The 57,671-nt window shown below is 70.2% G+C and carries 46 protein-coding genes (1 of these 46 cut by a window edge); 29 read left to right on the forward strand and 17 right to left on the reverse strand.

Features of this window, described 5'->3' with window-relative positions; genetic code table 11:
* The 3 genes from dnaJ to dnaK all read right to left on the reverse strand — a co-directional run.
* Positions 1–875, reverse strand: partial view of a molecular chaperone DnaJ gene (gene dnaJ, locus TR33_RS18270; protein WP_014908313.1) — the 5' portion only. The gene continues 289 nt to the left of window position 1, outside the view; only the first 875 of its 1,164 coding nucleotides appear in the window; its start codon is at positions 873–875; its stop codon lies beyond the left edge, outside the window.
* 188 nt (positions 876–1,063) lie between these two features.
* The gene (gene grpE / locus TR33_RS18275) at positions 1,064–1,795 is read right to left on the reverse strand and encodes a nucleotide exchange factor GrpE (protein ID WP_042284393.1); all 732 of its coding nucleotides are present in this window, start codon (positions 1,793–1,795) and stop codon (positions 1,064–1,066) included.
* A gap of 45 nt (positions 1,796–1,840) precedes the next feature.
* Positions 1,841–3,700 (reverse strand): molecular chaperone DnaK, encoded by a 1,860-nt coding sequence (gene dnaK, locus TR33_RS18280; RefSeq protein ID WP_017533080.1) that lies wholly within the window; start codon positions 3,698–3,700, stop codon positions 1,841–1,843.
* A gap of 606 nt (positions 3,701–4,306) precedes the next feature.
* Between dnaK and TR33_RS18285 the strand changes: the two genes are divergently transcribed.
* From TR33_RS18285 to TR33_RS26110, 4 genes are all read left to right on the forward strand, one after another.
* Entirely contained in the window at positions 4,307–6,523 is a 2,217-nt protein-coding gene (locus TR33_RS18285; RefSeq protein WP_017533081.1) for a (Fe-S)-binding protein, read from the forward strand.
* A 205-nt stretch (positions 6,524–6,728) separates the two neighbouring features.
* Positions 6,729–7,730, forward strand: a complete 1,002-nt coding sequence (locus TR33_RS18290; RefSeq protein ID WP_042284396.1) for an ABC transporter ATP-binding protein — start codon at positions 6,729–6,731, stop codon at positions 7,728–7,730.
* Positions 7,731–7,816: 86 nt separating this feature from the next.
* On the forward strand, positions 7,817–8,671 hold the full coding sequence (locus TR33_RS18295; RefSeq protein WP_017533083.1) for an ABC transporter permease: 855 nt from the start codon (positions 7,817–7,819) through the stop codon (positions 8,669–8,671).
* Positions 8,672–8,853: 182 nt separating this feature from the next.
* Complete coding sequence (locus tag TR33_RS26110; protein WP_084570278.1) at positions 8,854–11,466, forward strand: sensor histidine kinase; 2,613 nt, start codon at positions 8,854–8,856, stop codon at positions 11,464–11,466.
* A gap of 54 nt (positions 11,467–11,520) precedes the next feature.
* Here the strand turns inward: TR33_RS26110 and TR33_RS18310 are convergent, their stop codons facing one another.
* The 3 genes from TR33_RS18310 to TR33_RS18320 form a co-directional block, all read right to left on the reverse strand.
* The gene (locus TR33_RS18310; RefSeq protein WP_017533085.1) at positions 11,521–12,246 is read right to left on the reverse strand and encodes a hypothetical protein; all 726 of its coding nucleotides are present in this window, start codon (positions 12,244–12,246) and stop codon (positions 11,521–11,523) included.
* A gap of 146 nt (positions 12,247–12,392) precedes the next feature.
* A complete protein-coding gene (locus tag TR33_RS18315) occupies positions 12,393–12,902 on the reverse strand; it encodes a hypothetical protein (RefSeq protein ID WP_042284398.1) in 510 nt (169 codons plus the stop codon).
* A 314-nt stretch (positions 12,903–13,216) separates the two neighbouring features.
* A complete protein-coding gene (locus tag TR33_RS18320) occupies positions 13,217–13,780 on the reverse strand; it encodes a gamma carbonic anhydrase family protein (protein WP_017533086.1) in 564 nt (187 codons plus the stop codon).
* Positions 13,781–14,150: 370 nt separating this feature from the next.
* Between TR33_RS18320 and TR33_RS18325 the strand changes: the two genes are divergently transcribed.
* Together TR33_RS18325 and TR33_RS18330 are read left to right on the forward strand one after the other, a co-directional pair.
* A complete protein-coding gene (locus TR33_RS18325) occupies positions 14,151–15,365 on the forward strand; it encodes a F0F1 ATP synthase subunit B (RefSeq protein WP_042284400.1) in 1,215 nt (404 codons plus the stop codon).
* A gap of 132 nt (positions 15,366–15,497) precedes the next feature.
* Positions 15,498–15,947 carry a GNAT family N-acetyltransferase gene (locus TR33_RS18330; protein WP_042284401.1) on the forward strand — a complete coding sequence of 150 codons (450 nt, stop codon included), beginning with the start codon at positions 15,498–15,500 and terminating at the stop codon, positions 15,945–15,947.
* 84 nt (positions 15,948–16,031) lie between these two features.
* Here the strand turns inward: TR33_RS18330 and TR33_RS18335 are convergent, their stop codons facing one another.
* A complete protein-coding gene (locus tag TR33_RS18335) occupies positions 16,032–17,717 on the reverse strand; it encodes an MDR family MFS transporter (protein WP_042284403.1) in 1,686 nt (561 codons plus the stop codon).
* A gap of 191 nt (positions 17,718–17,908) precedes the next feature.
* Here TR33_RS18335 and TR33_RS18340 point away from each other — a divergent pair, with 191 nt between their 5' ends.
* The 3 genes from TR33_RS18340 to TR33_RS18350 all read left to right on the forward strand — a co-directional run bounded on the left by TR33_RS18340 (position 17,909) and on the right by TR33_RS18350 (position 21,179).
* Positions 17,909–18,523, forward strand: coding sequence for a TetR/AcrR family transcriptional regulator (locus TR33_RS18340; protein ID WP_014909400.1), 615 nt, complete (start codon positions 17,909–17,911; stop codon positions 18,521–18,523).
* A 114-nt stretch (positions 18,524–18,637) separates the two neighbouring features.
* On the forward strand, positions 18,638–19,288 hold the full coding sequence (locus tag TR33_RS18345) for a class I SAM-dependent methyltransferase (RefSeq protein WP_042284406.1): 651 nt from the start codon (positions 18,638–18,640) through the stop codon (positions 19,286–19,288).
* 292 nt (positions 19,289–19,580) lie between these two features.
* A complete protein-coding gene (locus TR33_RS18350; RefSeq protein WP_014908223.1) occupies positions 19,581–21,179 on the forward strand; it encodes an N-acyl-D-amino-acid deacylase family protein in 1,599 nt (532 codons plus the stop codon).
* Positions 21,180–21,242: 63 nt separating this feature from the next.
* Here the strand turns inward: TR33_RS18350 and TR33_RS18355 are convergent, their stop codons facing one another.
* A complete protein-coding gene (locus TR33_RS18355) occupies positions 21,243–21,554 on the reverse strand; it encodes a hypothetical protein (protein WP_014910161.1) in 312 nt (103 codons plus the stop codon).
* A 227-nt stretch (positions 21,555–21,781) separates the two neighbouring features.
* Here TR33_RS18355 and TR33_RS18360 point away from each other — a divergent pair, with 227 nt between their 5' ends.
* Positions 21,782–22,093 (forward strand): DUF6412 domain-containing protein, encoded by a 312-nt coding sequence (locus tag TR33_RS18360; protein ID WP_014912229.1) that lies wholly within the window; start codon positions 21,782–21,784, stop codon positions 22,091–22,093.
* Positions 22,094–22,203: 110 nt separating this feature from the next.
* On the forward strand, positions 22,204–22,911 hold the full coding sequence (locus TR33_RS18365) for a YidC/Oxa1 family membrane protein insertase (RefSeq protein WP_014912611.1): 708 nt from the start codon (positions 22,204–22,206) through the stop codon (positions 22,909–22,911).
* On the opposite strand, the gene TR33_RS18370 is transcribed toward TR33_RS18365, so the two are convergent.
* On the reverse strand, positions 22,908–23,525 hold the full coding sequence (locus tag TR33_RS18370) for a superoxide dismutase family protein (protein WP_042284408.1): 618 nt from the start codon (positions 23,523–23,525) through the stop codon (positions 22,908–22,910). The two genes, TR33_RS18365 and TR33_RS18370, sit on opposite strands and share 4 nt — an antisense overlap.
* Positions 23,526–23,866: 341 nt before the next feature.
* On the opposite strand from TR33_RS18370, the gene TR33_RS18375 reads away from it, so the two are divergent.
* Positions 23,867–24,499, forward strand: coding sequence for a YigZ family protein (locus tag TR33_RS18375; RefSeq protein WP_014910709.1), 633 nt, complete (start codon positions 23,867–23,869; stop codon positions 24,497–24,499).
* A gap of 118 nt (positions 24,500–24,617) precedes the next feature.
* Complete coding sequence (locus TR33_RS18380; RefSeq protein ID WP_042284411.1) at positions 24,618–26,141, forward strand: outer membrane protein assembly factor BamB family protein; 1,524 nt, start codon at positions 24,618–24,620, stop codon at positions 26,139–26,141.
* 42 nt (positions 26,142–26,183) lie between these two features.
* On the opposite strand, the gene TR33_RS18385 is transcribed toward TR33_RS18380, so the two are convergent.
* The gene (locus tag TR33_RS18385) at positions 26,184–27,659 is read right to left on the reverse strand and encodes a hypothetical protein (RefSeq protein ID WP_042284414.1); all 1,476 of its coding nucleotides are present in this window, start codon (positions 27,657–27,659) and stop codon (positions 26,184–26,186) included.
* A 249-nt stretch (positions 27,660–27,908) separates the two neighbouring features.
* On the opposite strand from TR33_RS18385, the gene TR33_RS18390 reads away from it, so the two are divergent.
* The 11 genes from TR33_RS18390 to TR33_RS18440 all read left to right on the forward strand — a co-directional run bounded on the left by TR33_RS18390 (position 27,909) and on the right by TR33_RS18440 (position 47,347).
* Positions 27,909–33,071, forward strand: a complete 5,163-nt coding sequence (locus TR33_RS18390) for a hypothetical protein (RefSeq protein ID WP_042284415.1) — start codon at positions 27,909–27,911, stop codon at positions 33,069–33,071.
* Positions 33,072–33,093: 22 nt separating this feature from the next.
* The gene (locus TR33_RS18395; protein WP_042284417.1) at positions 33,094–33,429 is read left to right on the forward strand and encodes a hypothetical protein; all 336 of its coding nucleotides are present in this window, start codon (positions 33,094–33,096) and stop codon (positions 33,427–33,429) included.
* A gap of 27 nt (positions 33,430–33,456) precedes the next feature.
* Entirely contained in the window at positions 33,457–34,104 is a 648-nt protein-coding gene (locus TR33_RS18400; RefSeq protein ID WP_017533092.1) for a hypothetical protein, read from the forward strand.
* Between the two features lie 139 nt (positions 34,105–34,243).
* The gene (locus TR33_RS18405) at positions 34,244–34,540 is read left to right on the forward strand and encodes a WXG100 family type VII secretion target (protein WP_014912563.1); all 297 of its coding nucleotides are present in this window, start codon (positions 34,244–34,246) and stop codon (positions 34,538–34,540) included.
* 127 nt (positions 34,541–34,667) lie between these two features.
* Positions 34,668–39,068 (forward strand): type VII secretion EssC family protein, encoded by a 4,401-nt coding sequence (locus tag TR33_RS18410; RefSeq protein WP_042284420.1) that lies wholly within the window; start codon positions 34,668–34,670, stop codon positions 39,066–39,068.
* Positions 39,069–39,227: 159 nt separating this feature from the next.
* On the forward strand, positions 39,228–40,868 hold the full coding sequence (locus TR33_RS18415; RefSeq protein ID WP_042284423.1) for a serine/threonine-protein kinase: 1,641 nt from the start codon (positions 39,228–39,230) through the stop codon (positions 40,866–40,868).
* Positions 40,869–40,879: 11 nt separating this feature from the next.
* Entirely contained in the window at positions 40,880–41,278 is a 399-nt protein-coding gene (locus TR33_RS18420) for a hypothetical protein (RefSeq protein ID WP_014909074.1), read from the forward strand.
* A 161-nt stretch (positions 41,279–41,439) separates the two neighbouring features.
* Positions 41,440–43,374: a methylmalonyl-CoA mutase family protein gene (locus TR33_RS18425; RefSeq protein ID WP_042284426.1), complete on the forward strand. Its 1,935-nt coding sequence runs from the start codon at positions 41,440–41,442 to the stop codon at positions 43,372–43,374.
* On the forward strand, positions 43,371–45,605 hold the full coding sequence (scpA, locus tag TR33_RS18430) for a methylmalonyl-CoA mutase (RefSeq protein ID WP_042284429.1): 2,235 nt from the start codon (positions 43,371–43,373) through the stop codon (positions 45,603–45,605). Before TR33_RS18425 ends, scpA begins: the two co-directional genes overlap by 4 nt.
* Entirely contained in the window at positions 45,602–46,666 is a 1,065-nt protein-coding gene (gene meaB / locus TR33_RS18435) for a methylmalonyl Co-A mutase-associated GTPase MeaB (protein ID WP_026124721.1), read from the forward strand. Before scpA ends, meaB begins: the two co-directional genes overlap by 4 nt.
* 309 nt (positions 46,667–46,975) lie before the next feature.
* On the forward strand, positions 46,976–47,347 hold the full coding sequence (locus tag TR33_RS18440) for an STAS domain-containing protein (protein ID WP_026124722.1): 372 nt from the start codon (positions 46,976–46,978) through the stop codon (positions 47,345–47,347).
* 145 nt (positions 47,348–47,492) lie between these two features.
* Here the strand turns inward: TR33_RS18440 and TR33_RS27435 are convergent, their stop codons facing one another.
* Together TR33_RS27435 and TR33_RS18450 are read right to left on the reverse strand one after the other, a co-directional pair.
* Positions 47,493–48,035: a hypothetical protein gene (locus TR33_RS27435; RefSeq protein ID WP_052358196.1), complete on the reverse strand. Its 543-nt coding sequence runs from the start codon at positions 48,033–48,035 to the stop codon at positions 47,493–47,495.
* The gene (locus TR33_RS18450) at positions 48,035–48,349 is read right to left on the reverse strand and encodes a hypothetical protein (protein ID WP_014911351.1); all 315 of its coding nucleotides are present in this window, start codon (positions 48,347–48,349) and stop codon (positions 48,035–48,037) included. The genes TR33_RS27435 and TR33_RS18450 overlap by 1 nt, the downstream gene beginning before the upstream one ends.
* 110 nt (positions 48,350–48,459) lie before the next feature.
* Here TR33_RS18450 and TR33_RS18455 point away from each other — a divergent pair, with 110 nt between their 5' ends.
* The 3 genes from TR33_RS18455 (at position 48,460) to TR33_RS18465 (ending at position 50,228) form a co-directional block, all read left to right on the forward strand.
* Positions 48,460–49,080 (forward strand): hypothetical protein, encoded by a 621-nt coding sequence (locus TR33_RS18455; protein WP_042284430.1) that lies wholly within the window; start codon positions 48,460–48,462, stop codon positions 49,078–49,080.
* Between the two features lie 67 nt (positions 49,081–49,147).
* The gene (locus tag TR33_RS18460; RefSeq protein WP_199806157.1) at positions 49,148–49,729 is read left to right on the forward strand and encodes a GNAT family N-acetyltransferase; all 582 of its coding nucleotides are present in this window, start codon (positions 49,148–49,150) and stop codon (positions 49,727–49,729) included.
* Positions 49,730–49,760: 31 nt separating this feature from the next.
* Positions 49,761–50,228 (forward strand): NUDIX hydrolase, encoded by a 468-nt coding sequence (locus tag TR33_RS18465; RefSeq protein ID WP_014913320.1) that lies wholly within the window; start codon positions 49,761–49,763, stop codon positions 50,226–50,228.
* Positions 50,229–50,316: 88 nt separating this feature from the next.
* On the opposite strand, the gene TR33_RS18470 is transcribed toward TR33_RS18465, so the two are convergent.
* The 3 genes from TR33_RS18470 to TR33_RS18480 all read right to left on the reverse strand — a co-directional run bounded on the left by TR33_RS18470 (position 50,317) and on the right by TR33_RS18480 (position 52,320).
* Positions 50,317–50,577 (reverse strand): DUF6504 family protein, encoded by a 261-nt coding sequence (locus tag TR33_RS18470; RefSeq protein WP_014910526.1) that lies wholly within the window; start codon positions 50,575–50,577, stop codon positions 50,317–50,319.
* 128 nt (positions 50,578–50,705) lie between these two features.
* Complete coding sequence (locus tag TR33_RS18475) at positions 50,706–51,548, reverse strand: M48 family metallopeptidase (RefSeq protein ID WP_017533097.1); 843 nt, start codon at positions 51,546–51,548, stop codon at positions 50,706–50,708.
* Between the two features lie 106 nt (positions 51,549–51,654).
* Positions 51,655–52,320 carry a DivIVA domain-containing protein gene (locus TR33_RS18480; protein WP_042284436.1) on the reverse strand — a complete coding sequence of 222 codons (666 nt, stop codon included), beginning with the start codon at positions 52,318–52,320 and terminating at the stop codon, positions 51,655–51,657.
* A gap of 626 nt (positions 52,321–52,946) precedes the next feature.
* Between TR33_RS18480 and TR33_RS18485 the strand changes: the two genes are divergently transcribed.
* Positions 52,947–54,236 carry a hypothetical protein gene (locus TR33_RS18485; protein WP_026124725.1) on the forward strand — a complete coding sequence of 430 codons (1,290 nt, stop codon included), beginning with the start codon at positions 52,947–52,949 and terminating at the stop codon, positions 54,234–54,236.
* Positions 54,237–54,338: 102 nt separating this feature from the next.
* On the opposite strand, the gene TR33_RS18490 is transcribed toward TR33_RS18485, so the two are convergent.
* Positions 54,339–55,220 (reverse strand): N-acetylmuramoyl-L-alanine amidase, encoded by an 882-nt coding sequence (locus TR33_RS18490; protein ID WP_042284439.1) that lies wholly within the window; start codon positions 55,218–55,220, stop codon positions 54,339–54,341.
* Positions 55,221–55,788: 568 nt separating this feature from the next.
* Here TR33_RS18490 and TR33_RS18495 point away from each other — a divergent pair.
* On the forward strand, positions 55,789–56,910 hold the full coding sequence (locus TR33_RS18495) for a hypothetical protein (RefSeq protein WP_017533100.1): 1,122 nt from the start codon (positions 55,789–55,791) through the stop codon (positions 56,908–56,910).
* A gap of 264 nt (positions 56,911–57,174) precedes the next feature.
* On the opposite strand, the gene bldC is transcribed toward TR33_RS18495, so the two are convergent.
* Positions 57,175–57,378 carry a developmental transcriptional regulator BldC gene (gene bldC, locus TR33_RS18500; protein WP_013155387.1) on the reverse strand — a complete coding sequence of 68 codons (204 nt, stop codon included), beginning with the start codon at positions 57,376–57,378 and terminating at the stop codon, positions 57,175–57,177.
* Positions 57,379–57,671: the final 293 nt, after the last annotated feature.

The following is a 57,671-nucleotide window of genomic DNA, read 5'->3' on the forward strand; positions in this document are numbered from 1 at the left end:
ACCGGAACCTTGATGGTGACGTTGTCACCGCTCCTGCCGAACACCGGGTGGCCCTTCACATGGACGACGACGTACAGGTCACCGGCGGGGCCGCCGTGCTCGCCCGGGGCCCCCTTGCCCTTGATCCGGATCCGCTGTCCGTCGGACACGCCGGCCGGGATCCGGGTCTGGATGGTGCGGGTGCTCTTGCCACGCCCGCTGCCGTTGCAGGTGGGACAGGGGTCGTCGACCACGAGGCCGCGCCCCTTGCACTCGCTGCACGGCTCGGACAGCGAGAAGCCGCCCAGGTTGGTGCTCTCGTGCCCGGTGCCGGAGCACTTCGGGCACATGCGCGGGGCCGAACCGGCGCGTGCGCCCGTCCCCTTACAGGTCGGGCAGGCGGCCTCGCTGCTCAGCTGGAACGAACGGGTCACCCCGTCCGCGGCCTCGCGGAAGGTCAGAGTGGTCTCGGTCTCGACGTCGGCGCCGCGCCTGCTGCGGGTCGCCTGACCCGCGCGGCCGCGGTTGCCGAACAACCCGCCGAACAGGTCGCTCAGGCGTTCGCCGCCGGGCGCCCCGCCCCCGCCGGAGCCCTGACCGAAGATGTCGCTCATGTCGAAGCCACCGGGTCCGGTGCCGCCACCGGGGCGGTAGGAGCCGCCGAACATCGAGCGGGCCTCGTCGTACTCCTTGCGGCGCTTGTCGTCCGACAGGACGTTGTACGCCTCGGAGATCTCCTTGAAGCGGTCCTCCGCCTTCGGGTCGTCCCGGTTGGCGTCGGGGTGGTTCTCACGGGCCAGCTTGCGGTAGGACGAGCGGATCTCGTCCTTGGTGGCGGTCTTTGAGACGCCGAGGACCTTGTAGTAGTCCTTCTCCAGGTAGTCCTTGGTGCTCATCGACTGGTGCCTTCTCCCCGCTGGTGCCGGTGGTGTTCGATGTTTACACGTGGCCCCGTTCCGTACGGGGCCGGGGTCGGCCTGTGGCCGTGACCGACGATCTCACGTCGCTCACGGCCACAGGTCCTACGCCACGGGCCCGGGCCCGCGGCCGGACGCCCTCGTGGCGCCCGGACCGGCGTGACCGGCTACTTCTTGTCCTCGCCGTCCTCGGTGGAGTCCGCGGGTTCGTCGGCGGCCGCCTCGGCGGTCTCCGACTCGTCGCCCATGGGCTCTCCGACGACCACACGGGCCGGACGAAGAATCCTCTCTCCGATGCGGTACCCCGGCTGGAACACCTCGATCACCGTCTGCGCGGAGATGTTCGGAACCGGCACCAGGGTGAGGGCCTCGTGCACGTTCGGGTCGAACTCGTCGCCCTGCTCGCCGTACTTCTCCAGGCCCAACTTGGTGACCGTGGCCTCCAAGGCCTCGCCCACCGCCTTGAACCCTCCGTTGAGCTCGTCGTGGTCACGGGCGCGGCCGATGTCGTCCAGGACCGGCAGAAGCTCGCCGACGACCTGGGCGGTGGCCACCTCTCGGACGGCCACACGGTCGCGCTCGACCCGCTTGCGGTAGTTGGAGTACTCCGCCTGCACCCGCTTGATGTCGTTGGTGAGTTCGACGACCCGCTCGTCGGCGTTGATCGCCTCGCTCACCACCGACTCCGGGGTGTCCGGAATCTCGGGGATGTCCTCGACCTCGGCTTCGACCTCGGTCGCCTCGTCCTCCTCGGAGACCTCGGCCTCCTCGGACTTCTTCGCCTCGGGGTCTCGGACCTCACCGGTCTCGGGGTCGATCCTGCGGTTGTCGCGGATCACCGGACCCTGGTTCTGGTCACCGTCACCGGTGTCGGGGTCGCTCTTATCCGACAGCGCCATGTCCTACGTGCCCTCCTTCCTCGGCTCTCAGCGGACTCTCGGGGTTCAGGAACCCTGCTTGTCGCCCTTGCCGTTGTCCTCGTCGACGATCTCGGCGTCCACGACGTCGGCGTCGTCGGCGGAGGCGTCCGCGCCCTCACCGCCGGGCTGACCGGCGCCCTCGCCCTGCTGGCCCTGGCTGTAGATGGCCGAACCGATCTTCTGGCTGGCCAGCGCGACCTTCTCGCTGGCGCCGCGGATGGCCTCGGTGTCGGTGCCCTCCAGCGCGGTCTTCAGCTCGCCGACGGCGGCCTCGGTCTCGGAGCGCACGTCCGCCGGGATCTTGTCCTCGTTGTCCTTGATGACCTTCTCGGTCTGGTAGACGAGGGACTCGGCGTTGTTGCGGACCTCAGCCTCCTCGCGGCGCTTGCGGTCCTCCTCGGCGTACTGCTCGGCGTCGCGGACCATCTGGTCGATGTCGTCCTTGGACATCGCCGAACCACCGGAGATGGTGACGGACTGCTCCTTGCCGGTGCCCAGGTCCTTCGCGGTGACGCTGACGATGCCGTTGGCGTCGATGTCGAAGGTGACCTCGATCTGCGGGACGCCGCGCGGCGCCGGGGGCAGACCGGTCAGGTCGAAGACGCCCAGCTTCTTGTTGTACTGGGCGATGTCGCGCTCACCCTGGTACACCTGGATCTGCACGGACGGCTGGTTGTCGTCGGCCGTCGTGAAGATCTCCGACCGCTTGGTCGGGATGGTGGTGTTGCGCTCGATGAGCTTGGTGAACACGCCGCCCTTGGTCTCGATGCCCAGCGACAGCGGGGTGACGTCGAGCAGGAGGACGTCCTTGACCTCGCCCTTGAGAACACCGGCCTGGAGGGCGGCACCGATGGCCACGACCTCGTCCGGGTTCACGCCCTTGTTGGGCTCCTTGCCGCCGGTCATCTCCTTGACCAGGTCGGCGATGGCGGGCATACGGGTCGAGCCACCGACCAGGACGACGTGGTCGATCTGGTCCAGGCTGATCCCGGCGTCCTTGATGACCTGCTGGAACGGGGTCTTGGTCCGCTCGACCAGGTCGGAGGTCAGGCGCTGGAACTCGGCGCGGGTGAGCTTCTCGTCCAGGTGCAGCGGGCCCTCGGCGGAGGCCGTGATGTAGGGCAGGTTGATCTGCGTCTCGCTGGAGCTGGACAGCTCGATCTTGGCCTTCTCGGCGGCCTCGCGCAGACGCTGGAGCGCCATCTTGTCCTTGGACAGGTCGACGCCGTTGGAGTTCTTGAACTTCTCGACCAGCCAGTTGACGACGGCCTGGTCCCAGTCGTCGCCACCGAGGTGGTTGTCGCCGTTGGTCGCCTTGACCTCCACGACGCCGTCGCCGACCTCCAGGAGGGAGACGTCGAAGGTACCGCCACCGAGGTCGTAGACCAGGATGGTGGCCTCGTCCTCCTTCTCCAGGTGGTAGGAGAGAGCGGCCGAGGTCGGCTCGTTGATGATGCGCAGGACGTTCAGACCCGCGATCGTGCCGGCCTCCTTGGTGGCCTGACGCTGGGAGTCGCTGAAGTAGGCCGGGACGGTGATGACCGCGTCGGTCACGTCCTCGCCCAGGTAGGCCTCGGCGTCGCGCTTGAGCTTCTGCAGGATGAAGGCGCTGATCTGCTGCGGGTTGAAGCTCTTGTCGTCGATCTTCACCGACCAGTCGGTGCCGATGTGGCGCTTCACCGAACGGATGGTCCGGTCGACGTTGGTGACGGCCTGACGCTTGGCCACCTCACCGACGAGCACCTCGCCGTTCTTGGCGAAGGCCACGACCGAAGGGGTGGTGCGGGAGCCCTCGGCGTTGGTGATGACCGTCGGTTCGCCGCCCTCGAGGACAGCGACACACGAGTTCGTCGTACCGAGGTCGATTCCGACCGCACGTGCCATGGTTGGTACCTCCGTCAAAGTTGAGTCGTTCGGACGTAAGTTTGCTTCGTCGGGTGGGGGCTGTCAAGTCAGTTGAGTCGACCCGACTCAAGTTACTTCTCTCGCCCTGACAACGGTCGGCCGCGTGGGGATGTTCCCGACCAGGGCGTCTTTCACGTGGAAATGGGGGAACCCCGGGCGAACTCGGGGACATCCTTGACCCGGAATATCCGGGGAGTCGGGGGAGGCCTCAGGGGTGTTCCGGGGGCGTCCGGGGCTCGAGGGGGAGGAGTGATCCCGGTCGGCGCGCGACACGGCGGACGGCTCCACGGGGGTCCGGATGCTCCCGCGTGGCTCCGAGGTCCGATTACATAGGGGGCATGGTGCGTCGGGCGGGGCTCGTGTGGGCCCGCGTGGCGCTCGGTCGGCGAGAGGCGGCTACGGTTGGCTCTCGCGCGAGGCGGTCCGGAGGCCGTGCCATGTGCGCGTAAGGCGAGAGAAGGACGGCGCGCCGGCTCCTAGTGGGCGGCCGATGGACTCCGAGCCATTACTCGCTAGTAACATCAACTGTCGGTGCCGGTGTGTGGCGCACCGGACGACGAGAAGCAGGATGGGAGGCCACGGACGATGCAACCCCTGTACTTGACGCTGGGCATCATCACCTCGGTCTTCGCCGTGGTCGCGTTCACCTTGTTCGGTCTGGGCATCCGCCAGATCGTGCGAACCGTGGGTGTCGGCCGAACGGTGGAGCCGGAGCGGAAGGGGCCGTTCGGGCAACGGCTCACGATGACCCTCATCGAGATCCTCGGGCACACGAGGATGCTCAAGCGACCGTGGGTGGGTGTCGCCCACTGGTTCGTGATGGTCTCCTTCCCGCTCCTGGTCTTCACGGTCATCGAAGCGCAGGGCGAGACCTTCGATCCGCACTTCAAGCTGCCGATCATCCACGACTGGACCCTCTACGGTCTGGCCATCGAGATCATCGCGGGCGCCAGCCTCATCAGCATCGTCGGCCTGACCGTCTACCGTCTGCTGAACGGTCCCCACCGCAAGGGCCGCGACTCCCGCTTCTACAACTCCAAGACGTGGACCGCGTACTACGTCGAGGCCTACCTGTGGGGCCTGCTGATCTCGATCTTCGTGATCCGCGGCCTCAAGGTCGGCATCGGCGACTTCCCGTTCCCGACCTGGGCCACGCCGATCTCGCACGCCATCGGCTCCGTCATGCCGACCGACGCCGCGGTCGCCGAACCGGCCATCGCCCTGGTGGCCGCGTTCAAGCTGATCATCAGCTACCTGTTCTTCATGGTGCTGTACTTCAAGCTCACCATGGGCATCGGCTGGCACCGCTTCATCGCCCCGGTCAACATCTACTTCAAGCGCAACGCCGACGGTTCCCCGTCCCTGGGCGCCGCCAAGCAGATGATGGACAAGTCCGGTACCAAGCCCCTCGACTTCGAGGAGGCCGACCCGGACGAGGACCCGTTCGGCGCGGGCAAGCTGGAGGACTTCACCTGGAAGGGGCTGCTGGACTTCACGAGCTGCACCGAGTGCGGCCGTTGCCAGTCCCAGTGCCCCGCCTGGAACACCGGTAAGCCGCTGTCGCCGAAGAAGGTCATCCTCGACCTCCAGGCGCACACCTACGAGAAGGCCCCGTACCTCCTCAAGGGCATCACCGAGGAGACCCTCGCCGAGGCTCCGGACGAGAGCCACGCGGGCGTCGACGTCCTCGCCCTCCTCAACAAGCCGCTGGTCGGCACCGAGGAGGAGGGTGGCGTCATCCACCCCGACGAGTTGTGGTCCTGCACCAACTGCGGCGCCTGCGTCGAGCAGTGCCCGGTGGACATCGAGCACATCGACCACATCCTGGACATGCGTCGCTACCAGGTCATGGTCGAGTCCAACTTCCCCTCCGAGGCCAACACGCTCCTGAAGAACCTGGAGAACAAGGGCAACCCCTGGGGCATGGCCGAGGACCGGCGCATGGACTGGATCGAGGAGCTCGCCTCCCAGGAGAACCCGGTCGAGGTGACGGTCGTCGACGACAAGCTCGACGAGGACACCGAGTACCTCTTCTGGGTCGGCTGCGCCGGTGCCCTGGAGGACCGGGCGAAGAAGACCACGAAGGCCATCGCCGAACTCCTGGACATCGCGGGGGTGAAGTTCGCGGTCCTGGGCGGCATGGAGGCCTGCACCGGCGACCCGGCGCGTCGCCTCGGCATGGAGTACGTCTTCCAGATGCTGGCCCAGCAGAACGTCGAGACGCTCAACGAAGCCGGTGTCACGAAGATCGTGGCGAGCTGCCCGCACTGCTTCAACACCCTGGCCAAGGAGTACCCGCAGCTCGGCGGTACCTACGAGGTCGTCCACCACAGCCAGCTCCTGGCCAAGCTGGTGGAGGAGGGGCGTCTGACCCCGGTGAGCTCGATCGACGAGAACATCACCTACCACGACCCCTGCTTCCTGGGTCGGCACAACAAGGTGTACACGCCGCCGCGCGACATCATGGCGCAGGTGCCCGGGGTCAAGACCCAGGAGATGCACCGCCACAAGGAGCGGGGCTTCTGCTGCGGCGCCGGTGGTGCCCGCATGTGGATGGAGGAGCGGATCGGCAAGCGCATCAACACCGAGCGTGTGGACGAGGCGCTGACCACCAACCCCGACACCGTGTCCACCGCGTGCCCGTTCTGCCAGGTCATGCTCGGCGACGCGATCAACGAGAAGAAGTCCGCCGGCGAGGCGAAGGAATCGCTGGAGGTCGTGGACGTCTCCCAGCTCCTGCTCCGCTCGGTCAAGGGTGAGAACCCGGCCGAGGGCGAGACGAAGGAGCCGGCCGAGGCCTGACAGGCGGTGAGGTTCCCTTAGGAGCCCGAACCCGCGAACGGAAGGGGCGGGACACCGAGAGGTGTCCCGCCCCTTCCGTCGTATGAACGGGTCGAGGCGAGGAGCGGAGATGACATTTGTCAGTGGTCCGGACGGGCGCCTGACATGAGGGAACGGTGACAGCGGCGTCTGTCGCGAGCACCCTCGCCCACGGGATCCTCGGAACATGACGACACAGAACACCGCCACGGCCGTCGAGAACGGTGCCCCCCACACCACCGCGGAACCGACGGTGGTCGTCCGCGACCTTCGACAGAGGTACGGCGATTTCGAGGCCGTCAAGGGGGTCTCCTTCGAGATCCGCCCCGGAGAGCTCTTCGCCCTCCTCGGCACCAACGGCGCGGGGAAGACCACCACCATCGAGACCCTGGAGGGCTTCCGAAAGCCCTCCTCCGGCATGGCACGGATCTTCGGGCAGGACCCCTTCGGCCAGCCCGCCGGGGTCCGCGAGCGCGCCGACGCGGTCCTTCAGGGCAGCGGACTCATGGACGATCTCAGCGTCGAGGAGAACCTCGTCCTCACCAGGGACCTGGCCGCCGACCCCCGGGACGTCGACGAGGTCCTGGAGTTGGTCGACCTGACCGAGAAGCGCGGGCTGCGCGTCCGTCAGCTCTCCGGAGGTCAGAAGCGCCGCCTGGACCTGGCGTCGGCGCTCATCTCCCGGCCCGAGGTCCTCTACCTGGACGAGCCCACGACGGGCATGGACACCGAGGCCAGGCACGAGACCTGGCGGATCGTCAACGACCTCAAGGCGAGCGGGGTGGCGATCCTGCTCACCACGCACTACCTGGAGGAGGCCGAGCGCCTCGCCGACCGCCTGGCCATCATGCACCGCGGTGAGATCCACGTGGAGGGCACCCTGGCCGACGTCCTCGCGGGCTGGGGCGACCGGGTGGGCTTCCAGGTGCCCGACGAGGTGCGCACGGCCGACCTGCCCGAGGTCGAGGGCGCACGATGCGAGGTCGAGACCCGGGATCAGGCCCTCTGGGCCACCTACACGGTCACCGGGGGAGGCGTGGCCGACCGGGCCCACCACGCCGTCGCCGCCCTGCTGGCCTGGGCGACCGCTCGGGGGACGGTCCTGCGGCACCTCCAGGTCCGCGGTGCCTCCCTGGAGGACGTCTTCCTCCAGGTCGCGGACGGCACCGCCGACCTGCTCGCCGAGTGACCGGCCGGATCCGCGCCACCGGGACCACGCGCCGACCATCGCGCGACCCCGATCTCCCACAGACCCGCAGGAAACAGAGGAACACGATGAGCACGACCACCGTACGAACCTCCGACCGGGGGGCCTCCGGCACCCGGACCGCCCCGAGCGTGTTCGCGCAGACCCTACGTCTGACCCGCACCGAGTTCACCCTCTTCGTGCGCTACCAGACGGCCTGGCTGTACCTGCTGATGCCGATGGTGCTGTTCGTCCCCTTGATGTCGATGCCCAGCGCTCCGGCCTTCGGTGACTACACCACCACCGACCTCTCGATCGCGGCCGCGCTCCTCGGTATCGGTCTGATGCTGGGCATCGGTCACGCCTCCAACGTGTTCGCCGCGCGCCGGGAGTCGTTGGTCCTCAAGCGGCTCCGTGTGAGCGGGGTGCCGAGGGCGGCGATCTTCGGCGGGGTGACCCTGCTCGTCCTGCTCTTCACCCTGCTGCTCACCGCCCTGGTGGTAGCCGTGATCTCCGCCATGAACGGTACGACGCCGGCCGACCCCGTCCTGCTGGGCGTGGCGGTGCTGCTGTGCACCACGGCCATGACCTTCGTAGGCCTGCTGATCACGTCGCTGGTGCGCAACGCCGAGTCCGCGCAGATGTTCTCGACCCTCCCGATGCTGTTCCTACTGATGACCGGCGGGATCTTCTTCCCCCTCGAACTGATGCCCGGCCCTGTGGGGGCGGTCGCGGGCCTTCTCCCGGTCGCGCCGGCGGCGGAGATGGCCCAGGCCGCCTACACCGGGTACGACGTCTTCGGTGGCTTCGAGGGCGCCGAGGCGGTGGGGACCCTGGAACTGTGGACGGCCTCGCTCCCCTCCATCGCGGTGATGCTCGTGTGGATCGTGATCCTGGCGCTGGCCGTCGGTCGCTTCTTCAAGTGGGACCCCCGTCGACCGTGACGGTGCCGGACGGGGATGCCGGGGAGGCCCGGGACGGGGGCCTTCCCGGCACGAACACGTCCACGACCGGAATCCGCCCTGTGGACGAGCGTTCGGAGGGTCCTTCCACGACCTAACGTGGAAGGGGTGTGCCGGACAGAGTGGGTGTACCGGATACCGGTGAAGGCGAGGTGGGTGGGGCGATGGTCGCGAGCGGGTCGGACACGACCGACGACCGTGAGGTCTCCGTCATCGGAGGCGACGCGGCCGGAACCTCCGAGGACGGCGGGGCGGGTGGGAACTACACCCGGCGACAGCGGATCCTGAAGTGGATCGTCCTGTGGACCCTGTCCTCTCAGGCGCTGGTCTTCCCCGTCTGGGCCCTCTACGAGCTGTACTTCCCCGGTCGTCTGACGCCGGGCACGCCGGTCACCGAGAGCGGCCCGGCCGTGGTGGCCCTCCTCCTCTGCCTCGTCATGACGGTGCTGGGATGGGCGATGACCCGGCAGCGGTTGAACGGAAGACGGGAGGCCGACCCGCGCCTGTACTGGGGGCTGGTGGGGTCGCTCGTCCTGGTGTGCCTTCTGTTCCGGACGCCGCTGCACGTGATCGGTCTCGTCGCGAACGTTCTGTGCCTGCTCTCCTTCATGAGCACCTGGTCGCGGACCCGCTACGTGATCCCCCTGTGCCTCCTCCTGCTGGGCGGCCACACGCTCCTCTATGGGCCGTACGGCGAGTCATGGCCCTTTCTCATCTTCCTCTCCGTCGTGTTCCTCCTGATCGTCCTGGTGGCCTGGTTCGCCTGCCTGCCGGTCTTCTGGCTGTGGGACGCCACCAGGGAGGCGGTGGAGGGCGAGCGCGCCAGGGCCCGGTTGGCGGTGAACGAGGAGCGACTCCGGTTCGCGGAGGACATGCGCGGCCTGCTGGGTCACGAGCTGAGCGCGTTGGAGGTCGGGGCGCGCAGGGCGGAGACCCTGGTGGACACCGACCCCGAGGCCTCCAAGGAACGGATCGGGCGGGTGCACGAACTGGCCCGGAGCACGCTCCACCAGGTCCGCTCGGTGGTCCGCGGCTACCGCGACCTCGACCTGGGCACCGAGGTGCGCGCGGTCCGTTCGGTCCTGGAGGCGAACAACACCATCACGACGGTCTCCGGGCTGGAGGGGCTGAACCCGCCCTCGGAGACGGCGGCGCTGGCGGCGTGGGTGGTACGCGAGGGCGGTACCAACGTGCTGCGGCACAGCGGGGCACGCCGGTGTCGGATCGACTTCTCGATGGCGGAATCGGCCGATGGCACCTCCCACGAGCTGGTCGTGGAGATGGCCAACGACCACGCCGAGGGTGGGGAGGAGGACGAGACCGGATCGGCCGGTGGTCTCTCCGGGCTCGCCGATCGTGTCGAGCGCAACTCCGGCTCCCTGACGGCGGCGCGGACCCCCGACGGCGGCTTCCTGCTGAGAGCGGTCCTTCCTGTTCGGGAGGGCACACCTCCTCCGGGTGCCATGGCGGGCGGTCACTCCGTGGTGAGCGCGACCGAGCACCCCGCACGTGGCCTGGGCGGTGCTCCAGGGGTCGCCGCTTCGTCCGGCCCGGGTATCACCGACGAGGGCGCTTCCCACAGATCCGAGGCCGTCGGTGAGACCTCGGAGGAGAGAGACGATCACCGGATCAGGATCGCCCGGCTCATCATCATGGTCCTGTTCGGGTTCAACGGTCTGGTCATGTGCTTCTGGGGTGTGCTCGACCTCGTCACCGCCCTGAACATGGGCTGGACCCTGTGGCCCTCGGCCGTGGGGACGGTGGTCACGATGGTGAACTGCGTCATCCTCAACGTCCTGATCTGGGAACGGCTGAACGGGAACCGGGCCCCGACCCCGCCGCTCTACTGGACCTCCCTGGTTCTTCTCATCGCCACCGGGTTCCTGTTGCAGTCTCCGGAGACCGGCATGCTCACGGTCGGCACCTGGTGGGGGATCGGGCTCTTCCTCGCGCCACGGCGGACCAGCCTTCTGGTCTCCTTCGCCCTTCTGCTGACACCGCTGTTGTTCCTGCCCGGCTACGACTTCGGAACGGAGCTCAACGTCGGTCTGTACGCCCTGGTGTGGCTGATCGCCGTCCTCATCGCGCTGCTGTTCGCCGGCGGCACGGTCTCGACGATCTGGTTGTGGGACGTCAGTCTCGAAGCGGTGGCCGGGCAGCGTGCCCGGGCCCGGCTGGCGGTCACCGAGGAGCGGCTCCGGTTCGCCCGCGACATGCACGACCTGCTCGGGCACAGTCTCTCCGCGCTGTCGGTCAAGGCCCAGCTGGCGGGCAGACTCGTGGACCGGGCCCCGGAGCGCGCCGCCGCGGAGATGGCCGAGGTCCGGAGCCTGGCACGCGAGGCGCTCGGCCAGGTGCGGTCGGCGGTGAACGGCTATCGGGAGATCGACCTGGAACAGGAGATCTCCTCCGTCACCGCGGTCCTGGATTCCGGCGGGACCTCGACCACGATCACCGGCCTGGACGGGCTCGACGTACCGCCCCGGACCGCCGCGCTGGCGGCGTGGGTGGTGCGCGAGGGCGGTACCAACGTGCTGCGGCACAGCGACGCCGAGCAGTGCCAGATCACCTTCATCCCGGTGCGGGGCGAAGGCGCGAGCGCGGACACGCTGGTGCTGGAGATCCACAACGACCGGGCCCATGGGGCCGAGAAGGACACGAACGGAGGCAACGGACTGACCGGGCTCAGAGAGCGCGTCGCCGCTCAGGGAGGCACGGTCTCCGGGAGTCCGACCGGCGAGGGCGGGTTCCTGCTCCGTGCGGTCCTGCCGCTGTGAGACGCCCTGCCCCGTGCCGTCCTGGACCTGGACGGCACGGGGGCTCGTGGGGGTTCAGAGGGTGGTGAGGGAGTCGAAGGCCGCGTCGATGTCGGCGGTGGCCTCGGCCCCGCCGTCGGTGTTGAGGCCGAGCACGAACGCGCCCTGGTCGCCCTCGAGCTCCACCACCAGGAAGCGACCGTAGGCCTCCTCGTCGGATTCGGAATCGTCGCCCATGGTCGCTCCGAAGGCGGGGTGGCCGTTCACCTCCGTGGCTCCGGACGGTTCGACCCACAGGTCGCCGCCATCGGTGGCCAGGTGGCCGACCATGCGGGTGGCCATGGAGACGGCGGTGGCCGCGAGGGGCTCCAGGGGGCCCAGCTCCTCGCCTCCGGTGACGATGACGGCCCCCGGATCCTCCGGAGACCCGTACACCGTGTAGGAGGTGTACTCGGGCGGGACCTGGTCGTCTCCGAGCCGTGTCCACCCCTCTCCGGCGAGTGCGTAGGCCAGACCGGAGCGAGGGTCGGAGACGGTGTCCCCTCCGCCGGGACCCTCCGTGGTCTCGGGCTCCTCGGGGGCCTCTTCACCGGTGGGAGAGGGATCCGCCGCCGAGGGTTCCGCGTCGTCGTCGCCCAACAGGAGACGGCCGAGGCCGGCGGCGGTGATCAGCAGGAAGACCAACGTCACCAGGACCGCGATGGTGAAGGTGATCCTGCGCGCGTTGTCGGGCTCCTCGTCGACGCGGTGCGGGCCGGGTTCTTCTCCGCGGTCGGGGACGGGGGTGTCGGGTTCGCGCATCTGTGCTCCTGAGGGGCGGCCTGCCGTGCTGCGGCTGGAGGGCTCAGAAGGGTCAGTACCCGGTGGAGGGGGTCGGCGCTCGGGAGAAGGGTGGCCGGATCAGGCCGAAACGGACCGAATCGGCATCGATCGACGCCGATTCGGTCTCACAGGCCTCGGGTCAGAACGTGGAGGAGCAACGGTCCGCGCAGTCCGCCGGCGGGGCCGGGGATCACCCGGGGAAGCCCAGGGGCGGCAGGGGTCGGGAGGCGATCGAGGGGGCCCCTCGGAGAAGACCCCGACGTGGGCGGCGGCTCCTCGGAGCGGGGCGCGGGAGGCCGCGGCGGCGGGGCGTCCTGGGGGAACGGTCCGCGCATCGTCGGAGGTCGGTCGGGGTGGTCCGGGCCGGACCCTCGGGGTGTCTCGGGGTCCGGGTCCCGAGGAGCGGGGGCCTGGGGGCGTGGCCGGGGTTTCGGGGCTCGGACGGACACGTGGACGGTCTCGCCCGTCTCCTCCGGAGCGGAGCCGGTACCGAGCCCGAGGACACGGTCGATCTCGACGAGACTGAGTCTGCGGTCGACGTCGGCCACCGCGATGAGCACCTCGGCGTACAGTTCGATCTCGTCGAGGGCGACATGGTCGTGAAGACGATCGCGTACCCCGAGTCCATGGTTCACGCGCGCTCACCTCCGACGACGGCGTCGCTGGACATCAGGGGCGCCGGCGGTCGGCCGGATGTCCCACGCCTTCGGGACGGGGGCGGGCGCGACGGAACACCGCTCCCATAGGGCGCGAGCACTTCTCAGGCTACGACGCCGGAACCCATCGCGCATGACTCGTGTGGGCCAGTGCCCGGACCACCCGGGCTAGTCACAGAGTGTCCGTTCCCTTCGGGGGAGATCGGGGTCGTCGACCGCGTGGCCCCTCACCCGAGAGGACCATGCGGCCGATCGAGGCGCCGGCCGGAGCGATGGGTTCCGGCTGCGCGGGGTCAGCGCCAGGTGACGTCCTGGTGCTGGACCGCGTAGCCGGCGTAGGCGGTCGGCGTGTGCTCCAGCACGAGACGGTCGTCGTCGTTCAGTTCCCGGACGACCTTGCCCGGAACCCCGGCCCACAGTGTGTTCGGAGGGACCACCTTGCCCGGTGCGACCAGGGAACCGGCGGCCACGAGCGCACCCTTGCCGACCCGGGCCCCGCCCAGGACGATCGCGCCGATGCCGATGAGGGCGCCCTCCTCGACGATGGCGCCGTGCACCATCGCCTTGTGACCCAGGCTCACGTCGTCGTGGAGGATCGCGGGTTGTCCGGGGTCGGAGTGCAGTCCGCACTGGTCCTGGATGTTGACGCGGTCGCCGACCACGATGTCCTCGGTGTCGGCGCGCAACACGGAGCCGTACCAGACGCTGCTCCGCTCGCCCAGCCTGACCCGGCCGACCACGACCGCTCCCGGGGCGATCCAGGCGGTGGGATGGATCCGGGGTTCCCCGAAGGGCGCGCTTCCGATCCGTGGTCCGTCGACCCGTTCAAAGTCTCTTTCGTCAGGTGTGCCGGCCATGATGAGGTCCTTCCCGGAGTCGGCCCCGGGGCCGGGGCGAGGAAGTTGACCGCTCGGCCCCCGTATGGGGATGATCGCGCATACCTTAGTAAGAACGTGACCAGGGTCCGCATGGCGCCGTGGCCGTCAGGGCTCTTGACGCGGCGGCGCGGCGCGTGCCTACCTTGGTCGTCTGGACGGTGTCCACGGCGTTACGCTCCGCTCTCGGACGATGCCCCTCCATCGTGCCGGGCCGGGGCGTGGGACGGACACTCAGGGCATGAATCTCAAAAGAGACTCCCAGGGTGTTCTTGAACATGTATGGGGCAAATTCTCACCATCTGCGACGTGCAGTCAACGGTGTTAAGGACATGAAGAGCACATGAGCAATATGTTGCCGGGCGGCGGACTGCAACAAGACAGGTTCCAAACAGTACGCAAGGGCGGATACGACAAGGCGCACGTCGACGACTACTGCGTGCGTGTGGACAACCAGTTCAAGGACCTCCGCGAGCGTTTGCAGCGGATGGACGACGAGCTGGAGCAGTACAAGCGCGATCTCGCCATCGCCCGTGAGAAGGCCCAGGTCAAGCCGGAACACGAGCAGATCAGCGAACGCATGGCGGAGATCCTCAGGATCGCCGAGGAAGAGGCCAAGGAGCGTCGCTCCCGGGCCGAGTCCGAGGTGAAGGAGGCCCAGAAGAAGGCCGAGGACGAGGTCGCCAAGCAGCGCAAGGACGCCGAAGAGCACGCCGAGCGCATCATCACCTCCGCGCGCACCGAGGCCACCGAGATGGTCTCCGGCGCGAAGAAGGAGGCGGACCAGCTCCGTGACCAGGCTCAGAAGGAGGGCGAGCGTCGGCTGAGCGAGGCCGAGGCCCGCGCCAAGAAGATCCACGACACGGCCGACCGCCGTCTGGCCACGCTCACGGCCACGCACGCCGAGGCGCTGCGCCGGCTCAAGGACATGCACTCCACACTGGCCGACCTGCTCACCGCGGAGGAGAAGTCCGGTGCCCTGGAGGCGGGGCTGTCCCGCGAGGACCTGACGACCCCTCCGGCGGAGACCCCCGAGCCCAAGGCCGAGGAGAAGAAGCCCGCCCAGGGACGCCCGCAGGAGGGCAAGGCCCCCCAGGCCGCGAAGAAGCCCGAGGGCGAGCCGGAGAAGAAGGCCCCGAAGGCCGCCGCTCCGTCGTCCGAGGGTGAGAACGAGAACACGACCACGGCCCAGATGCCGCCGCTCCAGCCGGAGCCGGAGGAGGCGACCGTGCGGATCAGGCCGGAGCAGGTCGCCGAGCCCAAGAAGGAGGAGGGCAAGGGCGGAGACCCCAAGGCCGCCGCTCCCCGTCCTCCTCAGGGCGCCCGCTTCGCGGGTCCGGCCCCGGCGGACGGGACGGGCGGACCTCAGCAGGCCCCCGGCGCGGCCCGGCCGCCCCAGGTCGCGGCGCCCCAGCAGCAGCAGAGCGGCCCCCAGCAGCCGCAGGGACAGGCGGCCGCCCCGACCGACGCGGGGGACCCGGGGGTCACCGGCGTCTACCGTCGTCCGGAGGGGCCTCAGCAGCCTCCGCTCGGGGACGAGGGCGTCCGGGTCGTCCGCAAGCCCTGAGGGACGCGGAGAACGCGTTCGAGCCGGTCACGGAACGAGGGTGGGACCACTGGTCCCGCCCTCGGCGTTTTGTGGTCGGTTGTAGGGTGACGTCCGCCTTGTCGCAGGCTGTCGGCTACGATGCCGACAGCCATGATTATCCGCGCGGCCATAAGGTCCGACCTCGGTGCGATCCTGCGACTCCTGCGCGAACTCGGTGACACCACCCACACGCGGAGCGCGCACGTTCGCATGTCCTCCGCAGCCGTACGCGCCTGGACGAGGATGGAGAGCGACCCCGACCGCACGGTCCTGGTCGCCGAGCGGCGCGGCCAGATCATCGGGACCCTGGACCTGCTGGTCGTGGCCAACCTGACCCATGACGCCCAACCCTGGGCGGTGGTCGACAACCTCGTGGTCGACCCCGAGACCCGTCTCCAGGGCATCGGACGCGCGCTCATGGAGGACGCCCTGGAGAGGGCGGCGCAGGCGGGGTGCTACAAGATCGAGCTGCTCTCCCACGAGAGCCGGCAGGGCGCGCATCGTTTCTACGCCGCTCTCGGGTTCGAGAACTCGGCCGAGGGCTTCCGCCGCTATCTCTGACCGGTGAGGGCGTTCGCGCCGCCGGTACGGCGGCCCCGGGTCGGAGCCGCCGTACGGACGGAACCGGTCATGGGACGATCGGGCTCACTTCTCGGCCCGCGCCGGCCCGCCTCCGCGCAGCGGGACCCCCTTCATGAACGTCACCGCGATCAGACCGCACGCGGCGATCGGGACACCGGCCACGAAGACGCCCTGCATGGCGTGGTCGAAGGCGTGCACGACGACCTCGCGGATCGGATCGGGCAGTGAGTGCACGAGTTCGGGCGACCCTTGCGCGGACTCGGCGGCCTGTTCCAGGCCCACGGTGAGTTCGTCGGCGCCGGAGTCGGTCCCGGCCGCGACGTCGGCCTCCAGTTCGGCCCTCGCGGCCGTCATCGCGTCGGCGAGCGCGTTGTTGAGACGTCCGACCATCACCGCTCCGAAGGCGGCCACGCCCATCGCGCCGCCCAGGTTGCGGAAGAAGGTCACCGAGGCGGTGCCGGAGGCCATGTCCTCGACCGGCAGGGAACTCTGGGTGGCCAGTAGCAGGATCTGCATGTTGAGCCCGAAGCCGAGGCCGACGAGCATCTGTCCGACGACCACCGTGGTCAGCCCGGGGTCGTACTGGGCCATGGTCAGCACGGTGAAACCGAGGACGCACAGCACCATGCCCACGACCGGGTAGGCCTTCCAACGGCCGCTGCCGCTGATCGCGAAGCCGGAGCCGATCGAGGTCACCAGGAAGCAGCCGACCAGGGGCAGGGTCATCAGTCCGGAGACGGTCGGGCTCATGCCGTGCACCATCTGGAGGTACTGCGGCATGTAGATGATGAGGCCGAACATCATCATGCCCACGGTCACCGAACCGGCGGAGGCCAGCACGAACGTGCGGTTCCGGAACAGGCGGGTGGGGATGATGGGCTCGGCGGCGCGGCGCTCGACGAGGACCGCGGCGACGGTCAGCAGCACGGTGCCGATGCCCATCGCGTAGGCGGCGGGGGAGTTCCAGGGGATCTGGGTGCCGCCCAGACTGAGCAGGACGATCGCCGTGCTGGCGGCGCTGAAGATCAGGGCGGCGCCGAGCCAGTCGACGGGGGCCTTGCGCCGGGGGGTGAAGGGCATGCGGAACATGAACTGGATGACGGCGAAGGCCACCACGGCGAGCGGCACGGTGATGAGGAAGCACCAGCGCCATCCGAGGGGGCTGTCCACGAGGAAGCCGCCGACCAGCGGCCCGAGCACGGTGGACACGCCGAAGACCATGCCGATCAGGCCGCTGTAGCGTCCGCGTTCACGGGGGGAGACGACGTCGCCCAGGATGATGTTGGGCAGCGTGGCCAGGCCGCCGACGCCCAGGCCCTGGAGGGCTCGGGCGGCGATCAGCCAGTTGATGTTCTGGGCGAAGCCGGCGGCCAGCGAGGCGACGATGAAGACGCCGAGGGCGATCTGGAAGAGGAGCTTGCGTCCCCAGATGTCGGAGAGCTTGCCCCACACGGGGGTGGAGGCGGTCATGGTCAGGAGCGCGGCGGTGGCCACCCAGGCCAGCCGGTCCTGTCCGCCGAGCTCGCCCATGATGGTGGGCAGGGCGGTGCCGATGATCGAGTTGGTGAGCATCGACGTGAGCATGGCCAGGACGAGGCCGACCATGATCCGTCGTACGACCTTGCGCGAGGGGTAGGAGGTGGTCTCCGGGGTGCTCGGGGGGTTCGTCGTGAGGTCGTCGACCGCGGGTGTCCGTGTACCGGGTGCGGGTCCCTTCGGTTTCGACTTCCCGCGCAGCGACTGTTCCATGGGTCCCCCGATTCCGGACGCACGAAAGGCCCCGCGGCGCAGCGCCGGGGGCGGGCATCCATGCTCCGGTATATGTAAACGGTGTTGACCTGTCAAATCGGTATCTCTCCGTCTCTACCGGTATGCGTATGTGTCGGCGAGGTGCGACCCTGGAATTTCGAAGCGGACAGTGGTTCCCGAAGGGTGTGCAGATGGAGCGTCCGGAAGTGGCCGGGGGCGGCGCGCCCGCGCCGGGGAGAGGTCGTGAGGCGACCAGAGAGCGCATTCTCACCAGCGCCAAGGAGTTGTTCACCAGTGAGGGGTTCGGTTCGGTCTCCTCGCGGATGATCGCCTCGCACGCCGGGGTGAACGTGGCGCTGATCAACCGCTACTTCGGTTCCAAGGCCGGCCTGCTCACCGAGATCCTGCGCGAGGACGGCGTCTTCCCCAGGCTCATCACCGAAGGGCCTCCCGAGCTTCTGACGCGGCGCCTGGCCGAGCACATCGTCAGCCGGTTGTACGGGGAGGGGACACTCCTCCAGCGGGCCCTGGACCACTCGGCGGGCGACCCCGACCTCCAGTCGGTCTATCAGGGGCGGCTCAAGACCGCGTTCATCGAGCCGCTCGCGGTCTACCTGGACCGGGAGAACTCCCGGGTGCACGCCTCCCTGATCGCCGCCGTGATGCTGGGGATGGGGCGGGTCCGAAGGATCGAGGGCGGGGACGCGTTGCGCGCCCACGACCGGGAACAGCTGACCGAGCGCGTTCTGGCGCTGCTGGAACTGTGCCTGGCCGACTTCGGCGCCCCGGACCCGGACGACCCCTGAGTCCGGACCGCCACGGATGATCGGAGATCGTTCGCACGTGGTCTTGCCGGAACGGCAAGGGAGCTTGCCCTTCCGGAGATGTCGGGCGAAGGTGGGTGCGGAGGTGGTCGACGGATGACCGACGAGCACGAATTCGCGCAGGAGACCCTGGGCGCCGACTTCTGGAACGAGCGCTACCGCTCACAGGAACGGATCTGGAGCGGACGTCCCAACCGGCATCTGGTGGCCGAGGTGGAGGGGCTCGCCCCGGGGCGGGCCCTGGACGTGGGCAGTGGTGAGGGTGCCGACGCGCTGTGGTTGGCGGAACGCGGTTGGGAGGTGACCGCGATCGACATCTCCACGGTGGCCCTCGAACGCGCGGAGCTCCACGTGGCCGAGCGTTCCCCGGAGGCGGCCGAGCGGATCGTCTGGAAGCAGGCGGACGTCACCGAGTGGACGCCTCCTCGAGGCGCCTACGACCTGATCGGTGTGCATTTCATGCATCTGGCCCCTGAGCCCCGGAAGCGGTTGTTCTCCCTCCTGGCGGAGGCGGTCGCCCCGGGCGGGGAGCTCTTGGTGGTCGCGCACCATCCGCGTGATCTGGAGACCGGTGTGCCCCGCCCGCCGAGGCCGGAGCTGTTCTACGAGGGGGACGCGGTCACCTCGGTGCTCCCCGTCGGAGAGTGGGAGATCCTGGTCGACGAGGCGCGCGCCGGGAGTCAGACGCTGGACGACACGACCTACACCGTGCACGACCTGGTGGTCCGAGCGCGTCGTTCGGGCTAGCCGGGGGATGGGCGGCCGCCCCGGGGGAGCCGTCCGGGGCGGCCGCCGGTACGCGGCCCGTGGTCGCGGGGTGCGGCCGGGGTCCGGTCGCCCTCGACCACGAGGGATGCCCTGGTTCGAGCGTGGGAGGTTCCCGACCCCCGTCCGGGTGGGGACGATGAGGGAGAGACCTGTCGACCCGCTTATTGGAAACAAAGTTATCGATTGATTTCCCCGAAGCGTATCCCGAGCCGCGCGACACCTCGGCGGCGGGGTCGCCACCGCGGGTGTCGGTGACCCGAACGGAGGAACAGTGCAGTCCGAGACCGTACTCACCGGGGGCCGGATCGTCGACGGCACGGGCGGCCCGTCCCGCCTCGCCGACCTCGTTCTGAGCGCAGGTCGTATCAGTCACGTCCTCCCCTCGGGGACCGCCCGAGGCAGGGGAGAGACCGTCGACGTGACAGGTCTGGTCGTCGCCCCGGGGTTCATCGACATGCACGCCCACTCCGACCTCGCCGTGCTCGCCGACCCCGCGCACGAGGCCAAGGTCCTCCAGGGGGTCACGCTGGAGGTGCTCGGTCAGGACGGGCTCGGCTACGCGCCCGTCACCGACGCCACCGTCGACCCGATCCGGGAACGGATCGCCGCCTGGAACGGCACCCCCGACCTCGACCACACCTGGCGGAGCGTCGGGGACTACCTGGACCGCGTCGATCGGGGGTCGCCCACCAACGTCGCCTACCTCGTCCCCCAGGGCAACGTGCGTATGGCGGTCGTGGGCGAGGAGGACCGACCCGCGACCGACGCCGAGATCGACCGGATGCGCGCGATGGTCGCCCGGGGGATGGCGGAGGGCGCGCACGGGATGTCCACCGGGCTGACCTACACGCCCGGCATGTACGCGAGCGACGACGAGATCGTCGCGCTCCTCGAACCGGTCCGGGCGGCCGGCGGTTACTACTGCCCCCATCACCGCAACTACGGGGCCGAGGTCGTCGAGGCCTACCGGGAATGTCTGGAGGTGGCCCGCAGGGCCCATGTGCCTCTGCACCTGGCCCACTGCCACGTCAACTTCCCCCGGAACCGGGGTCGGGCCTCGGAGGTCCTCGACGCCATCGACGAGGCCACCGTCCGCTACGGACTCGACGTCACCCTCGACACCTACCCCTACCGGGCCGCGGCCACCTACCTGGCAGCCCCGCTGCCCGGGTGGGCACAGGAGGGCGGCGCCCGGGCCACGCTGGACCGCCTGCGCGACCCCGTGACCCGTGACCGGATCCTGGAGGAGATCCAGGGGCGGGGCACCGACGGGAACCACGGTATGCCCATGGACTGGAGGACCCTCGTGGTCACGGGGGTCGCCGACCCGGAGCTCTCCTGGGCGGTCGGTCACTCCATCGCGGACCTGGCCGAACGGCGAGGAGAGGACCCGGGACGGCTCTACGTCGATCTGCTGGTCGCCGACGGGCTACGCGGCGGCTGTCTGCTCCACATCGGCAACGAGGAGAACATCCGCACCATCATGCGGCACAGCGCGCACACCGCGGGCAGTGACGGCATCCTCGTCGGTGAGCGTCCCCACCCGAGAGGCTGGGGCACCTTCCCCCGCTACCTGGGGTACTACGTGCGCGAACTCGGTCTGCTCACCCTGGAGGAGTGCGTCCGGCACCTGACCTCCCGGCCCGCCCACCGACTGGGGGCGACCGACCGCGGGGTCGTCCAGCTCGGAGCCCACGCCGATCTCGTCGTCTTCGATCCGGAGACCATCGCGGACCGGGCCACCTACGAGGAACCCCGGCGACCTCCGGCGGGTATCGAGCACGTGATGATCGGCGGAGAGTTCACCGTCAGGGACGGGCGGCGTACCGACCGACTGCCCGGACGTTCCCTTCGCGGGGGTCGCCGCTGAGAGGCCCCTTCGACACCGAAGGGGCCCCGGTCCGACCGAGGCCCCTCCGTGACGCGTGCGCGGTCAACCGATGACGATGGCCCCGGCCAGCACCGGGGTGCCGAAGCGGACGGCACCGTGCCCGGAGGCCAGCGTCCTGCTCCCCTGGCAGCTGGTACCGGCGAAGAGGGCGAATCGGGACTCCCCCTCGATCTCGACCACGCCGCCCTGCCCGGTCTCCAGCACTCGACAGCCGCCGTTATCGACCGTCTGTCGATGCCCGGACTCGAAGGTGATGTGCACCGGAGCGGTCTCCTCCTCCTCGCTGGACAGCCCCGAGATGGCGTCGGCGATGGTCGCGGACATGGTGGCGAGGTGCGCAGGGCGGATCGGCACGGGAATCCCCTCTTCGTCGGGCTCGAACCGGCCCGGAAGGACATGGCGGAGTGGGTTGCTCCGTGTCATTTAGCTACAGGATCACGTGAACGGTGCGGAACGTCGGCGGAGTGTCGGCGGATTTCTCCCCGTGACCGGGCTGAACAGGGCTTTTGTGAGCTTTATGGTGGACGGATAGGATCGATCCCCCCGGCCTGGAACGGCCATCGACGAGGAGAGGAGGGGACATGGGCTTCCTGCTGTCCCTTCTGGAGTTCCTCGCGATGGGGATGCTCCCCGTCGAACTGACGGGCGCCGGCCAGGGTACGGGCGTGCTCCTCCTGGCCGTGGCGGTCGGCGCCGCTCTGACCTGGATGATCCTGCGGGGCACCGCCCCGTGGCCGGTCGGCGACAGCGCCACCGGTGACGCGCGCGCGATGCGCCGCCGCTCGGAACGGCTGCCGGTCCTGTCCCTGCGCGACCCCGACGCGGCGGGTCGACCACGTCCCCGAGCGCCCGGAGCGGCCCTTTCGGCCGCTCGCCCGTTCGCGCCCTCCTGACCTTCGAGAGGTCCCTTCCGCCTGTGTCCGCGGGGGACCCCTCTCCCTTCGCGCGATGACGCCGAGCGGCCCGACGTCCGTTCCCATCACCTGGACGAAGGGTCTTCTCCTTGTACACCTTCGGGCCGATCGCGGCCTTCATCGACGTGCTCAGCACGGTTCTCGCCGTCCTGACCGACCTGCTCACCCCGCTCGCCGGGACCCTCGCCGCCGGGGCGGCGGTGATAGCGCTCACCGTCATCGTGAGAACGCTGCTCCTGCCCCTGGGCGTGGCCCAGGTGCGGGCGGAGAAACAGCGCGCCCTCCTCGCCCCGAAACTGGCGAAGGTCATGGAGCGGCACAAGGGGAACCCGGAGCGGTTGCTCGCCGCGCAGCGCGAGGTCTACGCCGAGGCGGGCACCGGCCCGCTCGCCGGCTGCCTGCCCGGGTTGGCCCAGATCCCCATCGTCATCGCCCTGTACGGACTGTTCATCGGCGCGGTCCCGGGGACGGGGGAACTGCTCTCCCACACCTTCCTCGGGGTGGAACTCGGGGCGACCCTGGCCGGTGGGGCCTCGGGGAACATCGCGGTCTTCGTCGCGGTCCTGGCCGTGCTGGCCGTCGTGGCCTGGGCCAACCGTCGCTACGTGATGCTGCCGATGGCCGGGGAGACGCCCGGCGCCGCTCCTCCGATGTTCGGAGCCCTGTCCTACCTCCAGTTCACGACCGTGGTCGTGGCGGCCTTCGTTCCGCTGGCGGCGGGGCTGTACCTGTGCGCCTCCACCGCCTGGGCCCTGGGAGAGAAACTGGTCCTGCGCCGGGTCGTCCCCACCCCCTAGAAGTCGACGGTCACGCAGGCGAGGCGGTCTCCCGCCGTGCCCGCGTGGCCCTCGTGGGTGGCGGTGTGCTCGTCGTGCAGTACCAGGGCCCGGGCCTCGCCCTCGCGGAACTCCCAGTCGACGGTGGCGGTGACGAACGCGTTGCCGCTGTCGTCGGTGGTCATGTCCAGCCAGACCTCGTTCTCGGGGTTGGCGTAGTCGGGGTCGGTGGAGGGCTCGCCCTCCTCGGCCGTGGGGTCGAGCTCGTTCTGGTAGTGCGGCCCGGAGTCGGCCGGGTCGTCGCCGCACGGCTGTGTGTGCACGTGGGCACCGAAGTCCCGGTTCGCCTCCAGGCCGGTTCCGGTGAACTGCACGTAGGTGGAGCCGTCCTGGACCCGGACCTGGACGTCGGAGGTGGCCCCTTCGGGCACGGCCGTCTCGTCGTAGGTGAGGGCCCCGGTGCTCTCGCCCGGCGGGAGGAAGATCGACGCGGTCACGCTGGGCTCGGTGGTGGGCTGAGCCGTGGGCGCCTGGGACGCGGAGGATTCGTTGACGGGGGCGGACTCCTCCTGAGCGCATCCGGAGAGGAGGGCGATGGTCAGGGCCAGGCCGACGGCGGGCGGGGCGGTGCGCATGAGGACTCCCGATGTGAGCTCAGTGGTCGTCCGCAACGTTACCCAAGGTGTTCGAGGTATGACCATGGGTGCGGAACCTTGTTCGTCGGGGAGCGGTGGGCGACCTGGGGGCGCCGACCCGGGGGAGAGGGCGACGATCGTGCGACAGGTCGGGTCGCCGTCCGGCCCTCCCGACTGTGGGATGGTACCGGCCGGAACCACCGCGGTCACGGTCGGGCCGTCGGAGCCGTAGGGGATCCCGGAGGATCGTCATCCGACCGGAGTGCGAGGAGGCGCCCGTGGGGTCCCTCCTCCGAGCCGGCAGACTGGGGGCGACCCACGACCCCTGTCGAACAGGCGACATGCGAACGATCAGACGCGGCGGCGAACACGAGATCGAGATCAAGAAGTCCCGGTTCATCTGTGCCCTGGCACGGGTGGACGGGGAGGAGGCCGCGCGCGCGTTCATCGCCGAACGCCGCAAGGAGCACTGGAACGCCAACCACAACTGCACCGCCTACATTCTCGGTGACGACGGTGCGATCCAGCGTTCCAGCGACGACGGGGAGCCCGCCGGGACGGCCGGCGTCCCCATGCTGGAGGTGCTGAGGCACCGCCGGATCACCGACACCGTCGCCGTGGTGACCCGCTACTTCGGAGGTACCAAGCTCGGCGCGGGCGGACTCATCCGCGCGTACGGGAACTCGGTGTCCGCGGCGGTGGACGAGTTCGGCCTGCTGGAACGTCGACGACTCCTGGTCGTGGACGTCTACGCCGACTACGTTCTGGGCGGGCGCCTGGAGAGCGACCTGCGCGACTCCTCGCTCACTGTGCGCGAGGTCGCCTACGAGGACCGGATCCGGATCGAGGTGGCTCTCCCGGAGAGTGGATTGTCCGATTTCGAGGTCCGGCTGGCCGAGCTGACCGGGGGACGGGCCGAGTTCGAGGTACGGGGGACCACGACCGTCGAGGTGGAGCCCGAACAGGACTCCTGAGGGCCGTTCCCGCACCCGGTGCGGGGCGGGAGGAGTTTCGGACGCCATGTATCCACTTGACCTTCGGGCGGCTTAGGATTTGCCGTGAACGTCATCGTTTCGTGGGGAGAGACCGTCAATGCGCAGCTCACGCGTGCCCCAGGCCCTGACCTGTGGCCTCGTGGCGCTGCTGGTCGCGGCGTGCACCGGTGAACCGGAGCCGCCGGAGCCCTCCGGTGAGGCGAGCCCCTCCCCGCTGCCCACCGACTTCGAGGGCGACCCGCCTCCCGGTCTGGAGGGCGAGGTCCTGCGTCATCTGCACGGTGACGAGGCCGACGCGCACGACATCCTCGACGACCCTCTGGGTGTCCGGATCAGCCCGGTGGGCGGTGCCTTCCTGATCAGCTCCGGCGGTGAGGACCGGCACCTGCTGCACGACGCCGCCACCGGCGACACCCTGTGGGAGGGGGAGGCGCGCTTCCGCGGCTTCGACACCGACCTGGAGGGGGAGTCGGCCCTGTCCCTCGTCGACCCCGACGATCGTCCGTTCGTCCTGGACTCTCGCGGCCGGACCCTGTGGGAGCCGGCGGAGCCCGGCGACCTCTACCTGGACGGGGCCGCGGTGCGTCGTCCGGACGGGTGGACCGCCGAGGACCCCTACGGCGACTACACGGTGCTGGACACCGACGGCGAGGAGCTGTGGACCTACGCCTTCGAACCCGAGCCCGAACCCGGCGACGAGGAGACGGACGAGGCCGACTCCGATGACACGGACGTCGAATCAGGCACCGACGGGGACGAGGACGCGGAGGAAGAGGAACCGATCGACCCGCTGGGCGTCCCGGTGACGGCCTGGGACGACACCGTCCTGCTCGACGACGGATCCTCCGCCCTGCACGCCTACTCGATCGACCCCGACGAGGCGGGCGAGGTCCTGTGGTCGGTGTCCTCCTCCGACGAGGATCTCGAACTGCCCGCCAGCGCTCCGGTGAACGTCCCCCAGGTCCTCGGGGTCTACGAGGTTCCGGACCCGGACGCCGAGCCCACCGACGCGCCGTCCGACGAGGACGAGGACACCGAGGAGGGTGAAGAGGAGGAGACGGAGCCCACCCGTGACGTCCTTCTGGTGCGCTGGGCCCAGCCCGAGGCGCCGTCCCTGCTGTCCGCGCACGACGTCGACGACGGCGACACCCTGTGGACGCTGCGGGAGCCGGGGGCGAACCCGGTCGCGGCCCCCTTCGAGGAGGCCCGGGTCCCGGTGGGTCTCTACGACACCGACACCGCCACCCTGCTGCTCCCCCAGGCCAGCGGCGGGGCCACCATGGTCGCCGTCGACCTGGTGACCGGCCGCACTCGATGGGGGTTGGAGGAGGAGGCCGGAGCGATCTCCCCGGCCTTCGCGCACGCCGGTCTCGTCTACGGCGACTCCCGTTCCCGAGAGGACGAGGATCGTCAGCTCGTCCTGGACGCCGAGACCATGGACGTGGTCTCCGACGACCTGTCCGCGTACGTGGAGGCGGTCACCGAGACCGGGCACGCCATCCTCGTGCAGGATCGGCAGCGCTTCGTCTACGGTCCGGGCCCGGGCGAGGACACCGACGACGCCGAGGGGGACGGGGAGCCCGAGGCCTCCGACGGGCCGTCGGAGGACGACGAGGGCTGACATCGACGGGGCGGACCCGGCCGGCCCGCCCCGCCTCGTACGTCAGGACCGGTGTTCGGGGAGCCGCAGCACCACGCGGAGTCCCAGGGCCCCGGTGTCCACCGAGCCGTCCTCGTCGGCCTTCCACTGCCAGCGGGCCACCTCGGCCTCGCCCATGGCCACGACGAGCGTGTTCGGCGGAATGTTGCCGATCACGTGCTCGTCGGCGGTGCCGAGCGGACGCGGAACGACCACCACCAGCGGACGCTCCCTGCTGTGCTCGATCCCTCCGATGGGGTCGGGGGCGGACAGGTCGGGCATCGTCTCGGGGATCAGGGAGTGCAGCGGTCGTCCGGAGGGCAGCACGCGCACGGTCAGCCCTTGGGAGTGGAGGGCGTCGGCGATCACGCGCACCGTGTCGGAGGCGACCCGCTGGTCGCCGCCCACGGCCAGAAGTCCGCGCATCCGGGTGAGGTCGACGTGGACGAGTGTGCGCTCGTCCTCCAGGGTGCCGAGACAGGCCAGGACCCCGGCCGTCATCGGCCGCACGACGGTGTGCGTGGCGGTGGCGAAGTTGAACGGGCCGGGCGCCGTCGAGCCTCGGGCGTAACGCCAGGTGGTGGTGTCGACGACGCGCCATGAGGAGGCGGGGGGAGTGGCTCCGACCGGAACGATGGCGGTCGTCTCGTCCAGGGTGGTCAGGATCGCCACCGGGCGCGCCGGGATCTCGGCGGGGGCGCTGAGCAGGTCGGTGTGGGCACCGCCCGCCCGGTGCACGGCGTCGGGGTCGGAGATGACGCTCTCGGTCGCGGCCCGACGTCGCCGCATGGCCGCGGCGATCCGCGCCGACCTGGGCTTGCGCGGTTTACGCCAGGGCAGGGCGGCGATCTTCTTGAACGGCCAGGCGATCGCCTTGAACACCGGCTGCCAGAACAGGGTGAGCAGCGTCAACAGGATGAGGACGACCGCGCCGACGATGAGGATGCGCGGGTCGATCTTGGGCCTGTCGCCCGGGCCGGCCGCGGCGTCGGCGTCCGCGCTCGGGGAGGCGGAGGGCTCGTTCTCGGGGGGCGGGGTGTAGGCGGGCGGGGCCGGAGGAGGTGACGGAGGCGCGATGCCCTGGGCGTTGGCCTGGTCGACCGCGACGACGCACAGCGGGTCGCGGCCCTCGTAGACGCCTTCTCCACCGGAGTCGAAGGGCACGACCAGTCGCCAACCGGGCTGGACCGCGCGGTCCTCGCCCAACGCCGTGCCGTCGCTCTGGGAACGGCCCTCGTTGTAGCCGTAGATCTCGTCGGCCCGCTCCGGGTCGTCGAGGATGAGGTCCGCGATCGCCTCCAGTCCGGGCGAGCCTTCGGGGACCACGTAGTAGTACACCGTCGGGCACATCTCGTAGCCGCCGGTCGTATCGGCCGCGGCGGGGGAGCCGGCCACCGCCGTCAAGGCCGACGCCAGGGCGAGGCCGAGGGTGAGGGAGCCGGCGGTACGGGCCGTCGCCGACCGTGCTCCCAGGGGTCGTGCCGCCGATGTCAGGGTCACGCGCTCTCTCCCATGGGTGTCTTCACTGGTGGGTCGCCTGGGGGAGGATGCCGGAAAACTTCTTCCGGTTCAGGGGAACCGAGCATGCTTTCGATGCATCTGTTCACTCACGGGGTGGGAGTCTATGATGTCGGACTCGTACAGTGTTCGATGCCCCCACAGGACCTGAGTCCCCCACAGGTCCCGCCGTCGCGCCCCCGGTGCGCGACACGGCGCCGTATCGGGAGCGGGAAGCGGGAAGGTCGAGACGTGACCAAGCAACCACGGGAGTATCTCCGGTGGGATCTTCTCGATCGATCCGAGGACCCCGTCCCCTGGGTCACGAGTGACGTCCGTTCGCTGAGCAGGTTCTACGAGAAGCTGTCGGACGCGGCCGAACAGGCCGCCGCCGACATGCGCCGCCTGGAGAGCGACCGCCTGGGCGAGGGCGACACCGTCGACGCCCTCAAGGAGCTCGTCAACGAGCTGCCCAAGTACCTGGACAAGGCGCAATCCGCCTACGAGTCGGGCTACCGGGCCCTCGACAAGTGGGAGACCTCGCTGGAGACGGCCCGCGCGGACAGCGCGACGATCGCGCGTGCGGCGGCCGAGGCCTATCTGGCTCTGGAGGACACCGACGCCTGGAAGAACAAGGTGGACGGGGACGATCCCGTCCGTCAGACGCACATCGTCAAACTGGAGCGTCTCCTCGACGACATGCAGGGGGCGGCGGACGAGTGCGCCCGGGCCCTGGAAGAGGCCAAGCAGGGCAGTCCCCGCAAACTGTGGGGCTGGTTGGACAAGATCGTCACCTGGGTGGAGGAGAACCCCCTCCTCTACGCGGTGGCGATGGTCGTCGCCGGTCTCGCCGCCATCTTCATCCCCGGCCTGGGGATCGCCCTGGCCCTCGTGGCCCTCTCGATCAGCGGGGCCGGTCTCTTCAAGGAGGGCAAGCTCGGTTTCAACAAGGAGACCCTGTTCACCCTCGGTATGGACGCCGTCTCGCTGATCCCCGGTGGAGCCCTCCTCCGCGGCGGTCGCGCGGTCGGCCGGGTCGCGGGCCAGGCGGCCACCCGGGTTCCGGGGCGGGCCGCCGGCGGTGTGCGCAGCGCCGCCACCGCGGTCCGTAACAGCAGGGGCGTCACCGCGGTGACCTCTCGGGCCGGGCGGGTCTCGCGCAGGGTCAACGACGTGCGCTCGCGCAGTGTCACCGCCGACATCGGCTACAACATCGCCAAGGACTCCGCGACCAGCATGGGCGCCTCGATCACCGTGCAGGTGGCCGGCGAGGGTGTGGCCCTGAGCGATATCAGCCTGGGACACGAGGCCTTGACCGCGCTGGGGACCAGCGCCGCGGGCTCGACCGTGGGCGCCCTCAAGAGCCACGACATGCTTCCGTCCTTCGGTGGTTCCGGCTCCGGGGGCGACGGAGGCACCGGCGTCGGCACCGGTGGCGGCGACCCGACACCGGACCCCGTCGGCTCCGGCGAGGCTCCGGAGCCGGCCACGGGAGGTGGGGAGGTCAGTGGTATCGGAGGCGACACGGAGACCGCTGGTTCCGGGACCCGTTCCGGCGACTCCTCGGACCCCTCGACCGTTCGGCCCTCCGACACCGGTGGCCAGGGGACGCCCGCGCAGGCCTCCTTCGACGCCCCGGACGGCGGGGGCGGTACGACGACCGAACCCGCGGCCGTTCCCTCGAACCCGGACGTCGAGACCTCCTCGATCGGTACGGCCCCCGAGTCGACCGGCGGTCCCTCGGACATCGGCGGAAGCGTGCAGTCCGGCCCTACGAACCCCTCGACGTCCGAGAGCGGCCCGGCCGCGACCGGTTCTCCCGACGCCTCCACCGGAGCGCCGGCGGGAGGCGGTGTGTCCGAGAGCGGCCCGTCCACCTCGACGTCGACGGCCGCGAACACCTCGGACGGAGGCGTTCCGACCTCGACACCGAGCCCGGAACCCACCGGTGGACCGACAGCCGAACCGACGGTCGCCTCCTCCGCCGCGCCGACCACGACGGACTCCACCGGATCCCCCGAGAGCGGGGCCGCGGACACCTCCGTCGGCGGGGGCACCCCCCGGTCCCCGGAGGCCGCCGACGGCACCTCCGGTCAGGGCGACGCCGGCGGACCCCCGGCGGGGACCATCGGGGCCACGGGCGATTCCACGACCGGAGACGGTGCTCCCACCACGGGCTCCGAACCGAACGCCTCCGACCGTGGCGCCACCCCGGAGACCTCAGGCGATGGTGGCAGCACCGACCGTTCCTCCGACGGGGAGGACACGTCCGCACGGAGCGACGCGGGCGAGGGCCGGCGCTCCGGCGAGGAGCCTCGTGAGGACTTCGCCCCGGTGACCAGGTCCGGGGGCGGTACCCCCATGCCCCAGCCATCCGCCCGACCCCGGAGCACGATCGCGGACGTGGACGGGATGGACACCTCCTCGACGGGTCGCTCGACCACGGACGACCCGGAGACGGGCGGCGGCGACACGTCCGGTCCCCGGGCCGACGGTGACACCACCACGACGGGATCTTCCACGGGGTCCCGGACCGACGGGGACGACACCACCACCGGTGCCCCACCGCCCATCGACACGACCTCTGCCGTCCGACCGGACGAGACGGCCGCGGGGGACGGAGCACCTCGACGGGAGACGGTCGAAAGCCACGGGAACGGTTCCTACACGACCACACGCGACGCGAACGGGGAGCCCACGGTCTCCTACCGGCACCCGACGCCGGGGAACGAACCGGACTTCACCATGGACGTGACCCGGGACCGCGTCACGGTCGGAGACCGCACGGTGACCCGTTCCGAGAACGGCTTCGGCGTGACCACGCAGGACGGCTCCGGGGTCACCGTCTCCCGTGGAGAGAGGGGTGAATCGGGCACCGTCGAGGTGACCGGCCCGGAAGGGCGGCCCGGTGCCTCCTACCGCGATGGACGATTGACGGTCCCCACCGACCAGGGGGACGTCACGGTCTCCAGGGACGACCAGGGCGCCACGATCTCCACCTCCGACGGCCTGAGCGTCACTCGTCCCACGAACGGCGCCCCCACCAGGATCGTCCAGGAGGGCGGCCCCGTCGACCTGCGTTTCGGTGACGCCGGTCCTCAGGTGACCAGGCCCGCCGTCGATGGCGACGGAGCCGCGCCGATGACCAGGGTGACCGACCGGCTCGGTGGTCGTACCACCGAGATGGGCCCGGACGGCTACCGGGTGGTCACCGATGGCTCCACCCAGAGCTACGACCGGGGCACCGACACGGTCACCCTGGATTCGGGGAGCACACGCGCGACGGCTTCGCCGGGGGACGCGCGTGTGTCGGACGAGAGCCGGGGCGTCGACCTGTGGCGCTCGCGCGATGGGATCGGCACCGCGAGCGGAGCGGGCGCCACCGCACTCGGCCGAGGTGATGGAGGATTCGACATCACGGCCGGCGAGGCCTCGCCACAACGGGCGTCCCGGGACGCGGACGGCACCATCACCGTCGGGGACACCCGGATCACCTTCGACGAGCCCGGATCTCCGGACGGCGTGGTCCGGACCGGCTCCGGCAGCGAGGTCAGGGTGGTCGACGTCGACGGCAGGCCCGGCCTCCGGGTCACCGCGCCCGACGGGACGACGAGCGTCCATGGAGCGGACGGAGCGGGGCGGGCCCCCTCGATTCAGGTCGACGGTCACCGGATCGCCCTCGGCCCGAACAGCCCGGACGGCTCGGACGTCACCCTTCAGGTGGACACCCCGGGCGGTTGGCGGGTGGACGCGGACGGGGCCGACGCGGCCGGGGTCCGTACCCCACCGGACGCCGACGGGAACTCGTTGGAGATGGCCCGCCGGGCCGACGGCACGAACGAGATGGGCAGCGGCGACCTCAGCGTCGTCTCCACTCCCGCCGGCGACGGGAGCTCGGACGTTCCTTCGTGGGTGTCCGTCCACGGTCCTGACGGGGTCACGGCCGGAAGCTCTCGGGACGGGGCGTACGTCGGCGACGGGACGACCCGGACCGAGGTCGAGCCCGGAGACTCCCAGGGGAGGGGGGCCGCACGGACCCGCTCCGAGAGCGACGACCCCACGACCCACGTGTCGCACGAGGGAGACGAAGGCAGCGTGCGAAGCGGGGACGGGACCACCGTCCACGTCGAAGGCGACCGGGTCGTCGCCGACGTGCCGCGCGGAGGCGCGCCGGACGTGCACAGCGGAGACCGTGTCGTCGAGGTGCGTCCTTCCGGGGTCGGGATGCGCGGCTCCCGGCCGGAGGGAGACGGTTCGTCGTCCCCGGACTGGCGGGCCACCACGAACGGCGAGAGCATGAGCGGCCGGACGGATTCCCGGCACGAGATCACGACGCGCCCGCAGTCCGGTCCGGGCTCCCTGGCCCGCCCGTTCCACGACGGGGACCAGGTCTCCTTCCGTTCGGGCAACATCGAGGGGGACCAGACGCCCGCCGGACGGAGCTCGATGAGCGACGACGGGGGAAGGACCAGGATCTCGGACGGCCGTGGCGGTGTCCGGGTGGTCACCGAGGGAAGGGGCACACCCGACCTGCGCATCACCGAGGATCACGTGCGCGTCAGCGCTCCCGGTGGAGCCCAACAGCGTGTGGACATCCCGCGCGCCGGTGGAGACGACGCCCCGACGGCCCCGCGTCCGGACGGATCCGATGGCCCGACCCCGCGTCGGGACGAGGACGTCGACTCCCCGACGAGGGAGGGCGAGGACGGGGCCCCCGAGGCCCACCGGGGTTCGGCGGACCGCGGCGAGACGGACGGTTCCGGCGACGGCGGACGCGGTTCCTCCGGTTCCGGAGAGGACACACCGGTCACCCCGGTCCGTTCGACGAGGATGGACGCCTTGGCGGCGATCCCTCTGGAGCTCTTCAAGAACGCCCTCAACATCACCCTCGGGTTCGGGGTCGACATGCTCCGGTACCACCTGGACTGGTACGCGGACAATCTGGAGTTCGGCCCCGACGGTCTGCCCAACGCCAGGTATCTGGAGCAGTCGCTCATGCAGATGGGGACCGCGATCCCCAAGGCGGCGGCGGAGACCCGCTTCGAGGGCGGTTCCGGCGCGATCCTGGAGCTGAGCCACCAGGCCATGCGCAACCGGCTCAGGGACGGGATGTTGGAGGAGTTCCACGAGGACTTCCTGAACGAGGAGGAGCGGGAGGACGCCGAGGAGGACGAGATCAACAGGGTCGGCGCGAAGCTGGACCTCCTCGACAAACTGCTCTCCGACGAGGTCAAGGGCGACTACCTGGAGAGCCGTCAGGACCCGCGGGCCGGCCCCGCGGAGCTCAAGGAGGAGGCCCGGATGGACCAGGCCTTCGCCGAGGCGGAGCGGGAACGGGCGCGGCTCGAAGAGGAGCTCGCCGAGTTGCGGGGCATCGACGTCGAGGAACTCAGGAAGCAACGGGACGACGGCTGACGTCGTGTGAGAGGAGGGCCCGATGGCCAAGATCGTCAAGATCGACATGGACGCGGTGATCGAGATGGAGACCTCGCTCGCGCGTATCGCCAACGCCTTCGCCGGCGAGGACGTCAAGAGCCCGGAGGACCGGGCCGAGGACATCGGCCCGGGGAACCTGGTGGACAAGGCCAAGGACTACGGCAAGGACTGCAAGAAAAACTACGAGCGGCAGGCCGAGGACCTGGGCAAGCTGCTGGAGGCGCTCGGCCCCGTCATCGAGACCTTCGAGGAGGCCGACGAGGAGCTGGGCAAGAGCCTGGAGGACGACAAGAAGAAGTCCGGCTCCGGGGGCGGCCAGGGCCAGGCCTACGCGTAGACCGTCGAAACGAAGAGGACCATCGCCATGCCGTACCTGTTCGAGGAGGACGTCCCGAAGGCGGACGTCATGTTCGACATCGACATCCCGGAGCACTGGGCGCAGTACGACCTGTCCGGCGACTCGCTGGCCGAGATGCGTTCCCGGGCGCTGGAGAGGTACGGGAATCGGACCGAGGACGCGGACGCCCTCAACGACCTGTTCACCGACATCGCCCAGGTGACCGGTGACGCGACCGGCTCCGGGCTGGTCTCGGCGGCGGGGACCTTCGAGGAGTACGACGACGGCTTCTTCATGGCGAACGTCTGCGTGTTCGTCTTCCCGTCGGGTCGAGGCGAGAACGCCCTCGATCCCCTGAAGCTGGTCGAGCACGTCTACCCGGCCTCGGCCACCGCGCGCGAGGGCACGTGGCTGCGCAAGACCACCGTCGACCTGGCCGAATCCGGGCTCGGGCGCTGTGGCCGCATCTACGGCATCACCGACTACGACACCGACGAGGCGATCGTCCGCACGGTGGCCATGCACACCGCCTTCGAATACCCCGATCTGAACAAACGGATCATGGTCAGCTGCACCAGCCCCAACTCCCGGGAGGCGGAGGAGGTCCTGGACCTCTTCGACGCGATCACCGGTACGGCCCGCTTCTGGGAACGCGAAGTGAACCCGGGGCGGTAGCCGTGAAAACGGTGAAAGCGGGGGCGAACCTCCTGGTCGGTGCGGTTATCCACCACAATGGTCAGGTTCACGGAGCCCCGGCCTTCACCTCGACAACCCGGCCGGACGCGGCCACCGAGCAGAACACAAGGAGCCCCACATGCCCGCCTACAACGTCGACAGCGACAAGACCGAGGAGACCTCCGGCTCCCTCACCCAGGAGTTCAACGAGTTCACCGAGCGACTCCAGGGCATCAAGAACAAGGTCGACGGCCTGATCTCGGACGGCTACAGCACGCCCGCCGCCGAGAAGCACTTCCGCCCCTTCTTCGAGGACTTCAACAGCGGCTTCGAGGACGTCAACAAGGGTCTGGAGGGCATCGCCAAGTACATCAAGCAGGTCGGCACCACCTTCAGCGAGACCGACGAGAAGCTCGGCGAGGGCCTCAAGGGCTAGCCGGCACCGCACATCCCCCTGCCCGATCCCCCGGTCGGGTGTGGGGGCGGTTCGGAGCGCTCCGAACCGCCCCGACCGTTTTCACCGCACCCTTCCCCGCCCGTAGATCGATCGGAAACAGTCCACCGTGCGCCTCCTCTTCACCGCGACCCCGGCCACCGGTCCGTCAGTGGACGGTCCGGACGGCTCCGGCCCCGTCGCCTCATCGCCTCTGCGACTGGACATGCTCGTCGACGCCGACCCCGGCGCGACGGTGCGTCAGCTCATCGAGGTCGTGGACCCCATGGTCCGTACCCTGCCGAGGACGGGCCGCGAGGTCCCGCTCTACGTCGGTGAGCGCAAGGTCGATCCGGCCGTCTCCCTGTCCGAGGCCGGCATCCTCGACGGCGCCGTCATCGGTGTGGGCGGGCCGGCGGAGGTCAAGGCGGAGCCGCCGGGCGTCGTCGAGATCAGGGTGGTCTCGGGGTTCGACGCCGGACGCGTGGTCCGACTCGACCCGGGCGACTACGTGATCGGCGACCACGAGAGCGCGGTGCTGGTCGTCGACGCCGACGGCCACTGGGCGCGGATCCGGGTGGCCCCCGACGGGACCGTCACCATCCTGCGCACGAGCGACGGCTCCGGGGTCCGGCTGGAGAGGGAGAACGTCGCGGCGGACACGGCCTGGCCGCAGGGCGAACAGCTCACCCTGGGCGGCACCCTCTTCGAGGTCTGGCCCAACCACCGTCCCGACGCCGCGATCGTGCCCTCCGAGGACGGCACCGGCCTGGACTACAACCGTCCTCCCCGCCTGCACCCGGCGCCCAGCAAGACCAAGTTCAAGCTGCCCAGCCCGCCCGAACCGCCGGATCGGCCGATCGCCCAGTTGATCATGATGATCCTGATGCCGATCACGATGGCGGTCGGCGGCGCGCTCATCATGAACCGGCCGCAGATGCTGCTCATCGGGCTGCTCGCGCCGGTCTCCGTGCTGTTCATGCAGCTCATGCAGCGCAAGACCAGCAAGGCCCGCTACGACCGGCAGATGCGCGAGTTCGAGGAGAAGACGGAGCGGGTCACCAAGGACGCCCGCGACGCCCTCGTCTCCGAGCAGCGTCGGTTGCGGGACACCTGCCCCGACCCCGCCGCCGTGCTCCTGTTGGCGACCGGGCCGCGCTCCCGTCTGTGGGAACGCCGCCAGATCGACGAGGACTTCACCCTGCTGAGGATGGGCACCGGCAGCATCCCCTCCCAGGTGGTCCTCATGGACCCCACCAAGGACGACCACCGCAAGGAGGTCACCTGGGACATGAAGGACGTGCCGGTCAGCGTCTCGGTCAAGGACAACGGCGTCGTGGGCGTGGCCGGGAGCGGCGAGGGGGCCCAGGCCCTGGAACGGTGGCTGGTCGCCCAGCTCGTCACCCTGCACAGCCCGGCCGAGCTCCAGCTCTACCTGCTGTCGATGGAGGGCGACCACAACCGGTGGCGCTGGACCCGTTACCTTCCGCATCTGCGCGGCGAACACCCCCGACTCTCGCTGGGCAGGATCGGTATCGACGCCACCACCTGCGCCCGGCGGATCTCCGAACTCCAGATGATCATGGAGGCCCGGGCCCAGGCGCCGCGCGGAGCGGCCGACGAGGAACCGGCGATCGTGGTCGTGCTCGACGGCGCCCGCCGGATCCGCTCCCTTCCCGGCGTGGTGCAGTTGCTGCGAGAGGGCCCCGAGGTGGGCATCTACGTTCTGTGCCTGGACGCGGAGGAGCGACTGCTCCCCGAGGAATGCCGCGCCGTCGTCGGGATCACCCCGCACGGGATGCGCCTGCGCCGTACCTCCTTCGACAACGTCGAGGACGTGCGCGCCGACGTTCCCTCCGCCGCCTGGGCGGAACGGCTGGGCCGGGCGCTGGCGCCCCTGCGCGACAGCAGCGTGGGCGAGGCCGGGGGAGCGTTGCCGCGCAGCGCCCGCCTGCTCGACGTGATCGGGCTGGAGCCCCCGAACGGCGAGGCCATCGCCGCCCACTGGGTGAGCGGTGGTCGCAGCACGGTCGCCACGCTCGGTGTGGGGCTGGACGGCGCCTTCGCGGTCGACATCCGCCGTGACGGCCCCCACGCGCTCATCGCGGGCACCACCGGTTCCGGTAAGTCCGAGCTGCTCCAGACCCTGGTGGCCTCTCTCGCCGCGGTCAACCGGCCCGAGTCGATGTCGTTCGTCCTGGTCGACTACAAGGGCGGCAGCGCCTTCAAGGACTGTGTCGACCTGCCGCACACCGTCGGCATGGTCACCGACCTCGACACCCACCTGGTGGGGCGCGCGCTGGTCTCGCTCGGCGCCGAACTCCACCGCCGCGAGCACATCCTGGCCAAGGCCGGGGCCAAGGACATCGAGGACTATCTCGAACTCCTGGACCGAGACCCGAGCATGCCGCAGATGCCGCGTCTGATGCTGGTCATCGATGAGTTCGCGTCCATGGCGCGCGAACTGCCGGACTTCGTCAAGGGCCTGGTCAACATCGCCCAGCGGGGCCGGTCGCTCGGCATCCACCTGGTGCTGGCCACCCAACGCCCCGGCGGTGTGGTCACCAACGACATCCGTGCCAACACCAACCTGCGGATCGCCCTGCGGATGACCGACGAGACCGAGAGCCGTGACGTCATCGACGCCCCGGAGTCGGCCCACATCGGGATCGACACACCCGGTCGCGCCTACGCCAGGCTCGGACACGCCTCCCTCCTGCCGTTCCAGTCCGGACGGGTCGGCGGTCGCCGGGTCGTCGCGGTCGAGAACGCCTCCGACCCGATCGCCCACGCGGTGAAGTGGTCCGACCTGGCCCTTCCGGCACCGGTCGCCGTACGCGAGGGCCAGGAGAGCGGCGACGTGGAGTCCACCGACCTCACCGCCCTGGTGGCGGCCGTGAAGGAGGCGGCCGAACAGGTCGGCGCCCGACGTCAGCCGAGCCCCTGGTTGGAGGCGCTGCCCACCACGCTCACCCTGTCCGCGCTGCTGGGGGGACGTCCGCCCACGCCCGAGCCCGGAACGGTCCGACCGGTCCCGGTCGGTCTCGTGGACATCCCCGCGCAGCAGCGGCAGACGCCCTACACGTTCGACCTGTCCCGGACCGGACACCTGCACGTCATGGGGTCGGGCCGGACCGGCCGCTCCCAGACCCTGCGCACCCTCGCGGCCTCCCTGGCGCTGGGACACCATCCCGACGACGTCCACATGTACGGCCTGGACTGCGGCAACGGCGCGCTCCTGCCGCTGGAGCGGCTGCCCCACTGCGGCGCGGTCGCCCAGCGGACCCAGGGCGACCGGGTGGTGCGTCTGCTGGGGCTGCTCGGCGAAGAGCTGGACCGACGTCAGAAGCTCCTCGCGGCGCACGGATGCGCCGACCTGGAGGAGCTGCGGGCCAAGGTGCCCGCGACGGAGCGTCCCGCTCACATCGTGCTGTTCATCGACCGGCTGGACGCCTTCGAGCAGGCCTTCGGCGAGTACAACTACGGCGCCCTCGTCGAGGACGTCACCACCCTGATGCGGGACGGCGCCGGCGTGGGCGTGCACGTGGTCGCCACCGGAGACCGCCTCCTGACCCGCACCAAGTACTCCTCCACCACCGAGGACCTGCTGGTCCTGCGCTGCAACGACGCCGGCGACTACAGCTCGGCCGGGCTCCAGGCCCGCTCCCTGCCGGAGGAGGTCCCGGACGGCCGCGCCTTCCGCGCCTCCGACGCCCTGGAGGTGCAGATCGCCCTGCTGACCCGGAACCCGCAGGGCGCCGCGCAGGGCGCCGAACTGGGGCGGATCGCCGACTTCGTGTCCAGGCGCCCCCGGCCCGAGGGCGGGCCGCGCCCCTTCCGGGTCGACGTCCTTCCCGACCGACTCACCATGGCGGACATGTCCCGCTTCCGTTCCGCCCCGCCCCGTCCGCTGCACGCTCTGATCGGTGTCGGTGGCAACGAGCTCGGAGCGGTCACCGCGGACCTGTCGCGCATCCCCACCTTCCTGGTGAGCGGTCCGCCCCAGTCCGGGCGGTCCAGCATGCTCACCGTGATGGCCGAGTCCCTGCTGGAGGGCGGCACGGAACTGTTGCTGGTCACCCCGCGCGGTTCGCGACTGGGGGACCTGAGGACCCGACGCGGTGTCCGGGCGGTCATCGACGCCGCCGAACCCCGACTTTCCCAGCTCCACGAGGCGCTCGGAAGTTTCGAGGGCGAGACGGCGGTCGTGATGATCGACGACGCCGAACTCCTGCTCCAGAGCGATCTGGGCAAGGAGTTCACCCGGATCGCGCGGGGCATGGTGGGCGCCGGGTGGGGCATCGTCGCCGCCGGCACCAACGAGGCGCTCCAGGGCGGTTTCAACGGCTGGCACGTGCACCTCAAGCGCAACCGGGTCGGCGCCCTGCTGTCCCCGCAGAGCCAGGCCGACGGCGAGGTCCTGGGGCTGCGTCTGCCCAAGGGGGTGTCCAGCCCCCGCCTCACGCCCGGAACCGCCTACCTGCACCTGGGCGACGGGCGCATTCAGCAGGTGAGGGTACCGATGCCCTGACCGCCACGACCCTTCGACGGAGAGGGGGAGGAGTAGTATCCACTTACTCCCCCTTTCCCCCTCTTCCTCCCCCTCTTCCTCCCCCTGTACTCGGCGGGCGCCTGAGCATGCCGCCTGTCTCGCCCTTCCCACCTATACGCCGACCAGGACCATTTCCCAGTGAATCCGACCCCCTCAGCCATCACGCTTCCGGTCACCGCGACCGACCTCACCTCCACCGATCCGGCCAGGATCGGGCCCTACCGGACGCTCAAGCGTCTGGGCTCCGGCGGCATGGGCGTCGTCTACGCCGCGCGGAAGGACGGGGGAGAGCTGGTCGCGGTCAAGCTCATCCATCCCGAGTACGCCTCCGACCCCGAGTTCCGAGCGCGTTTCGCCCGTGAGGTCGAACTGCTCGGCAAGGTGAGCGGCGCCTGCGCCGTGCCCCTGCTGGACGCCGACCCCGAGGCCGAACGGCCCTGGCTGGTCACCCCGCTGGTACGGGGGATGACCCTCAGCGCCTACATGCGCAAGCACGGCGCCCTCGACGAACGTCTGCTGATCGGTCTGGCCGCCGGTGTGGCCGAGGCCCTCTCCCAGATCCACGAGGTGGGCATCGCGCACCGCGACCTCAAGCCCGCCAACATCGTCCTGTCGCCCGAGGGGCCCCGTGTCCTCGACTTCGGTGTGGCCCGCGCGGTCGACCAGACCGCGCTCACACGCACCGGTTCGATCATGGGCTCTCCCGGCTGGATCAGCCCCGACCACTACCAGGGCGCCCCGGTCAGCACGGCCGACGACATCTTCGCCTGGGGAGCCCTGGTCTCGTACGCGGCGACCGGACGTCCCCCCTTCGGCAGCGGCGACCCGGCCGCCATCGCCCATCGGGTCATCAGCGGCGCGCCCGACATGGAGGGCTTCACCGGTCCGCTCGCCGACCTCGCCTCACGGGCCATGGTCAAGGAGGGGGCCCAACGGCCCACCGCCCTCGAACTGGTCACCGCGATGGTGGAGGTGAGCGCCCCGGGCCGTTCCTACGCCCCGGTGGCCTCGGCCGCCGCCGCGGGCAACGCCATGGGCGCTCTGGTCGACGACAACTGGCACGGCGTCCAGACCGCGCCCGAACGCGAGTTCGCCGTGGCACGAGGCGGAGGGAACACCGGCAGGGTCCTGGCCTTCGTCGGTGCGGGTGTGGGCGCCCTGGCCCTCATCGCCGGACTCGGCTTCGGCGGCGTGGCCCTGGCCTCCAACTGGGGCTCCCTCCCCATGGCCTCCTGGTTCTCCGGTGGGGACGAGCCCGGGGAGGACGAGGGGACCGAGGAGGCCTCCGGCGAGGAGATCCGGCGCCCCGGGCCGGTCGGCACGGAACCCTCGGAGGATGCCTCACCCTCGGACGAGCCCTCGGACGACGCCTCCGACGAGGACGACGAGAAGGACGACGAGAACGACGAGGAAGAGGCCGGAGAACCGGTCACCACCATGGCCACCGTCGGATCCGGGGTCTCCGCCTCCGGTGAACGCCCCTCGGGCGGCGAGGTGGTCGCCTTCCAGCCCTCGGGCGGTTCCGGGCACTACGGCTCGCTCGACGGCGCGACGGTGGTCTGCGCGTGGAGCTTCTGTCAGGGGCAGGCCGGATCCATCGGGGACGGGGAGGCCGGTTCGGTCTCCTCCAGCCCGTCCGCGTTGACCTCCTACGTCAACTCCGGCGGCCGCACCATCTCCGCCGAGGTCACCTATACCGAGAACGCCGACGGCACCATCACGATCACCCGGCTCGTGGAACATCACAAGACCAGCGGCACGGGCACCCCGCCCTGGTAGGAGGAGAAGTGTTGAAGTCTTTTGTCCGCCGGGCCTCCGGCGGGATCGCCATCGCCCTGGTCGCCGTCCTCGCCCAGGCCGTCCCGGCCGCCGCGGCCTCCTACGGGGGAGAGTGCGGCAGCGGCTACGGCGTGGTCAACCAGGCCGACATCAGCGGTGGAACGGTCTACCTCGCCTACAACAACTCCAGCGGGAAGAACTGCGTCGTCGTGGTGCGCTCCTCCTCCGGAGCCGCGATGAACATGGACGCGGTGCTCAAGACCAGTGACAGCACCTCCTGGGAGAGCGACCCGGGGAACTGGACCGCCTACGCGGGTCCGGTCTACCTGAGCGCCGCCGGCCGGTGCGTGGACTGGGGCGGCGTGGTCGGTGACGCGTGGGTCGTGCGCACCGGCACCAACTGCGGCTGAACCGACCCCCGAACCGATGGACGGCCCCGCCCGAGAGCGGGGCCGTTCGCGTACGGGGAGGGACGAGGCCGCCCGCGACGAGGCGCGTTTCTCCCACCCGTGTGTCGTACGCCGCACCCCGACGTACCGGAACCGAGCGCGATTCTCTACCATCTCGAAGTATGGACGTCCCAGAGAGCGGGTCCGCCGAGGCCCTCGACCCGGCGGAGGGCTTCGCCCCGGCCACCCGTGAGCGGTGGCGCGAGCTCGTCGCGGGTGTGCTGCGCAAGAGCGGGGTGGCCGAGGAACGGCTCGCCGACACCCCGGAGTCGGTGCTGAACACCCCCACCCTGGACGGGTTCGACATCGAACCCCTCTACACCTCCTCTCCTCCGGCGGCCGATCCCGGCTTTCCCGGGATCGCCCCCTTCACCCGCGGTCACCGGCCCGGCGGCGGGGTCCTGGAGGGATGGGACATCCGGGCCCGGCACACCGACCCCGACCCGGCCGTGCTCCGCCGTCGCGCGCACGACGACCTGATGAACGGTGTGGGATCCCTGTGGATCCACGTGGGCGGAGCGGGGCTGCCGGTCTCCGGCCTGGCCGAGGCCCTCACCGACGTCCACCTGGACCTGGCCCCGGTCGTCCTGAGCGCCGCCGGCCCGCAGGCCCTGGAAGCGGCCACGGCCCTGCTCGGCGTCCACGCCGACGCCGGTGTGCCCGACGGTCGGGTCATCTCCCACCTGGGGCTGGACCCGCTCTCGACGGCGGCTCTGGCCGGGGAGCACCCCGAGGTCGCCGACGCCGCCCGTTTCGCCGCCGAACACGCCGCGCGCTTCGCCCACCTGGGGTTGTTCGTCGCCGACGGCACCCTGGTGCACAACGCGGGCGGGTCGGTCTCCCAGGAGATCGGCGCGGCCGTCGCCGCAGGCACCGCCTACCTGCGGGCGCTCGTCGAAGCCGGGGTCGACGTCGCCGACGCCGCCGGTCGGATCGAGTTCCGGCTGGCCGCCGACGCCGACCAGTTCTCCGTCATCGCCAAGCTTCGCACCGTCCGCGCCATGTGGAACCAGATCCTGGAGGCCTCGGGCGTGCCCGCCGACCGTCGGGGGACGCGTGTGCACGCCACCACCTCCGAGGCGATGCTCACCCGCCGCGACCCGCACGTGAACATGCTCCGCGCCACCGTGGCCTGCTTCGCGGCCGGGGTCGGCGGGGCCGACGCGGTCACCGTCGCGCCCTTCGACTCGGCGGTCGGTCGCCCCGACGACTTCGCCCGCCGGATCGCCCGCAACACCCAGTCGATGCTGATCGAGGAGTCCCACCTGGCCAGGGTCATCGACCCGGCGGGCGGCTCCTTCTACGTGGAGTCGCTCACCGCCGACCTCTACCGGACCGGCTGGGAGTTCTTCCGAACCCTGGAACGCGCCGGAGGCATCGCCTCGGCGATCGTGGACGGCACCCTGCTCGCCGAGGTGGACCGGGTGTGGGAGCGCCGTCGTGAGGCCCTGGCGACCCGTGCCGCCCCGCTCACCGGTCTGAGCGAGTTCCCGAACCCGGACGAGACGCCGCTGGAACGCGACCCCGACCCCGTGGCCTCCCCGGCCCCGGTTCCGGGCGGTTTCCCGGTGCGCCGCCGCGGCCGGGACTACGAGGCCCTGCGCGACCGCTCCGACGCCTGGACGGAGCGGACCGGGGGCCGGCCCACCGCCTTCCTGGCCACGCTGGGGCCGGTGGCCGCGCACACCGCCCGGGCCTCCTTCGCCACCAACCTCCTGGCCGCCGGCGGGATCGCCGCCGCCACGCCCGGACCGCTGGAGAACGCCGACACGGCGGTGACGGCCTTCGCCGACTCCGGACACCGCGTCGTGGTGATCTGTTCCTCCGACGCCCTCTACGCCGAGCACGCCGAGACGCTCGCCCGTGCCCTGAAGGGCGCGGGGGCCCGCCGGGTGATCCTGGCCGGGGCGCCCCGCGACGCCTACCGTGAGGCCGGCGTGGACTCCTTCGCGTTCAAGGGCGGCGACGCCGTCGCCCTGCTCACCGATCTGCTCGACGTCCTCACCATCGAACCGCCGAGCGTCACGACCGACTCCGTACAGGGGGAGAGCGCATGATCCCCGACTTCTCCGACGTTCCGGCCCGCCCGCCCGCCTTCACCGGCCCGGCCGAGAAGGGCGAGGCCGACTGGCGACGCGCATTGGAGGAGGCGACCGGCAAGGCCGCCGACGCCCTGGAGTGGGAGACCCCCGAAGGGATCGGGGTCAAGCCGCTGTACACACCCGCCGACCGGGCCGGGCTGGACTTCGTGGACGGTCTTCCGGGGATCCCGCCCTACCTGCGCGGCCCCTATCCGACCATGTACGTCAACCAGCCCTGGACGATCCGCCAGTACGCCGGGTTCTCCACGGCGGAGGAGTCCAACGCCTTCTACCGGCGCAACCTGGCCGCCGGACAGAAGGGGCTGTCGGTCGCCTTCGATCTGGCCACCCACCGGGGCTACGACTCCGACCACCCGCGTGTGGCCGGCGACGTCGGCATGGCGGGCGTGGCCATCGACTCCATCTACGACATGCGGCAGTTGTTCGACGGCATCCCGTTGGACCGGATGAGCGTGTCCATGACCATGAACGGCGCCGTGCTGCCGGTTCTGGCCCTGTACATCGTCGCGGCGGAGGAACAGGGCGTTCCCCCCGAGAAGCTGTCGGGGACCATCCAGAACGACATCCTCAAGGAGTTCATGGTCCGCAACACCTACATCTATCCGCCCGAGTCGTCGATGCGGATCATCTCCGACATCTTCGCCTACACCTCTCGGCGGATGCCGCGCTTCAACTCCATCTCGATCTCCGGCTACCACATGCAGGAGGCCGGGGCCACAGCCGACCTGGAGCTGGCCTACACCCTGGCCGACGGGGTCGAGTACATCCGGGCCGGGCAGCGTTCGGGGCTGGACGTGGACGTGTTCGCGCCTCGCCTGTCGTTCTTCTGGGCGATCGGCATGAACTTCTTCATGGAGGTCGCCAAACTGCGGGCCGCCCGCCTGTTGTGGGCGCGGCTGGTCAGGGACCTGGGCGCGGCCGAGGACAAGTCGTTGAGCCTGCGCACCCACTCCCAGACCTCGGGATGGTCGCTGACGGCCCAGGACGTGTTCAACAACGTGGCCCGCACCTGTGTGGAGGCGATGGCCGCCACCCAGGGGCACACCCAGTCGTTGCACACCAACGCCCTCGACGAGGCGCTGGCGCTGCCCACCGACTTCTCCGCCCGCATCGCCCGCAACACCCAGCTGCTGTTGCAACAGGAGTCGGGCACCACCCGTGTCGTCGACCCTTGGGGCGGCAGCTACTACGTGGAGAGCCTCACCCGGAGCCTGGCGGCCAAGGCGTGGTCGCACATCCAGGAGGTGGAGGCGGCCGGCGGTATGGCCGCGGCGATCGACGCCGGTCTGCCCAAGATGCGGATCGAGGAGGCCGCCGCCCGTACCCAGGCGCGGATCGACTCGGGGCGTCAGCCGGTGATCGGGGTCAACAAGTACCGTCCCGACGGCCTCGACGAGATCGAGGTCCTCAAGGTCGACAACTCCCGTGTGCGGGCCCAGCAGTTGGAGAAGCTGGCCCGTCTGCGCGCCGAACGGGACGAGGAACGGGTGCGTTCGGCCCTGGACGCCCTCACCCGGGCCGCCGAGGGCGAGTCCAGGACCGACGAGGCGCTGACCGGCAACCTGCTGGCGGCCGCCGTCGACGCGGCCCGGGCCAAGGCCACGGTCGGGGAGATCTCCGACGCGATGGAGCGGGTGTTCGGCCGTCACTCCGGTCAGATCCGTACCATCCAGGGTGTGTACAAGGACGAGGCCGCGGGCAACGAGAACGCCGCCGACCTGATGGAGCGGGTGACGCGCCGGGTCGAGGAGTTCGCCGAGGCGGAGGGGCGCAACCCCCGCATCCTGGTGGCGAAGATGGGTCAGGACGGTCACGACCGGGGCCAGAAGGTCATCGCGACCGCGTTCGCGGACCTGGGCTTCGACGTCGACGTGGGTCCGCTCTTCCAGACCCCGGCCGAGGTCGCGGCGCAGGCGGTGGAGGCCGACGTGCACGTGGTCGGGGTGTCCTCGCTGGCCGCGGGGCACCTGACACTGGTGCCCGCGTTGCGCGAGGAGCTGGCCGGGCTGGGCAGGGAGGACATCATGATCGTGGTGGGCGGGGTGATCCCTCCCGGGGACTTCGCCGAGCTGCGCGAGGCCGGGGCGGCGGCGATCTTCCCGCCCGGTACGGTGATCGCCGAGGCCGCCATCGATCTGCTCGACCAGTTGGAGGAGCGGGTGGACCCGGACCTGGAAGGGGAGTGAGCGTGACGGCGCGCAGGAGGCGCTCGGTGGACGTGGACGCCCTGGCCGAGGGGGTCCTGTCCGGGCACCGGCCGACCCTGGCCAGGGCGATCACCCTGGTCGAGTCGCGCAGGCCGGACCACGCGCGCGCCGCCCAGGAACTCCTGGTGCGGTTGCTGCCGCACACCGGCAAGGCCCAGAGGGTGGGGATCACCGGGGTCCCGGGGGTCGGGAAGTCCACCTTCATCGACGCGCTCGGCACCCGGCTCACCTCCAGAGGGCACCGGGTCGCGGTGCTGGCGGTCGATCCCTCCTCGACCCGGACGGGCGGGAGCATCCTCGGGGACAAGACGCGTATGGCGGCCCTGGCGGTGGATCCGAACGCCTTCATCCGACCCTCTCCCACGGCGGGCACTCTGGGAGGGGTGGCCCGGGCGACCCGGGAGACCATGCTGCTGATGGAGGCGGCCGGGTTCGACGTGATCCTGGTGGAGACCGTCGGCGTCGGCCAGTCCGAGGTCACGGTCGCGGCGATGGTCGACTGCTTCCTCTTCCTCACACTGGCCCGCACCGGCGACCAGCTCCAGGGCATCAAGAAGGGCGTCCTGGAACTGGTGGACGTCGTGGCGGTGAACAAGGCCGACGGTCCGCACGCCGCCGACGCGAGGAAGGCCGCCCGGGAACTCTCCCGGGCCCTGCGGCTGCTGCGGCCGGTCCACCCCGAATGGCGTCCTCCCGTGCTGACCTGTAGCGGTATGACCGGGGACGGGTTGGACGAGGTGTGGGACACGGTGGTCGAGCACCGCGCGGTGCTGGAACGCGACGGGTCCCTGGCCGAGCGGCGCAGCGCCCAGGGCGTGGACTGGATGTGGGATCAGGTGCGAGACCGGCTCATGGACACGTTCCTGAGGGACGCGACCGTGGCCGATCTCATCCCCGACATGGAGAGCAGGGTCCGTTCGGGCGATACGACGGCCACACTGGCCGCCGGAGCCTTATTGGATTCCTTCACTCAGAGTGAGGGTCGGCGAGAAGGGCGAAGGGAACGTGAACGCCCTGAAGGAGACACCGGGGACCTCTGAGGAACATCGGACAACGCCGGTTCCGATGTCGTGAAATGACACAGTGTGATCGGGAGATATCGGGCCGCTCGACCGGGGTTCGCGCCCATGAGGCGAAAATTTCTTGTCCGATGGCATTCCCGTGACGGCGGTTCGCTTATACCGTGTGTGTCCAACGACTTACCAGGCCGCACGGGCGCGCAGGCGTTCCCCTCACCGGACCGGCTTCGTGGGAGTGGAGCCGAGCCCGGTAGTCGTTCCCGGTCGGGCTGCGTATGGTTAAGCGAAGGGACCCCTCACCATCGGAACGTGGGGCCGGGAGGAGTGAACGTGCACAGGCTTGGACTGAGCACGCGGGTTGAAAGCCGCAGCGTGATCGTCGCGATCGAGGGAGAACTCGATATCGCGACCGCCGCCGACCTCCAGGAGCACATCAGGGCCACGATCGAGGACCACGGTCCGTGGTTGATCCTGGACCTGTCCACGCTGGACTTCATGGACTCCAGCGGGCTGAACGTCATCATCAACGCCTACAGGACCGTTCGCGAGCAGAACGGATCCCTGTCGTTGGCGGCTCTCAACGAACGCGTCACCAAGGTCGTCCGACTGGTCGGCCTGCACCGTCAGGTACCGGTCCACCAGACCGTCGCCACCGCCGTCGCGGCGATGGAGGCCCTGGAGGCCAAGCGTCAGGCGGGTTGACGCCTCGTCGATCGGCCCCCGAGTCCCCCCACCCCGGGACCGACAGCGGCCCCCGCGTGCCCTTGAGGTCACGGGGGGATAACGGTGTGTCCGGGTGGGGTCGTGCGAAGGACGACCCCACCCGGCGGCACCGCTCTCACGAACGTCACCGACCCGGTGGCGGGTTCTGTCCTGGGCGGGGTCGATGCGGCGGACCTCCGTGCGGCCCCTGAGCGGGCGGCGGCCCCTCGGGGAAGGGAGATCCTTGGGCCGGTGGTCCGGGGGGTCCGCCCTGCCCGGGTGGCGGCCCGTGGCCGGGGCCGTGACCCGGTGTCGGCCACTGAGGGCGCGGAGCCCGGGGGTCCGGCCCGTACGGGGGCCTGCGGCCGGGGGTGCCCGCGGACCTCGGACGGGAGACCTTGCGCAGCGCCACCAGCAGCAGGATCACCGGGAGGCCGTACGTGACCAGGGCCAGGAGGCTTCGTACGACACCGCCCACCGTCAGGGCGGTGATCGGGTCGGTCAGGGCCATGGCCACAGGGGTGATCCCCAGCGACAGCAAGGGGAGCACCATGATCAGGATCGCCGCGGTGCGCACCAGGCCGGCGGCACCGACGGCCCGTCCGGCGAGGACGAGAAGCGTCACCCCCAGCGCGATGGGCAACAGCAGGCCGGTGACCAGGCCGACGGCGGCGTAGGTTCCGAACATCAGCGTCCCTCCCGAACGGACTTGACGACGGCCGCTCCGAGCAGGGCCGGTCCGCCGAGGAGGCAGAGGGAGGCCGCGATGTTGAGGATCAGGTTCAACGCGCCCCCGTCCTGGGACAGGTCGATGATCGCCAGATGCACGGTCAGGGACCGGATCAACTCCATCAGGGCTCCCAGGCAGAACAGGAGGGCACCGGTCAGCGCGGGTCCTCTGCGGCCCGGCGGGGCCAGGGCGGTGAACACCACGAAGGCCACTCCGAGCACGAACAACAGACCGTAGGTGACGAGGGAACTGACGAGCAGGGTGATGAGCATGGGCCTCCCCAGGACGGCGGACCTTCCGACGTTACCCCTGACGCCCTCTCACGTTCTCGCCGGGAGGTCCGGCCGTACGGGCCATGCTCGATTCGAGTAGATTCGTCCGCATGAGCGAACCCGTCCCCCAGGGTGCCGACCGTCCCTTCGACGATCCCGGGCACGTGAAGGCCGTCCGCCGCCGAGGAGGGGCGCTCGGGGCGGGGATCGGCCTCCTCCTGTTCTCCGGGTTCGCCTTCGGTCTTCTCGGCGGAGTCGGCGAGGACCCGTGGTCGGGCCTCCCCATCGGACTGCTCGTCTCGGGGTTCCTCGTGGCCACGGTGCTCGGTGCGGTGGTCGCCGCGCTGTTCCTCCTCTCGGCCCGCCGTCGGCCGCCGTGGTGGGTCGGGGCCACCCTTCTCGAGCGTCGGACGGTGCAACGGGTGCTCTGGACGGGCGAGCTCTCCGGAGCCCTGGAAACGGACCGTCGTGCCCTGCTCTACGCCGCGTCGATCCGAAGGCGCGGACCGTGGCCCCTCGTCCTCCTCGGTCTTCTCATGATCTCGGGGGTGGTGGCGGCGCTCTCGCCGGCCGAGGGGCCCTACGGTGAGCAGGGGTGGTCCACCGCCTCCGCGGGTCTTCTGTGGTTCGCCGGACTCCCGGCCCTCGGTGGGGCCTTCGTCCTGGTGATGGGCGCACGTGAACTCCGACGGGCGCGGACCCTTCTGGAACGCCACGGGGACGGGGCCTGAGTTCCTCCCCGGGACGCGGAGGGAAAACCCGTTGTCCCCGGTCGGGCACGCTGCTTGAATGCGATCCATGATCCCCGTCGACGCCCTTCGCGACCAGCCCGTTCTTCTCGGACGCGGTGTCCGCCTCGTCCCTCTCGACGCCGACAACGCCGATCCCTTCATCGCCTCGCTTCTCGACATGGATCCCGAGGTCCGGCGGATGACCGGCACCCACAAGCGGTTCACCGAGGAGGAGCTGCGCGCCTTCGCCGCGAGCAGGCCGGACCGGCACGACCGGGCCGACTGGCTGATCCACGACCGTGACACCGGGGCCTACGTCGGTGAGTGCGCGCTCATCGACCTGGACCCCGACAACGCCGAGATGCACTACCGGGTCTCTCTGAACGGTCTCGCCGTCACGGGGAAGGGGTACGGCACCGCCGCCACCGACGCGGTCCTGGAGTACGCCTTCGAGACGGTCGGACTGCACCGGGTCGCGCTGGAGGTGTTCGACTTCAACACCCGCGCGCGGCGCTCCTACGAGAAGTCGGGGTTCGTACGCGAGGGCGTCTGGCGCGGGCACCTGAGGTGGGACGGCGCGTGGCACGACGCGATCCTGATGTCGATCCTCGACGACGAGTACCGGGCCTCGCGCGCGGCGCGGGGCTGAGACCGGCCCCTTCCGGCGCTACCGTCGGAGCATGGTTCCCGACTTTCTCCTGCGGTTGCGCGAACACGTGGGTCACGGCCTTCTGCCCCTGGTGGGCGTGACCGCCGTGGTGCTCGACGACGACGGCGCGGTGTTGCTGCACCGGCGCTCGGACGACGGCCGCTGGGCCACCCCCGGAGGCATTCTCGAACCGGGGGAACAGCCGGCTCGGGCCGTGGTCCGGGAGGTCCGCGAGGAGACCGGGGTGGAGGTGCGGGTGGAGCGATTGGCCACCGTGATTGCGCAGGAGCCGTACACCTACCCCAACGGCGACCGGGTGCAGTTCCTCGATCTGGCCTTCCGCTGCCGGCCGATCGGAGGTGAGCCCAGGGTCGACGGGGACGAGAGTCTGGAAGTGGCCTGGTTCGCCCCGGAGGAGATGCCGCGGATGGCCGAGCGCATCCTCGAACGGATCCGTCACGCGCGTGAGCGCGAAGGGGCGCCCTACTTCCCGCTCTGAGCCTTCTCGGCGCCGAGGGCGTGGTCTCGGGGACGGAGGTCGACGCCCGTCGGAAACGTTCCGACGGGCGCCCATCGCGGTCGTGCGGTCAGTTCCACTGCCGACGCATCGTCCAACGGTCCGAGGCGTCGTCCCGGGAGATGTCGATGATGCTCGGCTCGCCCGACTCCGACTCCGCGGAGACTCGGAGCAGATGTATTCGAGTGGCCGGTACCCCGGGGGCCTCGGCGCGGGCGGGCCAGTCGCCGATGATTCTGCGCACCCGGAAGGTGTGTCCTCGCCAGATGAACTGCGCGGGGTTCCCACCATCGGTGGAACGTACGTCGATCTGTTCGTTCAGAAGACTCACTATGACAGCCTATCGAACACGTGTTCGAGAGAGTCGACTCTCTCGGAGGGTCGCGAACACCCTAGGGGTACGAGGGCGCGGAGCGCAGTTCGGCGCGCGGGAGGAAGGGGTCGGATCGGTCGAACGGTTCAGAGGAACACGCGGCCGCGCCGGCCCCGGTCCCGTAGGGCGGCCATGCGCCTGACGTTGCTCGGTCGCCGGGAGAGCAGGTGGTAGAGGGAGAGCGACACGCCGCGCTCGCCGGTGGCCCTGGCGGCCATCTCGCCCAGGTTCACCCGGGTGTACAGCTCGGCGCCGCCCGCGAACAGACGTACCGCGTGGGCGCCCTCGGGGGCCTGCGCCAGCGCGTGGTCGTCGGCCGTGTACTCGCGGACCCGGGCCAGCGCCGCGCCCAGGCCGGGGACGAGCTCGGCCCCCAGGGTCGCCAGGCGCTGCCAGTAGCCCGTGTGGCCCGCGGCGATGTGCCCGATCTGGTGGGCGACCAGGAAGGCCAGGGCGTCCGGGTCGCGGAGCCGCCCCTCTCCGTCGAACATCGCGCCGGGCAGGATCAGATAACGGCGCAGCCCGTGCGCCGCCGCGTCGAGGCTCGCCGAGGGTGTACCGATCCTGACGTAGGCCTCCGGAGCCCGGGTCAGACCGGTCTCGGCGGACAGGGTCATGACGAGACGGTAGGCCTCGGGGAACTGGGTGGGGGAGATCCGCACCGACTCGGCGCGTTCTCGCGCGTACCTGAGCCCGCGCGCCCACCAGCACCCCAGAGGCACCGACACCGCGAGGATCGGGATCCACGGGGAGGTGCCGGACACCGTCCACAGAAGGCGGAGCAGAACGGCGGCCAGGAGCAGCGACACCAGTACGCACAGGAGGAACAAGGGTCTCTCCCAGGGATGCCCGGGAGGCGGGACGATCTCCGCGTCCGTGTCCTCGATGTACGCGTCCCGGATGTACCCGTGCGGGCGAGTGTGCGTCATGCTGCTCCCCTCGGGCCACCGGAGGCGTGGGATGGCTACTCTCTGTGCCTAAATATTACTTTCTGCTTCCCTTTTCGCGGGGTGATGGCGCCGGCGTGTTCCCGGTTCAGGGGTGCTCGTAGCGGCGCAGCTCGTCGGCGAGCGCGTCCAGGAACCGGTCGACCTGCGCGGGGTCGTATCCGGGGCGGGCGCGGGTCGTGGCGAACTGCACCCGCTCCACCTCGGCCGAGGTCAGGGTGGCCCGGTCGGTTCTGCCCTGGAGGAGGACCCCCAGGGTGTGCTCGGCGCGGTCCAGGAAGTCGTCCACCTCCTGCTCGTTGTAGCCGGTGGTCAGGCGGGTGGTGGCGAACCGTGAGTTGCGGATGTCCTCCGGGGTCATCCGGGGGGTCGCGCCGGGCGCTCCATGGGCTCCGGGAAGGCCGGGCGGCATGGGGTGTCCCGGCACGCTCTGGCCGGGGCGCGGCGGCAGCGGGGGCGGTACGACCTGGCCCAGACCGCGGCCGGCGAGTTCGGCGGCGACGACGTCGAGGAAGTCGTCGACCTCGTCCTCTCGGTATCCCGGACTCATGCGGGTGGTGCGGAAGCGGGAGTTGCGGATCTCCTCGGCGGTGATCAGGGCACCGCGGCGCGGACCGCCCTCCAGGGCGATGAGGGTCTCCTCGATGCGGTCGAGGAGGGCGTCCACGTCCTCCTCGTTGTAACCCGGGCGTAGACGCACCGTGTGGAACTTCTTGTTGCGGATGTCCGCCGGTGTCAGAGGCATGGTCCCCATTGTGCAGTTCATGAGGTTCGAAGGGGTGTCGTCACGGGCTCATCCGTGACGCGATTTCGTGGAGGCCGGGCGTGGAGGGGGTGGGCCGGGCCCCGACATGAGGTTCACGGTGTGTCCCGCGCCACGGTGAGGCCCGTCCGTGGCCGACTTCGGACAGGCGGTCGGTATCCGTTCGCGATGACCTCGGAACGGTGGCCGTGAAGCGCTCTCCACCTGCGCGTCTTCCTTATAAGACGCATGTATCCGAGTTCGGTTTACCTTGATCGAAAAGAATGACGGAATCCATTAGTATCGATTACTCATGGTCGCGAAAGCCATTCTCTGTGATTCTTTCGATACATCCGATTCGGGTTATTCGACCCGGCGGCCGTGTACTGTTGCGGTCAGGCGGTCGAAGAGAGGAATCGGCCCCCGGCCCTTTCACTCGGTGGAACGCACTCGGTGGAACGCGGCCGTTGCGGCCACTTCATCGCCCCGATCCTCGGGCCTTCGCGCTCTAGAGGACGTCCCCCACAAACGCCCCTGGCCATGATCTTCGAGAACTCCCGCACCTCGTGAAATTCTGCGGCAACGACCGCGGCCAGGACCGGAAGCATTCGATTCCGGATGACTCGAAGAGGATTCTCGTGAAGAACTCTCCCCGAATCCATGCTCGCCGCGTGCTCCAAGGCGGCGCGGCCTTCGTCGCCTTCGGCGCCCTCGGCCTCGCCTCGGCCATGCCGGCCCACGCCGACACCTATGGCTGGGGTTACGCCTCCGCTCTCGGTGGTGGCGATGGGACCGTCGCGCAGACGCCCATCACCCAGGGCGACTCGGTCTCCGAGTCGTTCTCGACCGGTATCGGCGACTGGCTGACGGTCCAGGGCACCACCACCGCCAAGGTCGACGCCCAGGGCGCCAGCGCCACCACGGTCATCGATCGGGCCGACATCCTCATCACCGTCGAGAACATCGAGGACATCCTCGACCCCGAGGATGACGAGGATGACGACGACGAGGACGAGCCCGAGGACGACACCGAGGACGACGACACCGACGAGGACGGTGACGACGAGTCCGAGGACGAGGACCCGGACCAGGGAGAGGACGACGGCTCCCAGGGTGGTGACGAGGGCGGCTCCGAGGGCGAGAACGGCTCCGGTGGCGGCGAGGACGGCACCGGCACCGTTCCCGGCGACGGGGGCGAGAACGGCTCCGGTGGCGGCGAGGCCCCGAACGAGAACGTCGAGGACGACGACGAAGGCCTCCCCGGCTCCGGCGAGGAGTCCCCGGGCGGGGACGACGAGGAGAAGGTCACCACCGACTCCGCCGACGTCATCGTGCTGGACGAGGAGAACTCCGACCTCGTCGACGGTTCCTCCACCGTCATCATTGAGGGCACCATCACCGGCATCAGCGTCACCACCACCCAGAGCTGGGACGGCGAGGTCACCCACAACGTCGACGCGGGCAGGTTCGACACGGCCCCGGTCCTCTACTCCTCCGAGGACGGCGACGAGGTCGAGCTGACCCTCCAGCCGGCCGTCAGCGAGGGCGTCGTCACGACCGAGGCCGGAGGCTTCGTCTGGAACGACGCCTACACCCTCCTGTACATGAACTTCCTCATCGACGACGAGTTCATCAACGGCTATTCGATCGCCGAGAGCTTCGCGGGCATCACCACCGGCGTGATCGACGACGGTCAGGGCGGCGAGGGTGGCGAGGGCGGCGACACCTCCAAGACCCCGACCGGCGACCGTGACCCGAGCACGCTGCCCAAGACCGAGGCGCGCGGCTCGGAGCCGCTGGCCCAGACCGGTACCCCGCTGCTCGGCCTGATCGCCGCCGGTGCCGCGATCACCGCCGGCGGTGGCGCCGCCGCCTTCCTGGCCCGCCGTAAGAAGAACACCGAGGCCGTCGCGACCGACGAGGGCTGATCCGAACCGTCGTCGACGGGGCCGTGAGACGCCGATCGACACCGAGACGGTGAAGGGCCCCGGGGAGATCTCCCCGGGGCCCTCGCGCGTTCTCGATACCCGTCAGCCGCGCATCAGGTAGGCGGCCATGCCTCGGGCGATGGCGTCGGCGGCCCGCTCCCGCCACTCGGGGTCCTCCAGCAGAGCGGCGTCCTCCGGGTTGCGCATGTTCCCGGCCTCGAGGAACACCTTCGGCACGGTGGACAGGTTCAGCCCGCCCAGGTCGGTGCGCTCGTCCAGGCCCTCATCGGCGAGGTAGTCCGCGTAGGGGACGTCGCCGCCCTCCAGGTATTCGCGACGGATGTCCTCGGCCAGCAGGGCCGAGGGCTCCACGATCTCCTCGGTGAGCCCCGGGATCTCTCCGGGGGTGATGATGTGGAAGCCGCGCCCCGACTCGGGGCCGCCGTCGGCGTGGATGGACAGGGCGGCGTCGGCCTCGTTCTCGTTGCCGATCTCGGCCCGCTCGTCGACACAGGGGCCGACGCCCTCGTTGTCCTCCCGTGTGAGGATCACCGTCACCCCGTCCGCCTCCAGACGCTCCTTGACGAGGAGGGACAGGTCCCAGTTGAACTCGTGTTCGGCGTAGCCGTTCACGCTCTCGGCGCCCACGGTGTCGCAGGCCTTCTCCCCGTTGCCGGCGGGGACCTGGGCGTTGATCTCGCTCGGGGCATCGGCGTTGCCGCCGTTGTGGCCGGGGTCGATCACCACGATCCGGTCTCCCAGGGGGCCGTCGCCCCGGGGCGCGGAGGAGTCCTCTCCGCCGTCGGCGCCGTCTCCTCCGCCCTCGCCGTCCTCGGGGCCGGGGAGGGGAGGGGCGGCCGTGGGGTCGCCGTTCGGGGCGCCGCCCGGCGCGGAGCAGGCCGTGGTCCACAGCGCCGCGAGTGCGAGCAGGGTCAGGGCGCGAACGGCGCGGCTCGGGCGCCCTGAGGGTGTGGAGTCGAGCATGTTCCACAACCTAGCCGTTGGACACGACCCCGCCGTACCTACACGAAGGCGGAGAAAACGCACATGTAGAACAGTCGACCGGGGGGTGGGGGCGTGAAATCGCCCTGATCGGCGGTGGACGTTCCGTGCTCGTCCTCCCTTTCCGTGATGTTCGGGACGGTGTCGGAGAGTGGCCCACGAAGGGTGCGGTCTCGGGCATCACCACGACTCGTCCGTACTGTCCGTACGGACCATCTGTGCTGCTGGGAAAGCAGGGACTGGTGGGGAGAGAGGGGCAACTCTCCGCAGGTCACAGGGATCATCGAAGAGAAAAGGTCGCGCTGGGCGACAGGGCCGCCGCCTCCGGAACGGTTTCCGTTTTGTGATCAAGGCGTTAGGCTCGACGTGTGGATCGCTCTGCGCACGGCGTCCCACACGATCGGTACCCGATCGGTCCGAGGACCGCTCCCGAACCATGAACACCGCGCCCGACCGACCCGATCGGTCGGAACACCCCGCGCCGTCGTCTCCGCGCCGGACGGGGCCGACCCCGCGGTCGGGCATCCCCCAGACACAACAGGAGTATGTGGTGACTCCCGCCGAACCATCCTTCCTCCGCCGTCTCCTCACCGGCGGAACCCTCCTCGTGGCGTTGGGTGCGCTCGGCGCGGTCTCCGTTCCCCACCAGGCCTCGGCCACCTCGCTCGTTCAGGCCGACGCACGTGCCTGGGTCGCCGACGGAGACCTGGTCACCGGCTACTCCGCCATGACCGGTTTCGGTGACGACGGCGAGGACCGGGCCGGCTCCGAGACCCTTCGCGGGCCGCTCGCCCGCTACGCCCGGATCCAGGGTGAGAGTCTCAGCGAGGTCGACCGGGAGTCCGGCGCGAGCGCCTGGTCTCGGGTCGACACGGCCGAGGTCCGCCTCGACGTCCCCGCCCTCGTCGCGCTCGGCATGATCGACCTGCCCGGGGTCCCCCTCGAAACGCCCGAGCCCCCCGCGGGCGCGGAGGATACCGCGCCCGCGGAGGAGCGAGGGACGGGCGAGCCCCCCGGCGCCACCTCCACGCCCCCTTCCGAGTCGGAGCCGGAAGGGGAGGAACCTCTCATCCTGGGCGAGAACGAGACCACGAACGTGCTCGCCGACGACAACGCGGTGGAGTTCACCGTGGCCGACGTGTACAGCAGTGCCGACGCCCGCTACGACGGGCGGACCCGCGCGGACCTGGAGTACGGGGAGTTGACGGCGTTCGGTCGAACGGTGCCCGACTTCGAGGATGAGTACGTGGCGGAGGAGGTCCTGGAGGTCTTCGACAAGAACGGTCGTGTGGTCGAGGAGGTCCCCGTCAGCGTCCGTTTCCTCCCGGACGAGGCCTCCTTCGACGACGAGCATGAGAAGGGCCGGGGGGAGGGGATCCGCTCCTCGCTCACCGTGTCGGTCCAGGTGGGGGACCCCGAGGACGAGAACGGGTTCGTGGTCGATTTCGCCGAGACCCGGGCGAGCGGCTTCGGCCGCGATGGCGTGTCGGGCGAGGAAGGGGTCGAGGAGGCCGGCGGACGGGAGGCCGCGTCGCCGCATCTGCTCGCGACCACGGGGGGTTCGATCGCGGCGCTGGTCACCGCGGCGGCGGTGACGGTCGGTGGTGGGACGGCCGCCACGTTCCTGGCGCGTAAGCGGACCACCGCGTTGGACGACCGGATCGAGGACTGAGCGGCGGTCCTTCCGGGCTCCGTGGTGCCGATCCGCCCGGGCGTGTTCCGGACAGAGGTGGTCCCTGGTTTCCGGTCAAGATGGGTCGAGCGCCGCTCGGCTCCGTTCCCGACTCGGGGTCGGTCGGGAACGGAGCGAGAGGCGTCCTTCTCGGCTGAGAGAAGGGCGGGTGGGTCACCCTGGCCGGATGACCCACCTGAATCCGTCATCGGTAGCCGGAGTACGTCCGGCCGCTCCCCCCGGAATCGGCACAGACCGGGGAGATCACTCCGTACGCTGGCTCGGAATGCCGGCCAGCAGGGCACGAACCTCGGTCTCGCGGTAGCGGCGGTGGCCGCCCAAGGTGCGGATCGAGGTCAGCTTGCCCGCCTTGGCCCAGCGTGTCACGGTCTTGGGGTCCACGCGGAACATGGTGGCAACCTCGGCGGGGGTCAACAGGGGCTCCGCCTCGGGCGTGCGAGTTGACATGTGTACGGCCTCTCCTCCTGGATCTGTGTGCCGATCCTTGAGCCTTGTTCCTGGCACTTGGCCCGGATGTCCAATATTTCCTCTAGGTCCATATTGGCATCACCCGAGGTGATTACGCGACCACACCAAGCAACTTTGCACGTGGGAGGCCATTGAAAGCCGCCCGTGGCCGCGTCACGCTAAGTGATTCTAGCGACACGTTTAGTGGCATGTGGCGTATTCGGTCAAAACTTCATTCTCAGGCCTCGTTTTTCGCGATCCGGTGTGCCCGAAGTGCTAGGGCGGACCTGACC

The sequence above is a fragment of the Nocardiopsis alba genome (assembly GCF_000710955.1).
In the GTDB taxonomy this organism is placed as follows: Bacteria; Actinomycetota; Actinomycetes; order Streptosporangiales; family Streptosporangiaceae; genus Nocardiopsis; species Nocardiopsis alba.

Coding starts and splice junctions, on each gene's coding strand:
- TR33_RS18310 (WP_017533085.1), bottom strand. CDS start 12,246: ATGCGCGAACCCGACACCCCCGTCCCCGACCGCGGAGAAGAACCCGGC.
- TR33_RS18340 (WP_014909400.1), top strand. CDS start 17,909: ATGGAGCGTCCGGAAGTGGCCGGGGGCGGCGCGCCCGCGCCGGGGAGA.
- dnaK (WP_017533080.1), bottom strand. CDS start 3,700: ATGGCACGTGCGGTCGGAATCGACCTCGGTACGACGAACTCGTGTGTC.
- TR33_RS18425 (WP_042284426.1), top strand. CDS start 41,440: ATGGACGTCCCAGAGAGCGGGTCCGCCGAGGCCCTCGACCCGGCGGAG.
- TR33_RS18360 (WP_014912229.1), top strand. CDS start 21,782: ATGGGCTTCCTGCTGTCCCTTCTGGAGTTCCTCGCGATGGGGATGCTC.
- TR33_RS18325 (WP_042284400.1), top strand. CDS start 14,151: ATGTTGCCGGGCGGCGGACTGCAACAAGACAGGTTCCAAACAGTACGC.
- TR33_RS18480 (WP_042284436.1), bottom strand. CDS start 52,320: ATGGGGACCATGCCTCTGACACCGGCGGACATCCGCAACAAGAAGTTC.
- TR33_RS18490 (WP_042284439.1), bottom strand. CDS start 55,220: ATGCTCGACTCCACACCCTCAGGGCGCCCGAGCCGCGCCGTTCGCGCC.
- TR33_RS18285 (WP_017533081.1), top strand. CDS start 4,307: ATGCAACCCCTGTACTTGACGCTGGGCATCATCACCTCGGTCTTCGCC.
- TR33_RS18345 (WP_042284406.1), top strand. CDS start 18,638: ATGACCGACGAGCACGAATTCGCGCAGGAGACCCTGGGCGCCGACTTC.
- TR33_RS18475 (WP_017533097.1), bottom strand. CDS start 51,548: ATGACGCACACTCGCCCGCACGGGTACATCCGGGACGCGTACATCGAG.
- TR33_RS18455 (WP_042284430.1), top strand. CDS start 48,460: ATGAGCGAACCCGTCCCCCAGGGTGCCGACCGTCCCTTCGACGATCCC.
- TR33_RS18330 (WP_042284401.1), top strand. CDS start 15,498: ATGATTATCCGCGCGGCCATAAGGTCCGACCTCGGTGCGATCCTGCGA.
- TR33_RS18290 (WP_042284396.1), top strand. CDS start 6,729: ATGACGACACAGAACACCGCCACGGCCGTCGAGAACGGTGCCCCCCAC.
- TR33_RS18465 (WP_014913320.1), top strand. CDS start 49,761: ATGGTTCCCGACTTTCTCCTGCGGTTGCGCGAACACGTGGGTCACGGC.
- TR33_RS26110 (WP_084570278.1), top strand. CDS start 8,854: ATGGTCGCGAGCGGGTCGGACACGACCGACGACCGTGAGGTCTCCGTC.
- TR33_RS18400 (WP_017533092.1), top strand. CDS start 33,457: ATGCCGTACCTGTTCGAGGAGGACGTCCCGAAGGCGGACGTCATGTTC.
- TR33_RS27435 (WP_052358196.1), bottom strand. CDS start 48,035: ATGTTCGGAACCTACGCCGCCGTCGGCCTGGTCACCGGCCTGCTGTTG.
- TR33_RS18460 (WP_199806157.1), top strand. CDS start 49,148: ATGATCCCCGTCGACGCCCTTCGCGACCAGCCCGTTCTTCTCGGACGC.
- TR33_RS18335 (WP_042284403.1), bottom strand. CDS start 17,717: ATGGAACAGTCGCTGCGCGGGAAGTCGAAACCGAAGGGACCCGCACCC.
- TR33_RS18375 (WP_014910709.1), top strand. CDS start 23,867: ATGCGAACGATCAGACGCGGCGGCGAACACGAGATCGAGATCAAGAAG.
- scpA (WP_042284429.1), top strand. CDS start 43,371: ATGATCCCCGACTTCTCCGACGTTCCGGCCCGCCCGCCCGCCTTCACC.
- bldC (WP_013155387.1), bottom strand. CDS start 57,378: ATGTCAACTCGCACGCCCGAGGCGGAGCCCCTGTTGACCCCCGCCGAG.
- TR33_RS18320 (WP_017533086.1), bottom strand. CDS start 13,780: ATGGCCGGCACACCTGACGAAAGAGACTTTGAACGGGTCGACGGACCA.
- TR33_RS18380 (WP_042284411.1), top strand. CDS start 24,618: ATGCGCAGCTCACGCGTGCCCCAGGCCCTGACCTGTGGCCTCGTGGCG.
- TR33_RS18295 (WP_017533083.1), top strand. CDS start 7,817: ATGAGCACGACCACCGTACGAACCTCCGACCGGGGGGCCTCCGGCACC.
- TR33_RS18395 (WP_042284417.1), top strand. CDS start 33,094: ATGGCCAAGATCGTCAAGATCGACATGGACGCGGTGATCGAGATGGAG.
- TR33_RS18405 (WP_014912563.1), top strand. CDS start 34,244: ATGCCCGCCTACAACGTCGACAGCGACAAGACCGAGGAGACCTCCGGC.
- grpE (WP_042284393.1), bottom strand. CDS start 1,795: ATGGCGCTGTCGGATAAGAGCGACCCCGACACCGGTGACGGTGACCAG.
- TR33_RS18450 (WP_014911351.1), bottom strand. CDS start 48,349: ATGCTCATCACCCTGCTCGTCAGTTCCCTCGTCACCTACGGTCTGTTG.
- TR33_RS18370 (WP_042284408.1), bottom strand. CDS start 23,525: ATGCGCACCGCCCCGCCCGCCGTCGGCCTGGCCCTGACCATCGCCCTC.